51 protein-coding genes (1 of these 51 running past the window's edge) are annotated in these 57,671 nt (G+C 58.7%); 33 read left to right on the top strand and 18 right to left on the bottom strand.

All coding sequences use genetic code 11. The features are described 5' to 3' along the window. A protein-coding gene (gene kdsB / locus CLG94_RS11585; protein WP_107563771.1) for a 3-deoxy-manno-octulosonate cytidylyltransferase crosses the window boundary here: on the top strand, nt 1-658 show its 3' portion. Its footprint begins 149 nt before the window's first position; 658 of the gene's 807 nt are visible here — the last part of the coding sequence; its start codon lies beyond the left edge, outside the window; the stop codon is at nt 656-658. Between the two features lie 164 nt (nt 659-822). Here kdsB and pgeF read toward each other — a convergent pair whose 3' ends face one another. Continuing rightward, nucleotides 823-1,590 (bottom strand): peptidoglycan editing factor PgeF, encoded by a 768-nt coding sequence (gene pgeF / locus CLG94_RS11580; protein ID WP_161954162.1) that lies wholly within the window; start codon nt 1,588-1,590, stop codon nt 823-825. Nucleotides 1,591-1,821: 231 nt separating this feature from the next. On the opposite strand from pgeF, the gene CLG94_RS11575 reads away from it, so the two are divergent. The 3 genes from CLG94_RS11575 to CLG94_RS11565 all read left to right on the top strand — a co-directional run bounded on the left by CLG94_RS11575 (nt 1,822) and on the right by CLG94_RS11565 (nt 5,803). Beyond that, the gene (locus tag CLG94_RS11575) at nt 1,822-2,778 is read left to right on the top strand and encodes a CbiX/SirB N-terminal domain-containing protein (protein ID WP_107563713.1); all 957 of its coding nucleotides are present in this window, start codon (nt 1,822-1,824) and stop codon (nt 2,776-2,778) included. A gap of 201 nt (nt 2,779-2,979) precedes the next feature. Then, nucleotides 2,980-3,843, top strand: coding sequence for a J domain-containing protein (locus CLG94_RS13825; RefSeq protein ID WP_107563711.1), 864 nt, complete (start codon nt 2,980-2,982; stop codon nt 3,841-3,843). A 34-nt stretch (nt 3,844-3,877) separates the two neighbouring features. After that, complete coding sequence (locus CLG94_RS11565) at nt 3,878-5,803, top strand: sensor histidine kinase (RefSeq protein WP_107563709.1); 1,926 nt, start codon at nt 3,878-3,880, stop codon at nt 5,801-5,803. 264 nt (nt 5,804-6,067) lie between these two features. On the opposite strand, the gene CLG94_RS11560 is transcribed toward CLG94_RS11565, so the two are convergent. Next, nucleotides 6,068-6,841 carry an alpha/beta hydrolase gene (locus tag CLG94_RS11560; protein ID WP_161954161.1) on the bottom strand — a complete coding sequence of 258 codons (774 nt, stop codon included), beginning with the start codon at nt 6,839-6,841 and terminating at the stop codon, nt 6,068-6,070. A 90-nt stretch (nt 6,842-6,931) separates the two neighbouring features. Next, entirely contained in the window at nt 6,932-7,360 is a 429-nt protein-coding gene (locus tag CLG94_RS11555; RefSeq protein WP_107563705.1) for a HemJ family protein, read from the bottom strand. Between the two features lie 458 nt (nt 7,361-7,818). On the opposite strand from CLG94_RS11555, the gene glnD reads away from it, so the two are divergent. The 27 genes from glnD to CLG94_RS11420 all read left to right on the top strand — a co-directional run bounded on the left by glnD (nt 7,819) and on the right by CLG94_RS11420 (nt 42,198). Then, the gene (gene glnD / locus CLG94_RS11550) at nt 7,819-10,617 is read left to right on the top strand and encodes a [protein-PII] uridylyltransferase (RefSeq protein WP_107563703.1); all 2,799 of its coding nucleotides are present in this window, start codon (nt 7,819-7,821) and stop codon (nt 10,615-10,617) included. A gap of 374 nt (nt 10,618-10,991) precedes the next feature. Then, nucleotides 10,992-11,849 (top strand): shikimate dehydrogenase, encoded by an 858-nt coding sequence (locus CLG94_RS11545; RefSeq protein ID WP_107563701.1) that lies wholly within the window; start codon nt 10,992-10,994, stop codon nt 11,847-11,849. Between the two features lie 88 nt (nt 11,850-11,937). Continuing rightward, a complete protein-coding gene (pilB, locus tag CLG94_RS11540; RefSeq protein WP_107563699.1) occupies nt 11,938-13,635 on the top strand; it encodes a type IV-A pilus assembly ATPase PilB in 1,698 nt (565 codons plus the stop codon). Between the two features lie 159 nt (nt 13,636-13,794). Beyond that, on the top strand, nt 13,795-14,874 hold the full coding sequence (locus CLG94_RS11535) for a type IV pilus twitching motility protein PilT (protein ID WP_107563697.1): 1,080 nt from the start codon (nt 13,795-13,797) through the stop codon (nt 14,872-14,874). Between the two features lie 133 nt (nt 14,875-15,007). Next, nucleotides 15,008-16,219 (top strand): type II secretion system F family protein, encoded by a 1,212-nt coding sequence (locus tag CLG94_RS11530; protein ID WP_107563695.1) that lies wholly within the window; start codon nt 15,008-15,010, stop codon nt 16,217-16,219. 79 nt (nt 16,220-16,298) lie between these two features. Continuing rightward, complete coding sequence (locus CLG94_RS11525; RefSeq protein WP_107563693.1) at nt 16,299-17,978, top strand: two-component system sensor histidine kinase NtrB; 1,680 nt, start codon at nt 16,299-16,301, stop codon at nt 17,976-17,978. 172 nt (nt 17,979-18,150) lie between these two features. Beyond that, nucleotides 18,151-19,572, top strand: a complete 1,422-nt coding sequence (locus CLG94_RS11520) for a sigma-54-dependent transcriptional regulator (protein ID WP_107563691.1) — start codon at nt 18,151-18,153, stop codon at nt 19,570-19,572. A 650-nt stretch (nt 19,573-20,222) separates the two neighbouring features. Further along, complete coding sequence (locus CLG94_RS13820; RefSeq protein ID WP_107563689.1) at nt 20,223-20,693, top strand: type II secretion system protein; 471 nt, start codon at nt 20,223-20,225, stop codon at nt 20,691-20,693. A 127-nt stretch (nt 20,694-20,820) separates the two neighbouring features. Then, the gene (locus CLG94_RS11510) at nt 20,821-21,291 is read left to right on the top strand and encodes a GspH/FimT family pseudopilin (protein WP_107563687.1); all 471 of its coding nucleotides are present in this window, start codon (nt 20,821-20,823) and stop codon (nt 21,289-21,291) included. 11 nt (nt 21,292-21,302) lie between these two features. Beyond that, nucleotides 21,303-21,743 (top strand): type IV pilus modification PilV family protein, encoded by a 441-nt coding sequence (locus CLG94_RS11505; protein WP_107563685.1) that lies wholly within the window; start codon nt 21,303-21,305, stop codon nt 21,741-21,743. Nucleotides 21,744-21,756: 13 nt separating this feature from the next. Beyond that, nucleotides 21,757-22,614 carry a PilW family protein gene (locus CLG94_RS11500; protein ID WP_107563683.1) on the top strand — a complete coding sequence of 286 codons (858 nt, stop codon included), beginning with the start codon at nt 21,757-21,759 and terminating at the stop codon, nt 22,612-22,614. Further along, nucleotides 22,611-23,936 (top strand): hypothetical protein, encoded by a 1,326-nt coding sequence (locus CLG94_RS11495; RefSeq protein ID WP_107563681.1) that lies wholly within the window; start codon nt 22,611-22,613, stop codon nt 23,934-23,936. Before CLG94_RS11500 ends, CLG94_RS11495 begins: the two co-directional genes overlap by 4 nt. Nucleotides 23,937-24,307: 371 nt before the next feature. Continuing rightward, complete coding sequence (locus CLG94_RS11490) at nt 24,308-25,036, top strand: prepilin peptidase (protein WP_275666233.1); 729 nt, start codon at nt 24,308-24,310, stop codon at nt 25,034-25,036. 163 nt (nt 25,037-25,199) lie between these two features. Beyond that, nucleotides 25,200-26,774, top strand: a complete 1,575-nt coding sequence (locus CLG94_RS11485; RefSeq protein WP_107563677.1) for a glycosyltransferase family 2 protein — start codon at nt 25,200-25,202, stop codon at nt 26,772-26,774. A 175-nt stretch (nt 26,775-26,949) separates the two neighbouring features. Then, nucleotides 26,950-28,104: a glycosyltransferase gene (locus tag CLG94_RS11480; protein WP_161954159.1), complete on the top strand. Its 1,155-nt coding sequence runs from the start codon at nt 26,950-26,952 to the stop codon at nt 28,102-28,104. Nucleotides 28,105-28,127: 23 nt separating this feature from the next. After that, nucleotides 28,128-29,015: a site-specific tyrosine recombinase XerD gene (gene xerD, locus CLG94_RS11475; protein ID WP_107563674.1), complete on the top strand. Its 888-nt coding sequence runs from the start codon at nt 28,128-28,130 to the stop codon at nt 29,013-29,015. A 224-nt stretch (nt 29,016-29,239) separates the two neighbouring features. After that, nucleotides 29,240-30,562 carry a CCA tRNA nucleotidyltransferase gene (locus tag CLG94_RS11470; protein WP_107563672.1) on the top strand — a complete coding sequence of 441 codons (1,323 nt, stop codon included), beginning with the start codon at nt 29,240-29,242 and terminating at the stop codon, nt 30,560-30,562. 234 nt (nt 30,563-30,796) lie between these two features. Then, on the top strand, nt 30,797-31,441 hold the full coding sequence (locus CLG94_RS11465) for a site-2 protease family protein (protein WP_107563670.1): 645 nt from the start codon (nt 30,797-30,799) through the stop codon (nt 31,439-31,441). 199 nt (nt 31,442-31,640) lie between these two features. Beyond that, nucleotides 31,641-32,627, top strand: a complete 987-nt coding sequence (trpS, locus tag CLG94_RS11460; protein ID WP_107563668.1) for a tryptophan--tRNA ligase — start codon at nt 31,641-31,643, stop codon at nt 32,625-32,627. 136 nt (nt 32,628-32,763) lie between these two features. Continuing rightward, nucleotides 32,764-34,227, top strand: coding sequence for an IMP dehydrogenase (gene guaB, locus CLG94_RS11455; protein ID WP_107563666.1), 1,464 nt, complete (start codon nt 32,764-32,766; stop codon nt 34,225-34,227). 108 nt (nt 34,228-34,335) lie between these two features. Beyond that, nucleotides 34,336-35,868 carry a glutamine-hydrolyzing GMP synthase gene (gene guaA, locus CLG94_RS11450; protein ID WP_107563664.1) on the top strand — a complete coding sequence of 511 codons (1,533 nt, stop codon included), beginning with the start codon at nt 34,336-34,338 and terminating at the stop codon, nt 35,866-35,868. Between the two features lie 149 nt (nt 35,869-36,017). Continuing rightward, nucleotides 36,018-36,161: a type II toxin-antitoxin system PemK/MazF family toxin gene (locus tag CLG94_RS11445; protein WP_107563662.1), complete on the top strand. Its 144-nt coding sequence runs from the start codon at nt 36,018-36,020 to the stop codon at nt 36,159-36,161. 37 nt (nt 36,162-36,198) lie between these two features. After that, nucleotides 36,199-36,414, top strand: a complete 216-nt coding sequence (locus CLG94_RS11440; RefSeq protein WP_107563660.1) for a DUF433 domain-containing protein — start codon at nt 36,199-36,201, stop codon at nt 36,412-36,414. Nucleotides 36,415-36,418: 4 nt separating this feature from the next. Next, the gene (locus CLG94_RS11435) at nt 36,419-36,640 is read left to right on the top strand and encodes a pilus assembly protein HicB (protein WP_107563658.1); all 222 of its coding nucleotides are present in this window, start codon (nt 36,419-36,421) and stop codon (nt 36,638-36,640) included. A gap of 156 nt (nt 36,641-36,796) precedes the next feature. Then, complete coding sequence (locus CLG94_RS11430) at nt 36,797-40,237, top strand: DNA polymerase III subunit alpha (protein WP_107563657.1); 3,441 nt, start codon at nt 36,797-36,799, stop codon at nt 40,235-40,237. A 98-nt stretch (nt 40,238-40,335) separates the two neighbouring features. After that, nucleotides 40,336-41,928: a TolB family protein gene (locus tag CLG94_RS11425; protein ID WP_107563655.1), complete on the top strand. Its 1,593-nt coding sequence runs from the start codon at nt 40,336-40,338 to the stop codon at nt 41,926-41,928. A gap of 27 nt (nt 41,929-41,955) precedes the next feature. Further along, nucleotides 41,956-42,198 (top strand): hypothetical protein, encoded by a 243-nt coding sequence (locus CLG94_RS11420; protein WP_107563653.1) that lies wholly within the window; start codon nt 41,956-41,958, stop codon nt 42,196-42,198. Nucleotides 42,199-42,290: 92 nt separating this feature from the next. On the opposite strand, the gene CLG94_RS11415 is transcribed toward CLG94_RS11420, so the two are convergent. From CLG94_RS11415 to tldD, 5 genes are all read right to left on the bottom strand, one after another. Continuing rightward, nucleotides 42,291-42,503 carry a metallopeptidase TldD-related protein gene (locus tag CLG94_RS11415; protein ID WP_107563651.1) on the bottom strand — a complete coding sequence of 71 codons (213 nt, stop codon included), beginning with the start codon at nt 42,501-42,503 and terminating at the stop codon, nt 42,291-42,293. Nucleotides 42,504-42,579: 76 nt separating this feature from the next. Next, nucleotides 42,580-42,846 (bottom strand): type II toxin-antitoxin system RelE family toxin, encoded by a 267-nt coding sequence (locus tag CLG94_RS11410; protein ID WP_107563649.1) that lies wholly within the window; start codon nt 42,844-42,846, stop codon nt 42,580-42,582. Next, nucleotides 42,839-43,123 carry a hypothetical protein gene (locus CLG94_RS11405; protein ID WP_107563647.1) on the bottom strand — a complete coding sequence of 95 codons (285 nt, stop codon included), beginning with the start codon at nt 43,121-43,123 and terminating at the stop codon, nt 42,839-42,841. Before CLG94_RS11405 ends, CLG94_RS11410 begins: the two co-directional genes overlap by 8 nt. A 214-nt stretch (nt 43,124-43,337) precedes the next feature. Continuing rightward, nucleotides 43,338-44,681, bottom strand: coding sequence for a TldD/PmbA family protein (locus CLG94_RS11400; RefSeq protein WP_107563645.1), 1,344 nt, complete (start codon nt 44,679-44,681; stop codon nt 43,338-43,340). After that, nucleotides 44,678-46,150, bottom strand: a complete 1,473-nt coding sequence (gene tldD, locus CLG94_RS11395; protein ID WP_107563643.1) for a metalloprotease TldD — start codon at nt 46,148-46,150, stop codon at nt 44,678-44,680. The genes CLG94_RS11400 and tldD overlap by 4 nt, the downstream gene beginning before the upstream one ends. Nucleotides 46,151-46,368: 218 nt before the next feature. On the opposite strand from tldD, the gene CLG94_RS14055 reads away from it, so the two are divergent. Then, on the top strand, nt 46,369-46,482 hold the full coding sequence (locus CLG94_RS14055; protein WP_107563769.1) for an iron-sulfur binding domain-containing protein: 114 nt from the start codon (nt 46,369-46,371) through the stop codon (nt 46,480-46,482). A 175-nt stretch (nt 46,483-46,657) separates the two neighbouring features. Then, nucleotides 46,658-47,071 (top strand): (deoxy)nucleoside triphosphate pyrophosphohydrolase, encoded by a 414-nt coding sequence (locus CLG94_RS11380; protein WP_107563642.1) that lies wholly within the window; start codon nt 46,658-46,660, stop codon nt 47,069-47,071. On the opposite strand, the gene def is transcribed toward CLG94_RS11380, so the two are convergent. The 10 genes from def to glgB all read right to left on the bottom strand — a co-directional run bounded on the left by def (nt 47,068) and on the right by glgB (nt 56,378). Beyond that, the gene (gene def, locus CLG94_RS11375) at nt 47,068-47,598 is read right to left on the bottom strand and encodes a peptide deformylase (protein WP_107563640.1); all 531 of its coding nucleotides are present in this window, start codon (nt 47,596-47,598) and stop codon (nt 47,068-47,070) included. The genes CLG94_RS11380 and def overlap by 4 nt on opposite strands. Before the next feature lie 16 nt (nt 47,599-47,614). Then, entirely contained in the window at nt 47,615-48,157 is a 543-nt protein-coding gene (locus tag CLG94_RS11370; protein WP_107563638.1) for a cob(I)yrinic acid a,c-diamide adenosyltransferase, read from the bottom strand. A gap of 337 nt (nt 48,158-48,494) precedes the next feature. Then, complete coding sequence (locus tag CLG94_RS11365) at nt 48,495-48,980, bottom strand: helix-turn-helix domain-containing protein (protein ID WP_107563636.1); 486 nt, start codon at nt 48,978-48,980, stop codon at nt 48,495-48,497. Next, nucleotides 48,977-49,144: a DUF4160 domain-containing protein gene (locus tag CLG94_RS11360; protein WP_161954158.1), complete on the bottom strand. Its 168-nt coding sequence runs from the start codon at nt 49,142-49,144 to the stop codon at nt 48,977-48,979. The genes CLG94_RS11365 and CLG94_RS11360 overlap by 4 nt, the downstream gene beginning before the upstream one ends. Nucleotides 49,145-49,290: 146 nt before the next feature. Next, the gene (locus CLG94_RS11355; RefSeq protein WP_239993227.1) at nt 49,291-50,025 is read right to left on the bottom strand and encodes a hypothetical protein; all 735 of its coding nucleotides are present in this window, start codon (nt 50,023-50,025) and stop codon (nt 49,291-49,293) included. A 207-nt stretch (nt 50,026-50,232) separates the two neighbouring features. Next, nucleotides 50,233-50,493 carry a DUF4160 domain-containing protein gene (locus tag CLG94_RS11350; protein WP_107563630.1) on the bottom strand — a complete coding sequence of 87 codons (261 nt, stop codon included), beginning with the start codon at nt 50,491-50,493 and terminating at the stop codon, nt 50,233-50,235. After that, nucleotides 50,486-50,770: a DUF2442 domain-containing protein gene (locus CLG94_RS11345; protein ID WP_107563628.1), complete on the bottom strand. Its 285-nt coding sequence runs from the start codon at nt 50,768-50,770 to the stop codon at nt 50,486-50,488. The genes CLG94_RS11350 and CLG94_RS11345 overlap by 8 nt, the downstream gene beginning before the upstream one ends. 255 nt (nt 50,771-51,025) lie before the next feature. Further along, nucleotides 51,026-51,643: a tetratricopeptide repeat protein gene (locus CLG94_RS11340; protein ID WP_107563626.1), complete on the bottom strand. Its 618-nt coding sequence runs from the start codon at nt 51,641-51,643 to the stop codon at nt 51,026-51,028. A 310-nt stretch (nt 51,644-51,953) separates the two neighbouring features. Then, nucleotides 51,954-54,098, bottom strand: coding sequence for an alpha-amylase/4-alpha-glucanotransferase domain-containing protein (locus CLG94_RS11335; RefSeq protein WP_107563624.1), 2,145 nt, complete (start codon nt 54,096-54,098; stop codon nt 51,954-51,956). A 48-nt stretch (nt 54,099-54,146) separates the two neighbouring features. Continuing rightward, complete coding sequence (gene glgB, locus CLG94_RS11330; RefSeq protein ID WP_107563622.1) at nt 54,147-56,378, bottom strand: 1,4-alpha-glucan branching protein GlgB; 2,232 nt, start codon at nt 56,376-56,378, stop codon at nt 54,147-54,149. Nucleotides 56,379-57,671 lie beyond the last annotated feature (1,293 nt).

Here is a 57,671-nt window from a genome sequence, read left to right as displayed (position 1 = left end):
TGATCTGGTGGTGGCGACCGATTCGAAAGAGGTTTACGAGTACTGCGTCTGCAATCAGATGAAGGTCCGCATGACATCGAGCTGCCATGCATCCGGGACCGACAGGATCCACGAGGTCATGCAGACGCTACCGGCCGATATCTACGTCAACATCCAGGGTGATGAGCCGATGATCAGGCCGGCGCACCTTGAGGCCCTCTTACAGCCGTTCCTGAAAGATGCCGCTGTCCAGGTCGGTACGCTAAAAACCTCTATCACGGCGGACGAGGCGCACAACCCCAACTGTGTGAAGGTGGTCACGGATACAACCGGCAAGGCGCTCTACTTCTCGCGCTGCGCTATTCCATACAACCGGGACCATGTGCCTGAGACTCGCTACTTCAAGCATCTCGGTATCTATGCGTATACACGATCGGCATTGGATCGCTTTCACCAACTGCCGCCGTCCAGACTGGAACAGGCTGAGAAGCTCGAGCAGCTTCGGTTCCTGGAGAATGGCATACCGATCTATGTCACCGAGACCCCCTACGACACCATAGGGGTGGACACCGAAGAAGATCTCGCTCGCGTCGAGCGGTATTTTCAAGACCTTGAATCCACTGGGGATTCATTCCCCGCGGCTTGCCGCGAGTTCGTCATACCGGCGGACCCCGGATAGGAGTCCGGGGCGGGCGCCGGTATCCAGAGGGCCCGACTGGATTCCCCCGTATCAAGTACGGGGCAGGCGTGTCAAGCACGGAATGACGGGCCAGAACAGAAGACGATACCCCGCAGATTGCTGCGGGGTAGGTTCATTCTTCAGAGCGCGTCTGAATTCGCGATCTACCCTCGCCAGCCGATGAAGCTTAACTGGTGGCCGCTCTTTCCTTCTTTCCGGTAGGAGAAGAAATCCCCGACGTGGCAGGCCGTACAGGGGCCGATCTTCCTGATGTGCGATTGAGGAATGCCTGCGCCTAGAAGCTGGGCCTCGTTAAGTGCCCTGAGATCAAGGCGGCCCTTGACCCCCTCGGGCCTCCAGGCGTCCATGAGCTCCTCTCTCCAGTGCATCGCGATCTGCTCCGCGACCTCTGTTCCCACCTCGTAGCAGCAGGGGCCGATGGACGGTCCCATCGCCACATGAAGCGCAGCGGGGTCGATCCGGTACACCTCTTTCATCAACGTGACCGCACGTGGGGCGATGCCTGCAGCCGTCCCCCGCCAGCCGGCATGGACCGCAGCGGCAATCTTTCGAGTAGGTTCTACGAATAGGAGTGGGACACAATCAGCCGTCATCACCCCTACGCAGAGGTTGGGCGCATCGGTCATGAGCCCATCCCCAATCCCGGCCAGTTTGTCGTCGCCGCGTGAAACCTTCAGAACGGCGTCCCCGTGGACCTGCCTGGCCGTGATAATCGTGATTCGCGGCAAGCTAAGCGCTTGCTTGAGCTCGCACCAGTTGCGTTTGACGGCTTGAGGATCGTCTCCGTCATCGCATGAAAGGCGAAAGGCGGTATTGGGCGGCCGGTCCTGGCCGCTGAAGCGGCCGAGAAAGCCATGGATTAAGCCGTCAAATCGTTCCCAGCGCGGGACTTCCAGACGAAGGATCTTCATATTGGAACTACTCCTCAGGAAATAGCGTTCAGCTATCAGCCTCAGACAAACCCCCTTCGATTCCCCTTCCCTAAAGGGGGGCTGGGGGGGGTTCATGATGTATGGGTGGCCAGGAGAGCCATGACGTATTCTAAGGAAAACACCGAAGGCGTGTCAAACTTTGGTGCGGGAACGGGTCTGCCCAGCGACCAGGATTGTCACCCGCTGCCCTGCGTAGTATAATCCGACGTAATGAAGCAAGCCCTTCTCATTGTCGATCACGGTAGCCGCCGCGCTGGATCACACGAGCTTCTCCGTGAGGTCGCAGAGGTGATGCGGGAGCGCTTCGGCCTGCGCATCGTTCACTATGCTCACATGGAGCTGGTGGAGCCGACTATTCAGCAAGGTTTTGATGCCTGCGTCGCCGATGGGGCAGATGAGGTGATCGTACACCCCTACTTCCTTGGGCCAGGGCATCACGTCACCACCGGCATTCCCGCCCTTGTCAAGCAGGCGGCCAGCCGGCACCCCGGGATCGCCTGCCGGATCACCAAACCTCTGGGCGTGCATTCGAAGATCGGTGAGGTAATTCTGGAACGGATCGCTGAGCCCGAAGGCGACAATCCGATCTGCGCGGTTCCATTGGAACGAGAGGTGACCGACGAGGATAAACACCCTCAGGACCATCTGCACAGATCGGATGCCTCGTTCCGATTTTGCCCGCGGTGTGGGTTGCCGCTCACGCCCAGGCGGATGAAACCGGACGGGCCGGAGCTTCAGGCCTGTCGGAGCTGCTCTTTCGTCCATTATCATGACCCGAAGGTTGCTGCCGGCACCCTGTGTATGCTCGATGGTGGGATCGTATTGGTCCAGCGAGCGATCTCCCCGGCTTACGGAAAATGGGTCTTTCCCGGCGGTTTCGTCGATCGAGGTGAGCGGGTCGAGGTGGCAGCCGTCCGAGAAACTCGGGAAGAGGTCAACCTCGACGTCGAGATCGATCGGCTCCTGAATGTCTACTCCTATGAGGACTCAGGGGTGGTGATCGTCGTCTACGCCGCGCGCGTGGTGGGTGGCGAGCTTGCCGCGAAGGATGAAGCGCTCGATGCGAGGATATTCCATCCGACTGAGATTCCGTGGGGGGATCTGGCGTTCCGCAGCGCGCACGACGCAATTAAGGATTATCTTGCGCTTTACCCGGAACCGGAGTAACACCCCATGTGGTACGGCCGCACCACGGTCTACGAAAATGCATCGTTACCCCCCATCCTATCCTTCCCCCTCAAGGGGGGAAGGGACACTATACGCTGGCTCCTCACCTCGGGTACCCTCTGGGTGCGGGGAAGGGACACTTCACGCGGACTCCTCCCCCCTCGGAGGGGGAGGACGAAGGTGGGGGGGTAAGGCATAGGCATGGCCCGGTTGCGCGACAATGGAAAGGAGTATTACGCCATCCTTGGCGTCTCACAAAACGCCACAGAGGAGGAGCTGAAAAAGGCGTATCGGCAGCTCGCATTACAGCACCACCCCGATAAGAATCCGGGTGATCCCAAGGCGGGGGAGCGGTTTAAAGAGATCAGCGAAGCGTATGCCGTTCTGATGGATCCGCAGAAGCGGCGGCAATACGATACCTTCCGCCAGGCCCACACTGGGGCAGGCGCCGCCGGCGGCGGATTTCGGTACTCCCAGGAGGATATCTTCCGGGATCTTCTCTCCAATCCTGCTATGTCGTCGATCTTTGCTGAGATGAACCGTGAATTCGCCAGGGCCGGCATCCGCTTCGATGACGCCTTCGTTCGCCAGGTCTTCTTCGGCGGCCGGGGTTTTGTCTTCGGCGGCGTCTTTATGGGTGCGCCGATCGGCGTGCTGTTGCGACGCGCCTCTCGAATGGCGGTTGATCGTCGAGGAGGCATGTCGGCGGTCCACCAGACTCGGAGCCAAGAGGGGCTGGGCGAGAGTCAATCACAGGGCGGGTGGTCAGCGATCGGTCGTGGGCTCAAGGCCGGTTTTGACCTGGTGAAACGGCTGATATCCGGAGATCCGGACCCTGCCGAGGGTGACCCGAATCTTCGATACCATCTGACCATCACCGCTCAGGAGGCCGCGTCCGGCACCCAGAAGCGGGTCACCTTCATGCGGACCGACCAGCTCGAGGAGCTGATGGTCACGATCCCACCGGGCATCCGATCCGGGACGCGGCTGCGGCTGAAGGGGAAAGGGCTTGAGGGTGAGAAGGGGACGCGTGGCGACCTCTACCTGCGGGTGACAGTCACTTAGCGCAGGCGTATCCTTGTGGAGTTGGCGCTATACCATGCGGCTGCAGTGGTTCAATAACCGCCTGACAATAAGAACCAGGTTGGTGCTCGGGTTCGGGCTGGTGGGCCTTACCCTGGTGGCGGCACCGCTTACCATGTACATGGTGCAAAGCAGCAGGGCTCTGCAATCGGCGGGTCGGAAGTATATCGGGATCGCGCCGTCGAAAGCGCTGCTGAGGGTGGTACAGTTGCTTCAGCAGCACCGCGGGCTCTCATCCGGCGTCCTGGGCGGGAGCACGACGATGGAAGCGCAACGCTCCGCCAAACAAACTGAAGCTGACAAGGCGGTCGAGGCGTTCGACGCGATTGTGGCGTCAGACATCCGTGATCCCGCGCTAACCGCCATCTGGCGCGGGGCGGTCGAAGCCTGGAGGGGGCTTGCGAGCGGCGTATCCTCGTGCTCGATCACCGGTCAGGAGAGTTTTGCCAAGCATACGGCTATCATTGGCGACAACCTGAAGCTGCTCGATCTCATGTTGGATTACTTCGGTTTATCGTACGACCCAACCGGTAATGACTACCACCTCACCATGGCGCTGCTGGTCCACATGCCACAGTTGACCGAATTCCTCGGTCAGGCGCGGGCGCGTGGCATGCTCCTCCTGGCAGAGAGGCGCATTACACTTGCGGACCGCACTGAGTTGATCGGTCTCATCAGCAACGTCGAGAGGCAACACGAGTACATGGCGCGCGAGTTAGGCAAGGCGGTGGCCCTGAATCCCCAGATGAAGGCCGACCTTGGCCACATCGCACAGGGAAGCATGGCGCTCGCCCAGATGGCGGCACATCTCGCCAGGACCCAGGTGGTGGAAGTCGATAGGCTAAGCTATACGCCGACCGATTACTTCGCGTTATTCACCCAGGCGATTGACGGTCAGTTCGCGCTGCTCGATAAAGCGATGGTCGATCTGGAGGGGGCGCTTCAGGCGCGCATCGCCGCGTTGCGGAGTGGACAGATCAAGACGATCGGCTTCATCTCGATTGTGATCGCGTTCGCGGTGTGGCTGGGGATGGTGATCGTTCGCGCGACTAAGCAGGATATCACCGCCCTGGAACAGAGTGAGGAGGCACAGCGACGCCACGCCGGCGAGCTCGAAGCCACCGTCGAGGACCGGACGCGAGAGCTGCGTGCGGTCAACGCGCAGATCGAAGCGGCTTCCCGCCACAAGTCCGAGTTCCTGGCCCACATGTCCCACGAACTGCGGACCCCACTGAACGCGATCATCGGCTTCTCGGAGATCCTGCGAGGCCCGACCATCGGGCCGCTCGAGGAGAAGCAAGCCCGGTACCTCACCCACATTTATACAGGCGGCAAGCACCTGCTCGTCATCATCAACGACCTCCTCGACCTTGCCAAGGTCGAGGCAGGTAAGCTCGATCTGTACCCGGAGCCCTTCGCCATCGACGAAGCGCTCACGGCCGCCCTCGCTGATGTCTGGCCGATGGCCGACCGAAAGCGCCTGACCCTCACGCTGCACGCGGAAACCGCTCCGACTCTCCTCACTGCCGACTCCGTCCGATTCAAGCAGATCGTCTACAACCTCCTCTCCAACGCTATCAAGTTCACCCCTGAAGGGGGCCAAGTTACGGTCACCGCGCGGCGAGTTTCCAGTTTCGAGTTTCCAGTTTCGAGTTCTCAACCCGAAACCCGAAACCCGAAACCCGAAACCCCGAAATCTCCTGACTTCGTGGAGATTTCGGTTGTAGACACTGGGATCGGGATCACGGCGGAGGATATGATCAAGCTCTTTCAGCCCTTTACCCAACTGGACCCCGGCCTCGCCAGGCAGTACCATGGGACCGGCCTCGGTCTTGCGCTCACGAAGCGGCTCGTTGAGCTACACGACGGCAGGATCTGGGCCACCTCAGAGGGCAAGGGTCGCGGGAGCAGTTTCACGGTACGCTTCCCACTGGTGCCATAAGCCCTCTGTTCACTTATTACGGGGAGCATGAAATAGATTGCACTCTCGCACAACATCTTCAGCAACTTCCCCCTTTACGAAAGGGGGATTGAGGGGGATTTACCGATCGTTCAAATCCCCCCTTACCCCCCTTTGCAAAGGGGGGAGGCAAGCTATTTTATGCTCTGAGTAATAGGTCCTCCCAACCGTTTGCCCTAAGCTTGTCGAAGGGTAATTGTGGTTCGACAGGCTCACCGCGAACGGCTAAAGTGAACAGTATTGCGCTTACGGCGAGGGTTCGTTTCCGATCACCCTGCTGAGGAAACGGTTGAGGGTCTCCAGGTAGGCCTTACCGCCAACCATGTAGAGGTCGTTATGGTGGGCGCCTTTGATGCCGTAGAACTCCTTCGGCTCTCTCGCGGCTTCAAAGAGGCGTCGGCCCTGCTGGAACGGAACGATCTCGTCGTTCTCACCATGGACGATCAGAAGAGGAGCCCTGACCTGCCCGATCTTCGAGAAGGTGTCGTACCTGGTCTGAAGGAACGAACCGATCGGAAGGAGCGGGAAGATCGCCTTTGCCATCTCCGGGATGGACAGGAAGGGCGACTCCAGGATCAGGGCGGCGCAGCCATGTCGGGTCGCCATCTCTACCGCTACGGCGCTCCCGAGCGATTCGCCAAGGAAGACGATTTTGGTCGGGTCTATGTCCCCTCGGGCATGCAGATATTGGATCGCTGAATCACCATCCCGATAGGTTCCCTCTTCTGACGCCCGGCCTTCGCTCCGGCCGTATTCGCGGTAGTCAAAGATGAAAATGTTGGTTCCCAACAGGTCATGGCGGAGCTTGATGTTGTGCAGCCGGTGGCTGATATTACCGCCGTTGCCGTGGAACCAGAGGATTGTGAGAGGCGACCCGGTCCCTGGAATCCACCAGCCATTGAGGTTCAACCCGTCTGTTGTCTTAAAGTAGATCTCCTCATAGGCCAGGCCGTAGGAGCGCGGCGTCGCTTCAATCTGCTTGTCAGGGAAGAAGATGAACCTGTTTTCTATCGCCCCCACGCACCCTCCGGTGAGGAACAGGCTCAGCAGCACAACCGGAGCCGATCGCGTAGTTGCAGACCCTGGGTGTGACCATGCCTTCTTCAAAATTCAAAAATAAAATCTTAGTTTAACGGCTACCAGCGTCAGCAGGGTGAACACAACGAGGCTCGCAAAGAGCGCTGCGGCCTGCCCCGCCCGGCCGCTCACATTGAAGGCCTTAATCTGGCGCGAGGCGAGCAGCTCAACCACGATCAGGCCGAGGACTAACACGATCTTGATCCTGAACCAAGGTAGGTGGAAGTTGACCTGGGCGGCATGGATCAGGAACCCTCCGGCCAGCAGGGTAATCACGGAGCCGGGTATCTCCATCAGGAAATGAATCCCTTGCTGGAGCCGGCGGAACTGAGATCGTGCGCTTTCGTTGGCGCCGGACTGAGCAGAATTGAGAAGGACCAGCCTGGCCGCCAGGCCGCCGACCCAAAAGATAATCCCTACAAGATGGAGGGTAACCGCAATCTGGAGTCCTAGCATAGTCATCCCCTTTCAAGCGTCTCGTGTAACTGCTCAGGTGTTTAGGCTGAAGGCTGAAGGCTGTTAGCCGTTGCGCATGTACCGAATCAAGGCGCCCAGAACCTTTTCGGTCTCCATCATGTTCGCGTCGCATTCAGAAAACGCCTGGCTCATCTGTGCGCGTTCCTACAGTCTAAAAGACTACAGTCTATCCACCTGAATAGTTACGCTCTGTGTCGTGTGCACGAGTGCAAAAGATACGTCCTTGGGGCATCCGTGTCAACTCCAAATTCGCGTTGTAACACTCCATGGGCCAAGCCGCACCACGGCGTACGAAACCCCCCCCAACCCCCCTTTAGCAAAGGGGGGATTTGTCTGGAGCTGACGGCTGAGCGCTGAGCGCTGATAGCTTTTTCCCTGGCATATTGGCCTTGACCCTGTCCGGCAGGCCTGCCTATACTAGTGGCGACTGACGGGGTTCAAGGATGAAGCGCTTCCAGGCCATAGCGAAGGGTCGTTTTGCAATACTACGAAACCGACGGGCGAATGTCGTTGCTCTTGCCGGCGACATACCTCTTTCTTCTGTCGAGCTCTCGGCGCTGACCGGTGCCCTGCAGTCCGTGCTGCAAGGGAACCATGCGGCCTCCGGCCTGATTCCAGCTCTCAGAGGGTTCATCGCCGATGAGCAGGCCAGGATTCTTCAGATCCATCGAAATGGGGGAACCGGGCAGGAGGTAGTTCGATCCATCACCACACTTACGGATGTGGTGGTGACCTCGCTCTTTCAACTGGCGGAGGCGGCCTGCGATCCCGGTCTCCGACAGGGTAGTGACGGGTGTGCGCTGATTGCGCTAGGTGGCTATGGCCGGCGGGAGATGAATCCGGCCTCCGACGTGGACCTTATGTTTGTCTACCCACGCAGGGCCGATGCCTACCTGAATACGATCCTCCACCCGGTTTTGAGCACCCTCTGGGATGTCGGGTTCGTAGTGGGGCATTGCTGCCGCTCCATTGATGACTGCGTGCGAATGGCCCGGACGGACCTGACCTCCAGCACTGCTATGATGGAGGGCCGATACCTTGCCGGCAAGCCGGAGATCTATCAGGCGTTCAGCGCCAAGTTGGAGCGATCGGTCTTCTACAAGCAAGCCGCCACCTTCGTCAAGCGAAAGCTTCAGGAAACGCGTGAACGCCACTACCGGTACGGCGCGTCTATCTACGTGCAAGAGCCGCACATCAAGGAAGGCCTCGGGGGTCTGAGGGATCTTCACGCTGCCATCTGGATTGCCCGGATCACCCAGCGCGTGGGCGTGCCGTCCGAGCTGGTGCAGAAAGGGCTTCTCGATCAGGAGGAGAGAGAACGATGGGATCTTGTCTTGGATTTCATGCTCCGCCTGCGCAATGAACTCCATTATCTCTATCGAGGCAAGAACGACGTGCTCTCGCTGTCTATGCAGGAACAGGTGGCGGCCAACCTTGGGTTCCTGGGCACGGCCGGCTCTTACGGTGTTGAACAGTTCATGCAGCAGTATTATCTGGCCGCAAAGGATATCTCACAGTTGTCACAGCAATTGATCTTGCGCTGTACGCAAGGGAGGTCGCAGATAGAGATGGTGATGCGGAAGCTGAAGGCTCGCGATATCGGCGACGATCTGACGCAGATCGATCGCTGCATCCATGTGACGCCGAAGAATCGGGGCCTGTTTCGGGAGGACCCTGTCCGGTTGCTGAAGGTCTTCTGGTATGCGCAGCAAATGGGATACACGCTGAGCCAGGAGATTAAGGACTACATCAGAGCCGATACGCATCTCATCGATGAGGGGGTGAGGCGATCGAGCCGGGCCCTGGGCTTCTTGCTGGCCATCCTTCGAGAACCGAAGGGGGTAGCCGCGACGCTTCGGAGCATGCATGAACTTGGAGTGCTCGGAACCTATATCCCGGAGTTCGCCAAGCTCACCCGCCTGATCCAGTTCGATTTCTACCATCGGTATACGGTGGATGAGCACACCTTCCTGGCCATTGAAACCCTTGAACATCTGGATGAGATCTCAAGATTTTACGGCGAAGAGTTTCGTTCGATCGCATCTGATGCGAAGAGATTGGAAATCCTCCGGTTGGCGCTCTTGCTCCATGACATCGGCAAGGGGGAAGGGGCCGACCACGTGCACAAGGGGGCGTCCTTAGTCGAGGCGAGCCTGGTGCGGATGGGCATCCCGGAGCCGGATGCTGAAGCTATCCGCTTCTTAGTGGCGCGTCATCTGGAGATGTCGCACATCGCCCAGCGCCTGGACCTCGACGATGAGGCCATCGTGATCGACTTTGCCAAAAAGGTGCAGACACCCGATCGGCTGAAGATGCTGTACCTGCTCACCTACGCCGACATCAAGGCGGTTGGGCCCGGTGTCTGGACCGAATGGAAAGGGACGCTGCTGTGGGAACTGTACATGAAGACCCATACCATCCTCATCAGAGGCATCCCGGAGGGTGAGGATGATCTGGCTCGCGCCGAGCGGATCAAATCCCAGCTCACCCAGGAACTATCACCGGAGTTCGGCGTGGAGGCGGTGAAAAGGCACCTGGAAGAGGCGCCTGCACGGTACCTGCTCACGACTTCATTTCACAAGGTCGCCTCGCACGTGCGCTTGATCCAGCGCGTGAAACGGGGTGAAGAGGCGGTGAGCGTATGGGCGGCATTTCCGTTGGCCGGCTACTCGGAGTTTACCCTCTGCGCCTATGGCCGCCACGGGCGGTTCGCTCAGGCTGTAGGGATACTCACCGCAAATGGGATGAATATTCTGAGCGCCCAGATTTTCACCCTGACAAGCGGGATGGTGATCCGGCACTTCAGGGTCGACAATGGGGGCGGCGCGGCCATTGAGGACGCGACCGTCTGGGATCGGGTCGTGGCGGACCTGCGGGATGTTCTCACGGGCGGGGTGGCTGTCCGTGAGCTGATCAAGAGCCGCAGGAAAGCAGTCCTGGTCCAACCAATCCATAAGGGCGCCTTACCCCCAACCAAAGTGGAGTTTGACAACGTGGTCGCGGAGGCTTACACCGTCCTGGATGTCCGTACACGTGATAGGCTGGGACTCCTGTATCTCATCTCCAGCACGCTCTCTGATCTCGGTGTGGATCTGCGTTCCGCCAAGATCATGACCGAGGCCGAACAGGTTGTGGACGTCTTTTATGTGACAAATAAGGACGGGAGCAAGCTGTTGGATGAGGGGCGGAGAGAGCAGATCGGACTCGAACTGGAGCGGGCCCTCTCGGAGGGGTTAAATTAAAGACAGCTTTCAGCAGTCAGCGATCAGCCATCAGCAAGGCAAGGAAAAGCTGAGGACTGTTTTTGCTGAAGGCTGAAGGCTGAAATGAGGGTAACTGCTCAGGTGTTTAGGCTGAAGACTGAAGGCTATAAATTATTATCTCGCAAGGCACGAATGAACTACCCCGCAGCAAGCTGTGGAGTATCGTCTTCTGTTCTGGCCCGTCATTCCGTGCTTGACACGGAATCCAGTAGGGGCCCCTGGATACCGGCTTCCGCCGGTATGACGAACTCGCGGCAAGCCGCGGGGAATGAACCCCCGGCAGATTCAAGACCTTCTCAGTATCTACCCCTAAAAGCCTTCAGTCTTCAGTCTATCTACCTGAGTAGTTACAAATGAGATTTACTGCCGCAGCAAAGGTGTTCGTCCTCTTCGGTGATCCTGTGGAGCATAGCCTCTCGCCGGCTATGCAGAACGCCGCACTCCAGGCGGCCGGAATCGATGGCCTCTATATTCCATGGCGGGTGAAGAGCGCCGACTTGCCGACCGCATTCGAGTCACTTCGCGGGATGGAAAACTTCGGCGGCGCGAATGTCACGCTTCCCCACAAGGAGCAGGCCGCCGTGTTGGTCGATACCCTGACAAAAGAGGCCGCCTCGGTGGGCGCGGTCAATACGGTTGTTGCCAGAGGCGGTCGTCTACTCGGAGCCAATACTGATGGACAGGGGTTTCTCCGATCGCTTCATGAGGAGGCGGATTATCTCCCGCGCGGGAAGCCTGCTGTCATCCTTGGGGCAGGCGGGGCGGCACGGGCTGTATCCGTCGGCCTGGCCGAGGCTGGCGCTGAAGAGATCGTTATTGTCAACCGGACCATCGAGCGAGCGCAGTCGCTGGCTGAGTTCGTGAACCGGGAAACCGGGGTCTCGGCCGTCGGACTGGGACTTGACGATCCTCGGATGCCGGCCAGGGTGAGAAACTGTGCCCTGATGGTCAATACCACATCGGTTGGGCTCAGCCCTTCAGATCCTCCGTCGATCGACCCGAGCCTTCTTCAGCCCGGGATGCTGGTGTACGATCTGATCTACCGGCCACTGGAGACTGCGTTGCTACGAGAGGCAACGAAGCGGGGGTGTCAGGTTATGGGTGGACTGGGGATGTTGCTGTACCAGGGCGCCTTGGCCTTCGAGCTGTGGACCGGGCAAAAGCCTTCAGAGGAGGCTATGCGGCAAGCCCTCGTTGCTGCGATTGCTTGACTTATCCGAGGTATAATAAGATCATGGTTTGATGCTAATGCCTGAGTTAGTTGTGATGCGATAGCGCTAGGCAAGAAAGGATAGATGCATGGCACAGGTACGAGTGGGCGAGATGCTGCTGAAGGCCAACCTGATCACGCCCGAGCAGTTAGATCAGGCCCTCGCAAAGCAGAAGACTACCGGCGGGCGGATTGGAGTGGTTCTCGCCAAGCTCGGGTATATCGACGAGGATGAGATCGCATCGTGTCTAGGCCGCCAGTATGGGGTGCCGTCCGTTGATCTGAACACGATCAAGATCGATCCTCTTGTCCTCAATCTCATTTCTGGCGAGGTGGCTCGTAAGCATCAGATCGTCCCTCTGAGTTGGTCCGGGAGCAGCCTTACGGTTGCTATGGCGGACCCGTCCGACTTCGGTGCCATCGATGAACTCAGATTCATCACCGGCCACAACATACAACCGATGGTCGCCCCGAAAGCCACGATCCAGAATACCCTCAATAGATACTATAACTCTGCCGAAGTCGCCCAGGGCTTGGTCAAGGACTTTCAGCAAACGGAGCTGGTGAGCGACGAGCCGAATCGTGGGGAAACTAATCTGGCCGAGCTGTATCGATCCACCGAAGACGCCCCGGTGGTGAAGCTGGTCAACCTCATCCTGACCGACGCGATCAACAAGGGCGCCTCTGATATTCACATGGAGCCCTACGAGAAGGCATTCCGGATTCGCTTCAGACTCGACGGCATCCTCTATGAGGTGATGTCCCCGCCCACAACGCTGCACGCCGCGGTCATCTCTCGCATCAAGATCATGGCGCAATTGGATATTGCTGAACGGCGCATACCTCAGGACGGGCGGATCAAGGTCAAGATGCAAAAGCGGGAGCTGGACCTTCGGATCTCTACAGTCCCGACGCTGTTCGGCGAGAAGGTGGTCATGCGACTTTTGGACCGCGCGAGCATCGAATTGGACATGAGCAAGCTCGGGCTCGAGCCTGAGGAGCTGGTCAGGCTCGAAAAGGCCATCCTCGCCCCGCACGGCATGATCCTGGTGACCGGCCCGACCGGGAGCGGGAAGACGACCACGCTGTATTCGGTGCTCAACCGGCTCAACAGTCTCGGCACCAACATCATGACCGCAGAAGACCCGATCGAATACAACCTGACCGGGATCAACCAGGCTCAGGTAAAGCCGGATATCGGCCTGACCTTTGCGTCCCTACTCAGGTCGTTCCTCCGACAAGACCCGGATATCATCATGGTGGGAGAGATCCGCGATGCCGAGACGGCCGAGATCGCGATCAAGGCCGCCCTGACCGGCCACCTGGTGCTGAGCACAGTCCATACCAACGACGCGATCAGTACGGTGGGGCGGCTTATCAGCATGGGCGTGCCGGCGTATCTGGTGAGCGCCTCGCTCAACCTGCTGCTCGCCCAGCGTCTGGTCCGACGACTCTGCGCGGAGTGCCGGACGGAGGTCAAGGTTCCCGTCTCAACCCTCACGGACATCGGTTTCAGTCCGCAGGAGGCGAAGACTCTGACCTGCTATCAGGGAAAGGGGTGTAACGCCTGTCGTGACACCGGCTATCGGGGCAGGATCGGCCTCTACGAGGTAGTGCTGCTAAACGAACAGATTCGGGAGGCGATCCTGAATGGCGCCTCCATCAGTGAGCTTCGTCTGCTTCAAGCCAAGTACGGGATGAGGCGCCTGGAGGAGAGCGGCCTGCAAAAGATTCGGGAAGGCGTCACCACCGTCGCGGAGGTCGTTCGGGTCACCAGTTTCTTTTAATATAGGTAGATAGGCTGAAGGCTGAAGGCTTTTAGGGGTAACCACAGGATTTCCGAAAGAAGAGTTACCGAGAAGGTCTTGAATGGCTTGATTCGAGCGTTGCGTGATGATTGATATACTTCAGTCTTCAGCCTGGACACCTAGTTGAGGGCGTGAGTCATGAATCTGCACGAGATGTTGAAGGAGATGTTTGATCGCGGCGCCTCCGATCTTCACCTGACCGTGGGCGTCCCACCGATGTTGCGCGTACACGGCCGAATCTTGCCTCTTGGGGATGTGCCACTGGCCCCAGCAGAAACGAAAAGCTTGGCCTATAGCGTCCTGACTGACGCCCAGAAACGGCAGTTTGAAGAAGAGAAAGAGCTCGACCTCTCCTTCGGAATTAAGGACTTGAGCAGGTTCCGCGCCAATCTCTATAATCAGCGAGGAGCCGTAGGGATGGCAATCCGAGCCATCCCATACGCTATTCGCCCCTTCGAGGAATTGGGCCTGCCCAAGATTGTGGCCGATCTCTGTGAGAAGCCGAAGGGGCTCATCCTCGTCACCGGAGCGACCGGCTCCGGGAAATCGACCACGCTGGCCACCATGATTGATAAGATCAACTCTGAGCACCATGAGCACATCGTCACCATCGAAGACCCCATCGAATTCCTGCACCATCATAAAAGCTGCATCGTGAACCAGCGCGAGGTTCACTCCGACACCCAATCGTTTGCGGAGGCATTGAGAAGAGTCCTGAGGCAGGATCCCGACAAGGTCCTCATCGGAGAGATGCGGGACCTGGAGACAATTGCTGCGGCCCTCACTATCGCAGAAACCGGGCACCTGACGTTCGCGACGCTGCATACCAGCTCGGCCGTGGAAACCATCAACCGAGTCATCGACGTCTTTCCCGCAAATCAGCAGCCGCAAATCCGCGCCCAGCTCTCCTTCGTCCTGGAAGGAGTGCTCTGCCAGGCGCTTGTCCCCAAGAGCAATGGCCAGGGGCGTGTGCTCGTATTGGAGGTCATGATCCCGAACCCTGCTATCCGCAATCTGATTCGAGAAGACAAGATCCACCAGATCTACTCCACGATGCAAGCCGGCCAAGATAAATTCGGGATGCAGACGATGAACCAGTCGCTCCTTGGGCATTATTTGAGGCGGAACATCACACTGGAAGAGGCGATGCTCAGGAGCTCATTGCCTGACGAACTGACCCAGATGATCCAGCGGGCGCAGCAAAAAAGCAGGGTCTAGGGTTCAACGTTCAACGTTCAACGTTCAATGTTCGAGGTTCAAGGTTCAAGGTGCAATGTTCAACGTGCAAGGTTCAAGGCGTAAAGACTCTTAACTTTGAACGTTGAACGTTGAACTTTGAACGAGGTATATCATGCCGATTTTTGCCTATCGCGGACGAAGTCAAGCGGGCCTGGTGGTTGCCGGGAAGATGGAGGCCAAGACCATGGAGGCAGTGGTTGCGGGGCTCCGCCAACAACGGATCTTTCCGATTTCCGTCAAGCCGCAGTCTAAGTCGATCGAGCTCAATATTCCCGGATTCGGCAGGAAGGTGAAGGAGAAAGAATTGACCGTTTTCACCCGCCAGCTTGCCACCATGATGGACGCCGGACTCGCCCTGGTGCAATGTCTGGATACCTTGGCATCCCAACAGGAGAATAAACAGTTCAAGAAAACCCTCACCGAGGTCAGAGAGGATGTGGAGGGGGGCTCGACCTTCGCGGCAGCCCTCAAACGCCATCCGACGGCATTCAATTCGCTGTACGCCAACATGGTTGAGGCGGGCGAGGCCGGAGGGCTGCTCGACACGATCCTGAACCGCCTGGCGGTGTACATTGAGAAAGCAATGACCCTTAGGCGGAAAGTCAAAGGGGCCCTGATCTATCCCAGCACGATCGTGACGGTTGCCATCGGTGTCGTCATCTTTCTGCTAGTCTTCGTCATTCCGACCTTCGTGAAGTTGTTCGAGGGGGCAAAGGTCGAGCTTCCCCTGCCAACTCGAATTGTCATGGAGCTGAGTCGCCTCGTTCAGACATATATCCTGGCCATTCTCGGCCTCTTCATCGCAGGGATCTTTGGAGTTCGGCTCAGTTATAGAACGGAGACGGGTAGGAGGACTGTTGATGGGCTACTTCTGCGGATCCCGGTATTCGGACCGCTATTACGGAAGGTGGCAGTTGCAAAGTTTACGCGGACCCTTGGGACATTGATCGCCAGCGGGGTCCCCATTCTTGACGGACTGGATATCACGGCGAAAACCGCCGGGAACAAGGTTGTGGAAGAGGCGATCATGAAGACCCGCGTGAGTATCACTGAAGGGAAGACCATCGCCGATCCCTTGAAGGCCTCCAAGGTCTTCCCGCCCATGGTCGTACAGATGATCAGCGTTGGGGAACAGGCCGGGGCGCTGGACTCGATGTTGGAGAAGATTGCCGATTTCTACGATGCCGAGGTCGATCAAGCGGTCGCAAATCTGACCGCCCTGATTGAGCCGATACTGATGGTGTTCCTCGGAGTGGTCGTGGGCGGCATGATCGTGGCGATGTATCTGCCCATCTTCAAGATGGTGACGGTGATAGGAAAATGAACGACAGCAATCAGCTATCAGCCGTCAGCTCTCAGCCTGCTTGTTCTAGCTGATAGCTGATAGCTGCTCTTGAGAGCTGATGTTCAGCACAGAAACGCTTTCGACGGAAGAGGCCGCGCTGAGACGACAGATCAAGTGGCTGATCGGCCTCCGGCTCCTCGTCGCATTCCTGTTTTTAGGCTCAGCAGGCCTCCTCGCCCTCCGGGAACATCCTCCCTTCGCACTTACCCCCCTCTTTGTCTTCATCGCCTGCGCCTGCCTTCTCACCGTCCTCTATTTGCGCGCGCTGAACCGCACCACGCGGCTGAGGCGGCTCTGTGGCCTGCAGGTCTGGATCGACGTCGTCCTGGTCACTGCCCTGGTGCACTATACCGGCGGGATCGAGAGTCTCTTTGCGTTTGTCTACATCTTTCCGGTCCTGGCCGCGGCCATCCTCCTGTCCCGACGATCGAGCCTGTTGCTCGCCGGCGGAAGCACTATTCTCTATGGAGTACTAATTAATCTCCAGCTCTATGGACTTACGAATCGGGCGCAATTCCTCTCCACGGGAAGCACCGCGCACGATCCCGCATACGCGCTCTTGCAGCTCTTCGTCAACAGCGTGACGTTTTTTCTTGTGGCTCTCCTGGGCAGCCAACTTGCCGGGCGGCTCAAAGAGGCGGGTCGCGAGCTGGAAGAGCGACGGATCGACCTCCGCAATCTGCGGACCCTTCACCAGGACGTCGTCGAGCAAATCCCGAGCGGGATCGTGACGCTGGACCTCGAGGGGAAGATCGTGTCGTTGAACCAGAGCGCGCAAAGGATCATCGGCATCACGGCCGAACAGATACGAGATAAGAGCTGGCGAGAGACCCCTTTTGGAGAGATCAAGCAACTTGAGACGTTCTTCTCTGCCCCCACACCCACCTTTGGCGGACTCTCCCAGGAGTTTGAGATTAAGCGTCAGGATGGCCAATCTATCCCGGTCGGGATCAACCTGACACCGCTGAAGTCGTCTGAGGGCAGGCTCGTAGGTCTCGTGGGCATCTTTCAGGACCTGACGGAATGGAAAAAGACGGAGGCCAGGCTTCGCCAAGCCGACCGGCTTGCGGCGGCGGGACAACTGGCGGCCGGACTGGCGCACGAAGTCAGGAATCCCTTGGCCGCGATCAGCGGCTGTATTGAGCTGATGAAGGAAGCTGGAACGGCCAAGCCTCAACTGCTCGATATTGTTCTTCGCGAGGCCGAGCGATTGAAATTGGTGACGGGGCAGTTTTTGGATTTTGCCAAGCCGACCCTGGCATCACAGAAGCGGTGCAATCTCGTGGCGTTGGTCGCAGAGGCGGTCTTGCTCTTGGAAAAGAGTTGCGATAGCGCCCACCCAGTGACCTTTTCCATTCAGCGGGAGGCCGAGGAGGTTATGGCTGCAGGTGATCCTGATCAGTTAAAACAGGCGCTTTGGAACCTTGGGCTCAACGCGATTCAGGCCATGCAGATGGGCGGGCAGCTCAGCTTTGCCATCCGCCGTCATGGATCTACAAACGGCGACGGCTGGGTGGCGATTGAGTTGACTGATACAGGACGGGGGATCTCGCCAGGAGAGCTCAAACGGATCTTTGATCCATTCTATACGACGAGGCCTGGCGGTACAGGCCTTGGGCTTGCCATTACGCAGAAGATCATCGACAATATCGGCGGTCGGATCGAGGTGATCAGTAAAGAGGGGAGCGGGTCAACCTTCAGGGTCTTGCTCAAACAGGCCCCGGATGAACAGACCTAAGACCTAAGACCTAAGACCTAAGGCTGAAGGCTGAAGACTTTTAGGGGTAGAAACCGAGAAGGTTTTGAATAGCTTGATTCGGTCCATGCGCAACGACTAACAGCCTTCAGTCTACAGCCTAAACACCTGAGTAGTTACCAGCCTTTAGCCTATCTACCTGAGGAGTTACGTAATGGCAACGATATTGGTCGTCGATGACGAGCAGGGGATGCGTGAGTTCCTCACCGTCCTTCTGGAACATCAGGGGTACCGTGTGATCGCCGCCTCTGATGGCGAGCAGGCGCTTCAGCTCATCGCGCACCAGCCCCCCGATCTGGTGATCTCTGATGTTCGTATGCCGAATGTGGATGGAATCGGCCTTCTGGCTGGAATACGAGAAACACATCCGCATCTCCCCGTCATCATGATGACGGCGTACGCCTCTTCGGATTCGACGATTCAGGCCATGCGTTTGGGGGCTGATGACTACATTACCAAGCCGTTCCGAATTGACGAGATCCGGTTGGTGGTGGAAAAGGCTTTGGCAAAGCGCCGGGCAAAACAGCGCGATCAGACCGCCCAGCCGGCGATGCCTGAAGAAGCGCAGCTTACGGGGATCATCGGCCGAAGCCCGAAGATGATCGAGCTGTATAAGCTGATCAGCCGAGTCGCCGGACTGGATTCGACCATCCTGATCACGGGAGAGAGTGGAACAGGAAAAGAGCTGGTGGCCAGAACCATCCACTATGCGAGCCCTCGGGCTGACAACTCGTTTCTTGCCATCAATTGCGGGGCCATTCCCGAGCAATTGTTGGAGAGCGAGCTGTTTGGCCACGTGAAGGGGTCATTCACCGGGGCGGTCTCGCACAAGGCCGGGCTATTCGAGGTGGCCAATCGCGGTACCGTACTGTTGGACGAGATCGCCGAGATGAGCCCGAGCCTGCAGGTCAAGCTCCTTCGATTCTTGCAGGAGCGGACCTTCAGGCGGGTCGGGGGAACGGAGGACCAGGAGGTGGATATCCGTCTCATTGCCGCCACGAATAAGGATCTGGCGAAGGCAATCGTCGACGGCACGTTTCGTGAAGACCTGTTCTATCGGCTGAATGTGATCCCGATCCCCTTGCCGCCGCTTCGTGAGCGAACGGAGGATATCCCCTTGCTGGCGAACAATCTGCTGGCCCAGTGCGTGCTTCACCAGCGGAGAGGACCCGCTTCGATCGCACCGGAGGCCATGGAGATCCTGATGCGGCATCGATGGCCTGGCAACGTCAGGGAACTTGAAAATGTCATCGAACGGGCCGTCGCCCTCGAGACCACCGATCAGTTGACACCGACCAGCATCCCCATGCAGGTGAGGACAGAGAGTCAGGGTAACGGGCAGCAAAAGCTCTGGACCTTCACCCTTCCGCCGGAGGGGATCGACCTGGAAAACACCGTCTCGGAAATCGAGAAAGATCTGATGCTCCAAGCCCTCGAGCGCTCCGGATGGGTCCAGAGCAGGGCTGCAGAACTCCTCAATCTCACCTTTCGCGCCTTTCGTTACAAGGCCAAGAAGTACGGCATATCCAAAGCCCACGGTAACTACAAGGTAGATAGGCTGAAGGCTGAAGGCTGAAGGCTTTTAGGGGTAAGTCATGCGTGATCATACAAAACTCCGACAAGACCTTGAATCCACTGGGGGTTCATTCCCCGCGGCGTGCCGCGAGTTCGTCATACCGGCGGACCCCGGATCGGAGTCCGGGGCAGGCGCCGGTATCCAGGGGGTCCGACTGGATTCCCCCGTATCCAGTACGGGGCAGGCGTGTCAAGCACGGAATGACGGGCCAGAACAGAAGACGATGCCCCCCAGCTTGCTGGGGGGGGGTTCTTTACTGGCTTGATTCGTGCCTTGCGAGATCATTTAGAGCTTTCAGCCTACAGCCTAAACACCTGAGTAGTTCCCCCAAATCGTCAGTCACCTGACACTTTTTGTCACCTCTCCGTAGGTTTAGGTCATCCACCAGTCTCTTCTGCCCTGATACTGCCGGCTTGGCGTCATCTCATCCCCTTACCCAGAAAATCGCCCACGACTAAAATCCCCCCTCGGGTTCCCCCCTTTATTAAAGGGGGGTTGGGGGGGATTTTCATGATGCACGGATAGCCCTGGGGCCATAACAATTTTGATCAGCAGGGGTGTCGAAGTCAAGATGGCACGGCGCCTGCAACGTAGAGAAGCCAGAGAGTTGTTGTTGAGTCGGTGAACCTTAACGGTAAAGGAGAAGAGAAATGGAGCCCCTGAGAAAGAAACTGATCGGACGGAAAGGTGGATTCACGTTGATTGAGTTGATGATCGTGGTGGCGATCATCGGTATCCTGGCGGCGATCGCCATCCCGATGTATGCCAATGTCCAGAGGGGAGCGCGGGTCGCCAAGGCCCAGGCAGACACCCGAACCCTCGGCGGCGCCGTCAGCGCCTACGCGGCCCACATGGGGGCGCCTCCTGCATCTGGGCCTGCAGGCCTTCTCCTCCTCGCTGCCGCCGCGGTGAACCCTCAGGGGCTGTCTGCTGGGCCGTTCATGGCGGGCATCCCAACTCCGCCCCCAGGTGGTACCCCCGCGTGGCCGTTGCCAGCGGTAGGCTACACCTATACCAATGGCACGGCTCCCGGTGGCGCCGTAATTCCGGGGGCCTTTGTCGTCTGCGCCACAGGTGACGACACCGGTGCCAACAGCGGAGGCGGGGTCACCTGTCCGTAAAGCCTTTGACGGGGAGAGGCGAGAGCCTCTCCCCCGTTTCCCTTTTCTTCCGCACGTGCCACTGTGGGACGGCGTGGAGGCTGTCTCACAGTGGTGAGCCATCTCTCTGAGGCGAAGGGGTGTTCAGATGGTCTTTCGGCAGAGTCGAGTGGATGGTCAACGGGGGTTTACCCTCGTGGAGCTGATGATCGTTATTGCGATCATCGGGATTATCAGCATGATGGCCACCCCCCTGTTTATGACCTTTCTCAGGGCGAGTGAAACGCGGGGAGCGTCCCAGGAGCTGGCGGCGCTGCTCCACCAGGCCCGCGAGCTTGCCATCGCACGCAACACCGATTACCGCGTAGAGATCGAGCCGGACAACAATCGACTACGCTTTGTCAGGACCAGCGACAATGTGGTATGGACCGGCCCTGGAACCGATGGTCAGGGCTACAGGCGACTGGTCAACCAGGCTCGACTCACCAACCCGACCGCCAACCCGACCTTTAACCGGCTCGGGACCGCTGGCGGAGGGACCATCACCGTGCAGAACTCCCAGGGCACGTCAGCCCTGGATGTCGTCGTTGCCTCTTCGGGCCGCATTCGAATCGAGTAAGGAGGAGCGAGATGCGAGATCGCGGATTCACCCTCGTCGAGGTCCTGATTGCCCTCGCGATCCTTACCATCGCACTCTTAGGGGTGGCGGCGACGACCGCGCTTCAAGGCGGCGGGATCGCCGGCACCTTCCCATTCGGCCAGGCCGCCGTTACGCGAGGCTATTATCTGTCGACGGCGACCATGCTCGCCCAGGACCGGCTGGAACAGGTGAAGCGAGTCCAGTACCGGGTGGGGGCCGACCCCTTTGCTCCAGGCAACCCCCCGCTTGGCTTCACGGATGAAACCCCCGTCAACGGCTTTCCCAATTTCAATAGGCAGGTGAGAGTCGTGGACGGCCCGGCCGCGGATACCAAGCGGGTAACCGTCACCGTGGCCTTCACTCTTCCCACGGAGCGGGGAGCGAACCAGGAGAGCATGAATATAAGTACGCTCGTCGCCGCGAGGCCGTAAGGGGACACGGATCATGAGGCGCCACACGAGGGCAGAGGGGTACACCCTGGTTGAGCTGTTGATCGTCCTGGCGATCGTGGGCATGGTTGCCGGAGGTATCGTCGGAGTCTATCAGGTCTCTCAGGGCATCTACACCCGGGCCACCGCCTTGGAGGATGCCCAGCTCGGCGCGAGGGCAGGCCTCGATCGCATGGCAAGCGAACTCAGGCTGATAGGCTCATACTGGGTTGGGGCTTCCTGCGCGCCGCTGCCCAACTGCAACGCGATCACTGCTGCCACCCCTACCAGCATAACCTTTAGGGCGAACGTGGACGACTCTTCCGTGATCAATGGTGCTGAGGCGACACCCAGTCCCACAACCACTGGGAATTCTGTTCCTTTGAGCATAACGGCAGGGCAAACCGGCGATGCGTTCAAGGTGTATCAGAATCCGGCTGACAACGATTATATCTATATCGCCAATGGGGGTAGGCGGGAGGTCAAGCAGATTACGGACATAAACGGCAGCACTCTTACCCTTGCCTCAGCCCTCAGTTCACCCTATTCCGCCGCGGGCAGTCTTGTCCGGGATGTCAAGATCATTACCTATACCAGAAATGCAAGTGCCACTTCTACGTGCCCCACTTTGACTTGTCTCACCAGGACTCAGGGCGGAAGCGGCGCCGATCCTATAGTTGACAATGTCTCAGGCCTGACCTTCTTCTATTTCCTTTCCAACGGGGTGACGCCGACTACGGATCCAGCCCTTATCAGGGAGATCCAGATCGACCTCACAGTCTGTATAAAACGGACCCCCGCCGCCTCCTGTCAGGATCCAGACAGCAGCTCACGCCAGATGACCACCAGGGTGAAGCCGAGGAGTCTGCCATGAGGCATAAGCGGTTTGGCGATAATCGTGGGGTGGCTCTCCCGCTCGCGCTCATGGCCTTCGTCGTCCTGGGGGCGCTCTCGGCCGCGCTCTTGGCTGTCGGGAGCTCCGAAGTCCAGATTGCCAGCAACCATCTCCGCGGGACTCAGGCGTTCTTTCTGGCCGAGGCCGGACTGGAGCATACTTTTAATAGGGTCAACGTTCTGTGGAACACCTCACGCGCAAGCCTCCCGACAAACGCCGCCTATCCTCCTCAGCCTGTCCCAGGCATCGAGGCCAATACGCCGTTGGGCGGAGCAGGAAACTACACTGTTCAGTACCAGGCGGCGGGCCTCTGGACATGGAGGGTGGTGTCAACTGGCGTCAGCGCCATCGGAGGGTCTCAACAGATTCGCAGAGCTGTTATGAGCACCTTTTACCAATCCCGGAACGCCATCGTGGCCAACGGTGACCTGACCATTGGGGGCAGCTCATTCGTTTCAGCAACGAATGGGCAATGCGGGAACGTTCATTCCAACGGGGATCTTACCCTGGGCGGCAATACGACAATTTTGGGCTACGCCGCAGAGGCCGATAATGGTGATCCCAACGATGCTGACCCCGTCCAGGTGAACGGCGGCAGCGTGAATGTTACAGGTGGCATCAGGGATCACGCACCAACAGAGCCGCTTCCGCACATCGATCCGGCTGGTTTCCTGGCAGACCTGAAGACTAACCCAATGGGCATGGGCGCCCCCCCCTTAGATCACCTGATTCAGATGAAGGCGAACGGGGAGGTGCTCGACGGCAGCGACGCCCTGATCACAACCCTGGCCGATAACGGCAGTTACTGTGGATGGACGTACACCTCCGGTACCCCCCTCGCTCAGTGGACATTCAACGATAACACAGTCCTACCAGACTGTAACGGCACATATTACTTAGAGGGAAACGCCACGGTGGTAGGCAGTCCAGGCTCTGACGCCACGCCGTGGAAAACCACCCTTATTGCCACCGGTGATATCGACATCCAGGGCAAGCCGACGATACAAGCCGACGCGAATTATACCGTTTCCGATACGCTCTTTTATTCAGGCCGTGATATCGAGATCAACGGTACCCCGAGCAATGGGTACAACGGGGTGATCGCAGCTCACGAACAGTTCTATCTCCACGGCAATGGGACCTTTACCGGATTCATCGTTGGTGAAAACGCCCCTAATACGGTCGGCAGCCTCGTGAATGCCAACAACAACATCGTGAGCGGCAATATCGGGCTCACCTACAAGTGCGACGCCAATCCGCCCCTTCAAGGCCCACTCCGATTCCTGTCCTGGGGACTCTAGACCCTTCCGTTACAGCCCAAGAATAGCAACAAGCATTGACGGCCCAATCTGTTCATGTGTCCGTCATTGCGAGAGTAGCGAAGCAATCTCGCAATGTTGTGCTGAGATTGCCGCGCACCCTTCGGGTGCTCGCAATGACAGGCAAGTGAACGGGTTACGCTGTCAATCTTATTCTTGTGTTACAGCTTTAGGGTTGGTAACCTGTGCAGGAACTGCTATCCTACAGGCCAGCGAGCCTGTTCTGCAAACCCTTGATCATGCTTCGACAGGCTCAGCACGAACGGAAAACGTTAACCTAAGGTCAGCTTCCATTGCCAGACAATCTCTCACTGGAAAGCTTATCAGTAATCTTGAGCATCCCCTTGGGGCTCGTGGTCGGAAGTTTCTTGAATGTCTGTATATGGCGTATCCCGCGTGACGAAGGCCTCGCCTTTCCTGGATCGCACTGTCCTCAGTGCAATGGCCTGATAGCCTGGTACGATAATATCCCTCTTGCAAGCTTTGTATTACTTGCGGGCCGATGCCGTCGGTGCAAGGCGTCAATTCCCTGGCGTTACCCGCTTGTAGAAGGGCTTACCGCAGGCCTTTTCCTCATGACGGTATTACACTTCGGCTTTAATATCCGAACAGTGTTCCTCCTGCTTTTCCTCTCGGCACTGGTGGTCATTACATTTATCGATCTGGACCATGGCATCATTCCCCATATGCTCAGTCTTCCCGCCATACCGATTGGCCTCGTCGCAAGCATCCTGACCTCCGATCCGTCGCCGATTGAAGCCGTGACAGGAGCGCTGATCGGAGCCGGACTGGTGTACCTGATTGCGGTGTATGCGGAGGTGGCCTTGAAGCAGGAGAGCATGGGTGGCGGCGATGTCAATCTGCTCGCCATGATCGGGGCATTCCTGGGGTGGCGCCTCATGCTCGTGTCGTTTGGCTTCGCGGTCGTCTTCGGCGCCTGTCTTTCGCTGGGACTGATCGCAGCCGGTGTGTTATCGCGGAAAGACCGGATTCCATTCGGGCCGTTTCTGGCGCTCGGCGCGGTCATTGCTCTGTTTGGTGGAGGTCGTGTGATCGACTGGTACGTCAATCTCTTCCGATGATGGCCACCCAAGAAGAGAGATTGACAGCGCAACCCGTTCATTGGCCTGTCATGATATATTCGTAGGGGCGGGGTTGATCCCCGCCCGTTAATCGGGAGGGCATAAAGCCCTCCCCTACGGTGCGAGCGCCCGTTGGGTGCGAGTTCACTTCTAGGAGTTCACTATGACGCAGCGCGATAGTTCCACACCTATGCATGGGGTGGTCGAGCGGGTCCTGGATATCCTTCCGATTCTCACGACCCTCCTGCTCCTCTCGATCTACCCGCTACTCCGATACCTTCCTGGCGATCCGTTCTGGTCTGAGGTCTTTCGATTTGCCGTCATCACCCTCTGGATCGGCTACCTGATCATCAATCAGGTCCGGGCTCATAAGACGCGACAGGAGCTACTGGCCAACATGGAGACCGACTGGTGCAGTAGGATCGAGACCTCTGGCCACTCCTTGAGTCATTATGCGATCCTCATGCCCTTGAAGCGGGAGAACAACCGCCGCGTGCTGTTTCAGGCGATGCGTTCGATCAAGAGGCAGCGCTACCCGATGGAGCAGATTACCCTGATTCCTATCGTGGAGGCGGAAGACCGAGAGACGCTTCACACGCTACGCGATCTCCTCCCGACGCTCGAGAAGACCATCAGGATCAGGCTCTTCACCTATCCTACCGACGGGATCGTGAACAGATGTAAGGCGACATCGATTAGCGCGGCCGGCCGTTATCTTGCGCGCCAGATCGATGATGGCGCGCTCCGGGATGAGGACCTGAAGATTCTGATTATCGATGCCGATACGATTCTGCACCCACAGGATCTTGCCTTCCGGGAGCATCGCCATCGGCTGGAAGCGGAACGTGCGATGGCCAGGGGAGACCGAGGGGTCGTCCTGCAGTCGCTGACCACCTACACCTCGAACTACTGGAAGGTGCCGATGCTGCCTCGTCTGCACAACTCCGGGTTCGTCCTGTATCAGTTGGGAAAGATGCAGACTGCCGGCGACTATCTGGTCCTGGGTCCCGGGACGAGCCTCCTATTCCGTGATTTCCGTACGGTGGACTACTTTGAACCGAATCGTCACAACGAGGATATGCAGTTTAGGTACAAGGTGGTGATGGAAGGGTTTCGCGTGGCCCCTGTCAAGATGCCAACCTGGGGACAGGCGCCGCTCACCACCAGGGACTCGTGGGGCCAGATCGCCCGTTGGGCACGCGGCGCGGTGGACGTCAAATTCGTGGTCAATTACGTGCGAAGATTTGACGATATGCGGGTGCCGCTGCTGAAGCGGAAGTTGTTCCTGGCGCTTCGGGCGCTGTTTGCCAACGCGATGCCACCTCTCATGGTCTTTTTACCGGCGCAACTGATCCTGATCTCCTGGATCAGCCCCTGCGTCAAGGAGCTGTGGCCGTTTCAGGTATTCCTCTCGCCTGATGTGCTCGCCTTACGGATCGGGAGTAAGGGCCTGTGTGTGAGTCCACTCGCCGCCTTTAATCTCCAATTCCAGACGATTGTACTGACCGCTTCGATGTTCTTGAGCATGGTTTTAGTCCCCCACACGCTGAAGCCGATCATTTATCAACGGCCGCCTCGCCGTTGGCGGCAGTCCAGGAAACTCTTTGAGTGGTCTCGCCTCACCTTCGCACCGATCAATTTGCATAACTATTTCCTGATGGCTACGGCACAGCTTTACATGCAGGCTCGCCTGGCGCTTGGCATCTCCATTACTCACACGGAGGTCACCCGGAAATGATGTGCGGGATACGAAGTGTAGGGGCAGCCCTTGTGGCTGCCCTAAGCGCGGGGTACAAAAACCCCCCACCCCCCCTTTACAAAAGGGGGGCACGGGGGGATTTGCCGTGCTTGGTACTGCGAAGTGCGAAGCGTAGGGGCAGTCCCTCGTGGCTGCCCTAAGTGCGAGGTGCTGGGTGCGGATCGGTTTTTTTACCTGCAACGCCTCCCCGCTGCTGAACGGCCTCGCGGTCTCCATTCAACAATTTGCCCTTCACCTGCGTCGCCTCGGCCACCGGGTCTTTATCTTTGCACCGCGTTACCCGGGCCGCCAGGAGGTAGAGCCCGACACCTACCGGTTCCCATCGCTGCGCGTTCCGACACATCACCGCTATGCCTTGCCGATTCCAGCCGCCGCCGTGGGGCTTCGTCGTCTGATTCCACGCCTTGGGCTGCAGGTCATCCATGCTCACCACCCGTTCCTTGTCGGGCCTTACGCCCGCCGATTGGCTCGCCGTCTACGAGTCCCGTGCGTGTTTACCTATCATACGCTGTACGAGCATTATGCCCATTACCTGCCGGTCGTCTCGCCCCTGGCTGCCAGGATCGCGGAGGCCCGGAGCTATGCCTTCGCCAACCAGGCCGATCTGGTCATCGCGCCCACTTCAGGGGTGCAGGAGCGGCTGCTCACCCATGGGGTCACCTCTCCCATTGAAGTGATTCCAACGGGGATCGAGCCGCCGGAAGAGCCGGAGGAATCGAAGACCCAGATTCGGCGTCGCCTGGGTGTGCCGGAGGACGGGCCGGTCCTCTTGTACGTGGGGCGGCTGGCCAGGGAAAAGAATCTCGAGTTGCTCCTGCGGGCAGTCCGCGCCGCGATTCGGGGTGCGCCCAACCTCACTTTGTTGGTAGTCGGGGAGGGGGATGAGGAGCGGTCGTTACAGCGGCTGGCCACCCATCTGGACATCGCTGACCGCGTCCACTTTGTGGGCCCGGTTCCGCACCAGGCTGTGGGCTGCTGGTATCGGGCTGCGGACCTCTTTGTCTTTCCGTCTGTCTCGGAGACCCAAGGCCTGGTCGTGCTCGAAGCGATGGCGCACGGGCTCCCCGTCTTGGCCGTCCGGTCTGTTGGCACCTCGGATTTCATTGTCGATGGAGTAAACGGCGCGCTGGCCAATGATGCCGAGAATGATTTCGTCCAGCGCTTGCTCACGTTGCTTCGCGATGGGGCGAGCCTCCATCGCTACGCCGAGCAGGGCAGGGTGAGGGCGATGCAGATGACGGCCGAAGCCTCGGCCGCACGGCTGCTCGAAGCCTACGAGCGGCTCCTAACAAGGGCAGCTGATAGCTAATAGCTGTCAGCTGACAGCTGACCATGGAGCAGTTGATCGAGGAATACCTGAGGTATCTCACGGTCGAGCGGGGACTGGCTGAGAACAGCCTGGCAGCGTATGCGCGGGATCTTCGCCGGATAACCGGTTACCTCAAGCACGCTGGGGCTAGCGCATTCCAGGAGGTCAGCCGCGGGCAGGTCGCGCGCCTGCTCTTGACGCTCCGAGAGGAGGGGTTGGCGCCTCGCACGGTCGCGCGCCACATTGCGTCGCTGCGGGGCCTCTTCCGGTTTCTCCTGGCGCAGGGCCATGTGAAAGATGATCCCACCGCGCACCTCGAGTCCACGAGCCCCTGGATGCGTTTACCAGGGGTGCTGAGCCAGGAGGAGGTGGAGCGGCTGCTGGCCGCGCTGGTCACCAGCAATCCGCGAGGTATCCGTGACAAGGCAATGCTGGAGGTGCTGTACGCGGCCGGCCTTCGAGTGTCGGAGCTGGTAACCCTCCGGTTGTCCGATGTGGACCTGGAAGTGGGCTACGTGCGCTGCCAAGGAAAGGGCGGGAAGGACCGTGTGGTTCCACTGGGGAGCGATGCCCAGACGGCCGTTCGCCAGTATCTCGCTACCTCAAGGCCGCATCTTCAAAAAGGACGGTCAAGTCCTGTGCTATTCTTGAACCGCCTTGGGTGGCCGATGACGCGTCAGGGCTTCTGGAAGCTCCTCCGCGCGCATGCGGTAGCGGCGGGGATCGATCGGCGGGTGACCCCTCACACGCTTCGCCATTCTTTTGCCACGCACCTGCTCGAGCGCGGCGCCGATCTTCGGGCGGTCCAGATGATGTTAGGTCACGCCGATATCTCCACGACGCAGATCTACACTCACGTCTCCCGGGCGCACCTGAAGACGGTCTACAACCGCTACCACCCAAGGGCCTAAGGACAGGGTTTAGGGTATAGGGTGTAGGGTGTAGGGGTGCGAAGTGCGTAGGGGCGCTGCTTGCTGCGCCCGGTGCAGGGTACGACATGTAGGGGCAGCCCTTGTGGCTGCCCTAAGTGCGAGGTGCGACGCACCCCCTCCTTAACCCTCCCCCCTCGGAGAGCCTGCCCCGGACTCGATCCGGGGGGGAGGGGACGGGTGGGGGGGCTTTCGAGGCAATAACGATGTCAACGCATGTGATGCAGCTTCCACAATTCCGAAAGCTTGACCCTCTCAGCCGGAGGGCGCTGGAGGCTGCACGCAGGGCTGCCGCCCCTTCGCCGATCTATGTTGTCGGCGGCTATGTGCGGGACCTGCTCCTTGGCCAGGGCAATGTTGATATCGATCTGGTAGTTGAGGGCGATGCGATCGCTGCGGCCAAACGTCTGGCGCACTTCCTCAGGGCAGTGATGACGTCTCACCCAAGGTTCGGAACTGCCCACCTACGGCTTCCTGGGGCCTGTCCCCGACGCCGATCGGGGAGCAGAACGCTCGATCTCGCCACCGCCAGGTCGGAACGATACCCGCATGCTGCCGCGCTGCCGGAGGTTCAACCCGCCCCACTGCTCGCCGATCTGCTTCGACGGGATTTCAGCATCAATGCTATGGCTGCCCGCATCGACCGTCATCGGTTCGGACCGCTCATTGATCCACTGGAAGGACTCCGGGACCTGGAGCGCGGGCGGATCAGAGTCCTACACGAGCGGAGTTTCATCGACGACCCCACCCGGCTCTTCAGAACAGCCCGGTTTGAGGGCCGATACCGGTTTGTTATTGCTCGAGGCACCTTGCGGTTGATGAAGGCTGCAGTGAAGGGGGGAGTGATCAGGCATCTTACCGGTTCGAGAATTTTCAGGGAGCTCTACCTGATTGCGAAGGAACCATCCGCTTCCCGCATCATCAGGCGTCTTGGGGATCTGGACGTATTGACGGCTATTCATCCGAAGCTCGCCCTCCCTGCTGCCGCCTTCGGTCTGCTCGAACGCGTGGGGCGGATACTCACTCAGGCATCATCGATGCCGTTACTGGAGGGAGCAGCAGAAGATGAGGTACTTCTCCTTGGGATGCTCTATCTGTTGCATCCAAGGACGGTTGTTGCCATCCTCACAAGGCTCACCCCGCCCCAAGGGATTGCCGAGAAGCTTGCGGCCGACCACAAGGCATGTCGACAAGCTGTGCAGAAGCTGACACGCGCCATCGATCTTCGCCAAAGCCGGATCGCCCGGCTTCTCGATCCCCTTTCACCGGAGGCCAGGATCGTGCTCCTGGCCGGACTTGTGAAAGGATCGGCGCAGGAGGCGGTCTCCGAATATCTCGCCACCTCATGGAGCGTTGTGCCGCTGCTCAAAGGGGGGGATCTGGGCCGGTTGGGGTTCCAGCCCGGCCCCATCTATCGGAGGATCCTTGCCGCCCTGCGCTCGGCCAAGCTGGACGGGCGCCTCCGCACCAAAGAGGATGAGACCTCGTTTGTCCTTCAGCGCGTCGCCCAGGGGGTAACCATTCAGTGAGAGGGGGAAAATCATTAAAGAAAATGTGGTGTTTTTTATAAAATCCCCCTTAATCCCCCTTTTCCAAAGGGGGAAACGGTTAGTCCCCCTCTTTGGAGAAGAGGGGTTAGGGGAGATTTTCCACCCGTAACTGAATGGTTACCTCAGGGGAGCCTTCGGGATTGACAAGGGGGGTCCCCTTTGTTACGGTAAGTTCAGGCTAATTTAGGCTGGGTGCTAGACAATAGAGATGACATGTTTGATCTAACGCAGTTCATTCTGAATACGAGCGTGAAGCTGCCGGCTATCCTGGCAGCCTTGACGTTTCACGAGTATGCCCACGGGTGGGTTGCCGACAAGCGTGGCGATCCAACCGCGCGATTGTTAGGCCGCCTCACCTTTAACCCCATCGCCCATCTCGATCCGGTCGGAACCCTGGCGCTGATCTTCACGCCGGTGGGCTGGGCCAAGCCGGTTCCGGTGAATTTCGACAACCTCCGACATCCGAGGCGCGACATGATTTTGGTGGCGGCGGCTGGACCTTGCGCGAACCTCATCCTCGCTTCCGTGTGTGCTTTGTCTCTTCGGTTGTTCGATGGGACGGCAGAGGTGGGTGAGTCCACCGGGTTGCTTTCGTGGCTCAGCACACCGGTCCATCATATGTTGCACTGGAGCGTACTGATCAACGTGGCGCTGGCCATCTTTAACCTGATTCCCTTGTTGCCGCTCGATGGCGGCCGCGTCTTGGCCGGCCTCTTGCCGCCCCGCCATGCCGCCTCGTACAGCAGGATCGAGCGGTACGGTTTTGTTGTTCTAATGGTTCTGATGTTCAGCGGGGTGGTAGATCGCCTGATCTGGCCGCCCATCGCGCTGGTTGCCGGGCTGTTGCTCGGCGTATAGCAGGGCAAAGGGTAACTACTCAGGTGTTTAGGCTGAAGACTGAAGACTGAAGGTTCTAAATTATCTTGCACGGCACGAAACGAGCCATTCAAGACCTTTTCGGAGTTTTGTATGATCACGCATGACTTACCCCTAAGAGCCTTCAGCCTTCAGCCTATCTACCTATCTGAGTAGTTACGGAAAAGGAGCACATTCGTCGATGTCGAAGAGTCGGGTCTTGAGTGGGATGAGGCCGACGGGGCGCCTTCACCTCGGCCACCTGTTCGGGGCCTTGGATAACTGGCGTCTATTACAGGAAGCGTATGAGTGCTTCTTCTTCGTGGCCGACTGGCATGCGCTCACGACCGAGTACGCCGAGACGAAGGGCATCCGGGAGAATATCCGCGAGATGGTCCTGGATATGCTGGCGACCGGGATCGACCCCTCGAAAGCGCCCCTCTTCCTGCAGTCCAGGCTTCATGAACATGCGGAGCTGTACCTGTTGCTGTCGATGATCACGCCTGTCCCCTGGCTGGAGCGGAATCCAACGTACAAGGAGCAGCAGCAGGAGCTCACCACCAAAGACCTCAGCACGTACGGATTTCTGGGTTACCCGGTCCTGATGGCCTCGGACATCCTACTCTACAAGGCTGAATATGTGCCGGTCGGTATCGATCAGGTACCGCATTTGGAATTGACACGGGAGATTGCGCGACGCTTCAACCACCTATACAGTGAGGTCTTCGTTATACCGGAGGCGCTCCTGACGGAGTTCCCGAAGGTTCCGGGCACCGATGGCCGCAAGATGAGCAAGAGTTACGGTAACGCCGTCTATCTGACCGACTCGTCCGAACAGGTGACCGCAAAGATCAGGCCGATGGTGACGGATCCTGCCAGGGTGCGCCGGAGCGATCCCGGCAATCCTGATGTCTGCCCGGTCTTTGACCTGCACAAGATCTTCACTCCTAAGGTCGAGCGGGACACCATCATCGATCCCGGCTGCCGGACGGCAGGGATCGGCTGCCTGGATTGTAAGGGGGTTCTCCTGCAGCACATGCTTCCGATCCTTCGGCCCATTTACGACCGGCGGCAGGAGCTGGCAACTCGCCCGGAGATCGCTCAGGAGGTATTGGAAGATGGGTACTCCAAGGCCAAGAAGGTTGCGAGCGAGACCCTGTCAGAGGTCAAGGCCGCGATGGGCATGTAACCCGTTTCGAGTTTCGCGTTCCGAGTTTCGAGTTCGGAGTACCAAGTTCTGAGTTGAAAGGAGATTCGGGAGTTCCTCAAACTCGAAACTCTAAACCCGAGACTCGAAACTCATGACTCAACGATGAGGTGCCGTGATGCTTGATCGCTCGATTCCAGATGGACTGACGTTTGACGACGTACTCCTGATTCCTGCGAAGTCCGAGGTCCTGCCACGGGATGTCGATGTGTGTACACGCCTGACCAGACGTCTCACGATCAACATCCCAGTCGTCAGCGCCGCGATGGACACCGTGACCGAGGCCACGATGGCCATCGCATTAGCCCGGGAGGGGGGAATTGGTATGATCCATCGGGCCTTCCCTCCGGATCGGCAGGCCCGTGAGGTCGACAAGGTCAAGAAGTCCGAGAGCGGGATGGTCGTGGACCCGATTACCGTCTCACCAGACCAGAAGCTCTCTGATGCCGTGGGACTGATGCAACGCTATCGAATCTCCGGCGTCCCCGTGACGCAGAACGGAAAATTGGTCGGCATCCTGACCAACCGTGACATTCGCTTCGAGACGAAGCTTGACCTGAAGATTTCCCAGGTGATGACCAAAGAGCGACTCATAACAGCGCCGGTCGGGACCAGCCTGGAAGAGGCGAAGGAGATCCTCCATCAGAATCGGATCGAGAAGCTGCTGGTGGTGGATGATGACTTCAACCTCCGCGGTCTCATCACCATTAAGGATATCGAGAAGACGATCAGGTACCCGAACGCCTGTAAGGATGAGTTGGGGCGACTGCGCGTGGGTGCGGCCGTCGGCGTGAGCGAAGAGACGCCGGAACGGGTAGACGCGTTGGTCAGGGCCGGCGTCGATGTCCTGGTGGTGGATACCGCCCACGGACACAGCAGCGGGGTGGTAGAGGCGGTAGCCACGATCAAGCGGCGCTACCCCGATACCGAGGTGATCGCCGGAAACATCGCAACGGCGGAAGGGGCCGAGGAGCTGATCAGGGCCGGGGCCGACGGACTGAAGGTCGGAATCGGTCCAGGCTCCATCTGCACGACCCGGGTGGTCGCCGGAGCAGGAGTCCCGCAGATCACAGCCATCGCCGAATGCGCCAAAATCGCCGACCGACATGGTGTCCCAATTATTGCCGACGGCGGCATCAAGTTCTCGGGCGACATAACCAAGGCGATTGCGGCCGGGGCGCATGTCGTGATGCTTGGAGGTCTGCTGGCGGGGACCGAGGAGAGCCCAGGCGAGACGGTCATCTTTCAGGGACGGACCTATAAAGTCTATCGGGGCATGGGTTCGTTAGGTGCCATGCAGCGTGGTGGAAGGGATCGGTACGGCCAGGAAGCTGAAACAGAGGAGAGCAAGCTTGTTCCCGAGGGGATTGAGGGGCGCGTGCCCTATAAAGGGACTCTGGCTGGCAGCGTGTACCAACTCGTTGGGGGGCTGAGAGCCGGCATGGGTTATTGCGGTTGTTCCACCATTGAGGATCTTCGCCAGAAGGGCCGCTTCATTCGGATCACGTCCGCAGGTCTCCGCGAGAGCCACGTGCATGACGTCATCATCACAAGAGAAGCGCCAAACTACCGGTTGGATTAAGAACAGCGTTCAGCCGCGTAGGGGCGCCGCTTGCTGCGCCCTCTTTGGGCAGGGCAGGCCCTGCCCCTACACCGATCGCTGACGGCTGATCGCTGAAAGCTGCTCTCCATGAATAAGATCCTGATCCTTGACTTTGGCTCGCAGTACACGCAGTTGATCGCCCGCCGCGTCCGCGAACTGGGTGTCTTCTGCGAGATCCATCCATTCAGCCTGCCACTAGACGACATCAAAGTCTTTGATCCAAAGGGGATCATTCTCTCCGGTAGTCCGGCCAGTGTCTACCAACCGGATGCTCCACTCTGCCACGGCGAGGTCATCGAGCTGGGCGTGCCAGTCCTGGGGATCTGCTATGGGATGGGGATTCTCGGGCACCTTCACGGCGCTGTTACGACTCGATCGGCCTACCGGGAATATGGTCGGGCGAAGCTCGTGATCGACGATAGCACCGATCTCTTCTTCAACCTTGAAGGCGATCTCAGCGTCTGGATGAGCCATGGGGACAAGCTGGAGGGGATCCCCGACACGTTCCGTCGCCTCGCCCACACAGCCAATGCGCCTTTTGCCGCGATCCGCCATCGAGTGCAGCCGCTCTTCGCGGTTCAGTTTCACCCTGAAGTCGCCCATACTGACAGCGGGAAGGCGATCCTCGGAAATTTCCTGTTCAAGGTCTGCGGTTGCGCCTCGGATTGGCAGATGCGTTCCTTCGCCGAGATTGCCATCGATCGTATTCGGCGCCAAGTAGGGGATCGGCGGGTCCTCTGTGCCCTGAGTGGCGGAGTCGATTCTTCGGTCACCGCGCTGCTAATCCACCAGGCGATCGGTCCGAAACTCACCTGCGTCTTCGTGGACAATGGCCTGATTCGGAAGGGCGAAGAAGCGCAGGTTCTTCAGGCTATGGGCGAGCACCTGGGTCTCCACCTGATCTCGGTCGATGCGGCGGAGCGATTCCTCGCCCGGCTCAAAGGGGTCATCGATCCCGAGGAGAAACGGAAGATCATCGGCGCTGAGTTTATTGCCGTCTTTGAGGAAGAATCACGGAGGCTGGGACGATTCGATTTCCTCGCACAGGGCACGTTATATCCAGACGTGATCGAGAGCGTATCGGTCCTGGGGCCTTCGGTCACGATCAAATCCCACCACAACGTAGGGGGGCTGCCGGAGCAGTTCGATTTTGAGCTGATCGAGCCGCTGCGAGAGCTGTTTAAGGATGAGGTGCGAGAGCTTGGGAAGGAGATCGGCCTGCCGGATGTCATTCTCTGGCGCAAGCCGTTTCCAGGTCCTGGCCTGGCCATCCGGATTATCGGAGAGGTGACGAAGGCTCGGCTGGACCTACTCAGAGAAGCCGATGCCATCGTCGAGGCGGAGGTGGCGAAGACGGAGGTGGGCCGCGAATTGTGGCAGGCGTTTGCTATCCTGCTCCCGATTAAAACCGTCGGCGTCATGGGCGATGAGCGGACCTATGAGCATGTTATCGCCATTCGGGCCGTCACCAGCCTCGACGGGATGACGGCCGACTGGGCGCGCCTGCCGTATGACCTGCTCCAGGCGATCAGCAGCCGGATCGTGAGCGAGGTGAAGGGCGTCAACCGCGTCGTCTACGACATCTCCTCGAAGCCTCCGAGCACCATCGAGTGGGAGTGAACCAGCAAGCTCGATCGCCGCAATACAGGCTTGAGGATCTTCTCAAGAGGGTATCCAAGCGTAATATTCACCCCGAGTTTAAGACCGGTCGGCCTGTCGGCAAGGAAGCTTTGTGATGGCAAGTACCGTATGTCTCAGACTGCGGGGACATTGTCTGGGTCGACTGTGATCCCCAGGCAGGACATAAACAGGTCGGCCGCCGGCCGGCCTTGATCGCCTCCCCCCAGTCCTACAACCAGAAAGTTGGCTTAGTTCTTCTTTGCCCGATCACAAATCAGATGCAAGCGTGCTAGGCTGGAGTCGGGTCAGCTACCACGAACGGAGAGCAGGATGCTTGTTCCAGAGCCATTGATCACAACATCGCCAGATCGACTGAGTGGTATCCCCGTCTTTGCTGGCGCCAGAGTGCCTATCCAGACTCTCATCGATTATCTGGAAGCCGGGGATACCCTTGATGAGTTTCTGAAGGACTTTCCCATCGTTTCCCGTGAACACGCCATTGCCGTTCTCGAGTTAGCCAAGTCCGCCCTCCTGACGAGAAGGTGAGTCAATGAAAGAGAGCGATCAGTATCATAAGTGGGTCGAGTGGAGTGAAGAAGATCACACGTATATTGGGAAGTGTCCTGATTTGATTACCGGAATTCATGGAGATGATCCGGTCAGACTCTACAGTGAACTGTGCGAAGTGGTCGAGGATGTCATTCGTCATTTTGAGGCTAAGGAACGCCCACTTCCCAGTCCTCGCATTCGCCCCATGCAGGAAGTGGCGTAAGGTTCGAACTACAGAAAACGAATGGACTTGATTACTGTAAGCCAGCGCCTAACACCGACACCAGTTCTTGCTCAGTTGGAGGTCCGACGCTGAACCGGCAAGCCGCACTTCCTAACCCGAACCCTATGCCCTACACCCTGGTTTTTCGGAGGATTCATGCACCATTCTGATTTTGTGCACCTGCACGTTCATAGCCAGTACAGCCTGTTGGATGGGGCCTGTTCCCTGGAGAAGCTGGTGGCCAAGGCGAAGGAGTACCGGATGCCTGCCCTGGCTGTCACGGATCACGGCAACCTCTTCGGTGCGATCGACTTTTATACCCTCGCGATGAAGGAAGGGGTGAAGCCGATCATCGGCTGTGAGGTGTATATTGCGCCCGGCAGCCGTTTTGAGAGATCCAATCAGGACAGCGGCTACGAGGGCGCCAGCCACATCACCCTGCTGGCCAAGGACCAGGTCGGCTATAAGAATCTCATCAAGCTGGTTTCGGCCGGCTATCTGGAGGGGTTCTACTATAAGCCTCGAATCGACCGGGAGTTGTTTGCCCAGCACTGTCAAGGACTGATTGTCCTCTCCGGCTGCCTGAACAGTGAGGCGGCCAAGGCATTGCTGAATGGCGACGAGGCTCGGGCGAGGGAGACTGTCAGTTGGTATACCGAGGCGCTAGGGCGTGAGAACTACTTTTTAGAGATTCAGGACCACGGAATGGCCGAGCAGAAAAAGGTCGCTGAGGGCATCTTGCGACTCGCCAAGGCCTTCGAGCTGCCGATTGTCGCCACCAACGACCTGCACTATCCCAGCAAAGAAGATGCGCGTGCCCACGAGGTGCTGCTCTGCATTCAGACCGGGAAGACGATTCAGGACAAGGATCGGTGGCGCTTTTCTACCGATCAGTTCTACTTCAAATCGGCAGCGGAGATGAAGCAGGTCTTTGTCGAGCTGCCGGAGGCGGTTAAGAACACTATTACCGTGGCCGAGCGCTGCAACCTCCAGCTCCAGTTCGGCCAGCTCCGCCTGCCCAAGTACCAGGCGCCAGAGGGGTATACGATCGAGACCTATCTGGCCCATTTGGCCTGGGAGGGACTGAAGGTCCGTTACCCGGATGTGAATGCCGAGGTTGAGACGCGCATGAAGTACGAGCTGGAGGTCATCCAAAAGACCGGCTTCGCCGGTTACTTCCTGGTGGTCTGGGACTTCATCAAGTACGCCAAGGATCGGGGGATCTCAGTCGGTCCTGGCCGTGGCTCGGCGGCTGCCTCGCTGGTTGCCTACTGCCTTGGCATCACCAACATCGATCCGCTCCGGTACGGCCTGATCTTTGAACGGTTCCTGAACCCCGAACGGATCAGTATGCCGGATATGGACATCGACTTCAGCGATGATCGGCGAGATGAGGTGATCGAATATGTGACCAGGAAATATGGAGCCGACAATGTAGCCCAGATTATCACGTTCGGGACGATGGGCGCCAAGGCGGTCATCCGGGACGTCGGGCGGGGCCTGGGGATGCCCTATTCCGAGGTGGATAAGATCGCCAAGTTGGTCCCCAATCGGATCAATATCAGTCTGGACGAGGCGATTGCCGAGAGCCCACCGCTTACCGAGGCGGTGCAGAGCCGGGCAGAGGTGGAGGAGCTGTGGCGGATTGCCAAATGTCTGGAGGGACTGACACGGCACGCCTCAACCCACGCGGCGGGTGTCGTGATCTCCGGCGACCCACTCACCGAGCATGTCCCGCTCTACAAAGATTCAAAGGCCGGCAGCAAGCCGACGACCCAGTACGCCATGAAGGGCATCGAGACGATTGGCCTGTTGAAGATCGACTTTCTGGGGCTTCGGACCCTGACGGTCATCGCCAACACCCTGGAACTGATCGCGGCGGGACGCGGGCATAGGTTTAAGATCGAGGAGATCCCCCTCGATGACCCGGCGATCTTCCAACTGCTCAGCGAGGCGCGGACCTTCGGGGTGTTTCAACTGGAATCCTCGGGGATGCGGGATCTGATGCGGCGTCTGAAGCCGGAACGGCTGGAGGACGTCATCGCCATCGTGGCGCTCTACCGACCCGGACCGATGGTGATGATCGATGACTTTATCGACCGCAAGCATGGTAAGGTCAAGATCCGCTACGACCACCCGTTGATGGAGACGATCCTCAAAGAAACCTATGGGATCATGGTCTACCAGGAACAGGTGATGCGGATCGCCTCGGATCTTGCCGGTTTCTCAATGGGAGAGGCGGATGTGCTGCGTAAGGCGATGGGCAAGAAAGACCCCGAGATGATGGATCAACAGCGGAAGAAATTTGTCGACGGGGCGAAGGCGAAAAAGATCCCGGCGCGGACGGCGGAAAAGGTCTTTGATAAAATGGCCCCCTTCGCGGGGTATGCCTTCAACAAACCCCACGCGACTGCTTACGCCATCGTGGCCTATCAGACCGCCTACCTCAAGGCCCATTACCCGGTTGAGTTCATGGCGGCCCTCCTTACCTCCGGGATGGCTGATACCGACAAGATCGCCAAATACATCGACGAGTGCAGACAGATGGGGATCACGGTTCTGCCACCGGATGTCAACGAGTCGGAAAGCAGCTTTACCGTCGTGGGGGAGCAGATTCGATTCGGGCTGGTGGCCATCAAGAATGTCGGTGAGACGGCTATCCAGTCGATCCTGGCCACACGGCGGGGCAAAGGTCCTTTGCGCTCCATCTTCGACTTCTGCGAGCGGGTGGACCTGCGCCTCGTAAATAAACGGGTGATCGAAAGTCTGATCAAGTGCGGGGCATTCGACTCTCTCGGGGCGGCGAGGGCTCAGCTCATGGCTGTTGCGGACAAGGCGATGGAGGCTGGTGCCGGCGTACAGCGGGAGCGGGTCCATGGCCAGGTCTCAATGCTGGATGTCCTGGAGACGAAGGGCGGGCTCGGCCACCAGGCAGGAGCGCTGCCAGTCATCCCGGAGTGGTCGGCAAGCCTACGCTTGGCCGCCGAAAAGGAGACGTTAGGCTTCTACGTCACCGGCCACCCGCTGGCCGCTTATCGGGATGTCATCGCGAAGGTTGCGGCTGTTACCACCGATCGCCTCGCGACCTGCCAGGACAAAGAGACGGTCACGCTATGCGCCATCGTGGTCGCCATCAAGGAGATCGCCACAAAGAACGGAGAGCGGATGGCCTTCGTGACGCTCGAAGATATGGTCGGAACGGTAGAGGCGGTAGTATTTCCTGAGCTCTACAAGGCGAACCTGCTCCACCTGGTGAAGGATGTGGCCGTTCTGGTAAAGGGACAGGTGGATGTGGGCGAAGAGGTGGTCAAGTTGCTCTTGACGGAGGTGAGTCCTCTTGCGAACGCCAGGCGCAACGGAAGGTCGATAGTGGAGATCACGGTAGAGGAATCGCACCTGTCCGCCCCGCAACTGGAGCAGCTCAAAGGCCTGCTACTGAGATTTCCTGGACCCGTTCCTGTCAAGCTCCACCTGAGCGTTGCGCCAGGTGCCCAGGTGACTATTGCCGCATCGCCAGACATGACCGTCGCAGCGGACGAGCTGCTCAGGCGAGAGGTGGAGGCCCTGTTGGGCCCGGGTACGATCACCGGCGCGTGATCTCGGAGACCCCGTCAGGAATCTGCAGCGTATTTGTGAGGAACAGACGGGAGCGTTGCTGTTTGTCGACGGGCGTTAACTTTCAGACGGAGGGGGCGATGCGGAGTGCGATAGGACTAAAGTGGTACACATTCAGAGACATGGGGATAAATATGTGGTGGCGGTACGTTGTTGCGATTGCGGCCATAACGTTGGTTGCCTGGTGGAACCCCGTGATCTCCGAGGCCCAGTTCACGCATACCCAACTCACCACCACCATCGGGGACGGTAGCGCCAGCCCCTCCATCTCCGCCGACGGTACACGAATCGCCTTTCGCTCCAGCCGCGACCTGGTCCAGAATAGCAATCTCGACGGTAACTGGGAGATTTTCCTTTGGACTGCCGGATCCGGCTTTACCCAGATCACTGACACTACCGGGGACAGCACCTACTCCTACCCCTCTATTTCCGCCGATGGTACTCGAATTGCTTTTCTATCCACCCGCAATCTGACCGGGAGCAACTCCGACGGCAACAATGAGATCTTCCTCTGGACCTCAGGCTCCGGCTTCATCCAGGTCACTAATACCACTGGAGGCCAAAACTTCGCCCCCTCCATCAATGCCGACGGCACCCGCATCGCCTTTGGCTCCGACCGCAACCTGGTTACTGGCGGTAATCTCGATGGTAATCCTGAGATCTTCCTTTGGACTGCCGGGTCCGTTTTCACCCAGCTTACGGCTACCAACGGTGCTAGCACCCACTACAACCCCTCCATCTCCGCTGACGGCACCAGGATCGCCTTTTACTCCACCCACGACCTGACCGGTGGCAACCCGGGCGGCAACTCTGAGATCTTCCTCTGGACTAACGGTTTCGGTCTCGCCCAGGTTACCACCACCACCGGAGGCGGGAGCGACAGTCCCTCTATTTCCGCTGACGGCACCAAAATCGCCTTTGTTTCCACCAGTAACCTGACCGGCAGCAACTCCGATGGTAATTCTGAGATCTTCCTCTGGACCTCCGGCTCCGGCTTCACCCAAGTCACCACCACCACCGGGGGTTACAACTGGGATCCCTCCATCTCCGCCGACGGTACACGAATCGCCTTTCGCTCCAATCGCAACCTGACCGGCAGCAACCCCGACAGCAATTCCGAAATCTTCCTCTGGACCTCCGTCTTTGGCTTCATCCAGCTTACCGCCACCACCGGGGGCGACAGCTTCGATCCATCCCTCAACGCCGACGGTACCCGGATCGCTTTCGTTTCCACCAGCAACCTGACCGGCGGCAACTCCGACGGTAACCATGAGATCATCCTGGCTAGCAGCCCGTCGGTTGAGTTGGAGGCTGTCGGCTCCGGCCCAGGACCGGCCCTAACGAATCCTGTGACGGTTACCTATACTGTCCAAGGATGCAGCGACAAGGAGATATTTCTGGTCGTCAACGCTCCGGCCATGGGAATGCCCTGGTCGTACCTTGGCGCCCTTGGGTGGGTACCGCTTCCAGCGGATCTCTCGGTTGTCACCCCGTATCTGAGTAGTGGGCAAGCTGATGGCGTCTACTCGCTCTATTCCGACACCGCCCCGGTGGGAACCTATGAACTGTACCTGGGCTGTGACTTTGTCGTGGATGGCCACCTCAATATCGATACCAGCGCCGGCCTGAATCTGAACGGGGTCTATGACTATCTGTCGGTGACGGTGCAGTAGTCAACCGGCGCTCGGCTTCATCGGGACGTGCTGTGTAGTGCCCTCAAGGAGAGCCTGAGCCTCGCCAAGGCGGCTGCGGCCCAAATAAAGAGGGCGGCCTACGGCCATGCTCGGATAACGGCGGAACTCCACGGCGAGGGTGTGTGGCCGGCAAAATGCCCGTGGCCGACGCTCGAAGCGCTGCGTCGGGCTGTGAGAGCCAGGGATCGGGGATATCTCGCCATCGAGCGGAAGGGTGAGTGGAAGTCGAAGGGTAACGATGAGCGTTGATCGGGCGGCATTTGGATGATCGGCGGTTTCAAAGTAGAATTTGGTCCTAAGATTTCCTGGACGTCAGTAACGGCGTGAGTGTTCTGTCCGCATTAGTGTCCGGCGACGGTCATGCGGTGGATCTTGAGGGTGGGGGCGATGACGCTGCTGCGAAATGTCAGGTCATTACCGACCATCTCGATCCCCAAGAGCATCTCCTTGAGGTTACCGGCAATGGTGATCTCCTCTACCGGGTAGGTCAGCTCACCCTTCTCGATCCAGAACCCCACCGCGCTCTGCGAGTAGTCGCCTGTGACGAGGTTCACGCCGGGGCCGATGAGTTGTGATGGAGAGGCCTTCGTCTACCAACCGAATGAACTCCGCGCGATCGTGCGCTCCCTGTCAGTCATATGTCCGTTCGTTCCGCCTGCGGACCGCTTCAATCCGTACCTCTTTCGCCTTGTCATCTACCGTGTAGAGGACCCGGTAGTCGCCTAGTCGGATGCGGTAGACCTCCTGCCCGGTGAGTTTTTTCGTCTCTGGCGGGCGAGGATTCTCCCGAAGGCGGTGGATCGCTGCCACAATACGGAGATACGTGTCATCGTCCAGGCTATCCAGCTCTTTACGGACAGAGCGGCTGCGGAAACGGACCTTGTAGGCATCAGCCATCTCGTGCGGTCTTTCGCAGTCCGCTCTTTTTCACCCGCTCCCGGTGATAAATGTCGAAGTTGGCGAGCGGCTCGTGGCGGCGCGCATGGATGATCTCCCAGTCGGGGTCCTCGGGTAGCACTTCCTCAAGGGTGATCCGATGGGGAGGCCGGAGGGCTGCACCCAGGAGGCGGTTTACGATCCAACTCATGCTACGGTCCCGACCCACCGCTTCCGCTTTCAGGGCGTCCGCCACCTCAGCATCTAAGACCACGCTGACGGTTTGTTTCTTTCCCATATCGTCTTATCCTCCTTGTTATGAGGATACATTGATATCCACGATAGACCAAGAGGAATCACGAGTGCCTCCATGATCGGGGAGACCATAAGGGGAAAGCAGATCCAGAGCTCGGATTCGGTCAAGGCGGTGGGGTGAAAGAAGGATACACTATCGCATCGCGCCCGTCTGGCACTCGCAATGACCCAGGAGAATAGAGGGGCGTGCGCTCGGTTCAGTGCCCGGCGACGGTCATGCGGCGGATCTTGAGGGTGGGGGCGACGACGCTGCTGCGAAATATCAGGTCATTACCTACCATCTCGATCCCCAAGAGCATCTCCTTGAGGTTACCGGCGATGGTGATCTCCTCTACCGGGTAGGTCAGCTCACCCTTCTCTATCCAGAACCCCACCGCGCCCTGCGAGTAGTCTCCTGTGACGAGGTTCACGCCGAAACCGATCAGTTCGGTGACATAGAGTCCGGCGTCCACCGATCGAATGATCTCAGCCGGCTCGTGCGACCCGGACTGAAGGTAAAAGTTCGTCGGCCAGGGGGTTGGGGAATCGCCGGCGCCTCGAGCCGCGCTGCCGGTCGGCTTCATCCCGAGCTTGCGGGCGGAATAGCTATCGAGGAGGTAGCTGCGCAGGACGCCATTTTCTACGATGGCATTCCGGCGGGTTGGGAGTCCCTCGCCATCGAACGGCTTTGAGCCAAGATGGCCGGGTAATGTGCCATCGTCGTATATAGAGATACTCTCAGCGGCGATCCGATCACCCAGCCTGTCGATCAGAAATGAGGCCCCACGGTAGAGGGCTGGACCGAAGAGCGCAGAACAGAAGATGCGCATGAGATTGGCAGCGGTATCAGGGTCGAAGATCACCGGGACCTCCTGGGTCTTGATCTTCCGTGCGCCCAGGCGCCTGAGGGTTCGCTCGGCCGCCCGCTTCCCAATCGCTTCAGGCGACTCCATGGCGCCCAGGTGCCTGGCGCGCGAGTACCAGTGATCGCGTTGCATGCCGTCCTCAGACGAGGCGATGGGTGTCACCGCTAGGCTGAAGGTCGAGCCTCGATACTCACCCAGAAAGCCCTGGCTGCTGCCGTAGATGATCCGATAGAGGTTGCTCGCGAACTCTGCCCCCTCGGAATTGGTGATCCTGCTGTCATAGGACAGGGCCGCATCCTCAGCCGTCCTGGCTCGATCGATCTGGTCCTTGACGGTGAGGGCCTCGCCGTCAGGATCGTACAGATCAAGATCCGGGATGCTCTTGGCGCACTCTTCCGCCGGCGGCAGCCCCGAGCACTCATCGTGGGCGATTGCCTTTGCCAGGACGGCAGTATCCTCCACCAATCGCGCGAGCGACTCCTTGGAGAGGTCTGAGGTGGAGCTGGTGGCCGACCGTTTGTCGAAAAAAAGCCGCAACCCAAGTCGGACCTCTTTGGCGCTTCGGAGCGTTTCGGTCTCCCTTAGCCTGACCTGAGCTGTGACCAGCTCATTCTCGATCAGCACCAAGTCAGCCGCTGTGGCGCCTTTTCGCTTTGCCTCTTGCAGGACTTCCTCGACGATCTGCCGGCTGATCATTGGCTTCGCTCCCCCTTTGGCATGCCCTGGGTCCCGCCCACTGTCAGCCCCTCGATCTTGATGGTAGGGAGGCCCACGCCTACGGGGACCGATTGACCGTCCTTACCGCACGTCCCAACCCCCTCGTCCAGTGAAAGATCATTGCCTACCATGGTAACCCTGGTGAGAACATCCGGGCCGTGGCCGATCAACGTTGCGCCCCTGACCGGCATTGTGACCTTCCCGTCCTCAATCATGTAGGCCTCGCTGGCCGAAAAGACGAACTTGCCGCTCGTGATGTCCACTTGGCCGCCGCCGAAGGTCACGGCGTACAGGCCGTGCTTGACAGATCTGATGATCTCCTCTTGCGTCGAGTCGCCAGGCAGCATGAATGTGTTGGTCATGCGTGGGAGCGGCTGATAGGCATAGCTCTCGCGTCGGCCGTTGCCTGTGGGTTCCATTCCCATCAGGCGCGCATTCAAGCGATCTTGCAGATACCCCCGCAGGATCCCGCGCTCGATCAGAACCGTGCGTCCGGTCGGCGTTCCCTCGTCATCGATATTCAGCGAGCCACGGCGTCCGGGGATCGTGCCATCGTCCACTACGGTAACAAGCGGAGAGCCCACCTGCTGCCCGATCCGATCAGAGAAGGCCGAGGTCTTCTTCCGGTTGAAGTCGCCTTCAAGGCCGTGGCCGATAGCCTCGTGCAGCAAGATCCCGGGCCATCCTGGGCCGAGGACGACGTCCATCGTTCCGGCGGGCGCGTCGGCCGCGCTGAGGTTCATGATGGCCAGGCGGGCGGCCTCTTTGGCGTAGCGCTCGAAGCGGCCCCCCTCCAGGAAGAACTCAAAGTCGGCCCGGCCGCCTCCGCCCCAGCTCCCGACCTGCCTGTTGTCGCCCTCTTGGGCGATGCAGGTGATGTTCAGGCGAGAGAGCGGCTGGATGTCGCCGACCATGACGCCGGCAGAGGTCGCGATCAGAACGATCTTGGACTCGCAGGCAAATGATGCCATCACCTGGACGATCCGGGGGTCTGCGCTCCTGGCGATGGCATCGATTCGCTGGAGCAGATCGATTTTTTTCTCCAGCGGAATCTCTATTGGCTGGAGGTGAACCGGGTACAGATCATGGGGAGGCGTGCCGCCAACCTTCACCGGTGGAGGAGTCCCAACGCCCGCCCGCTCAGCGATCCCCTTGGCTCGGGCGCCGGCGAGTTCCAGGTTCTCTACGCTGATCTCGTCGGAAAAGGCGTACCCGGTCTTCTCATGGGCGAGGGCCCGGACGCCGACCCCCTGGTTGATGTTCTTTGTCGCCTGCTTGATTATCCCCTCCTCGAGCAGCATGGACTCGCTGATCCGGTACTCGAAGTAGAGATCAGCGTCATCGATCTGTCGGCCAAGGGCGGCCCCCAGTCCCCGTTCCAGATGCCGCTCCGTCAGCCCGAACTTCTCCAGGAAAAATCGCTCCGGTTTCATCAGTTGCGTCGCCATCTATGTCCTCACTCCCTTTTAGTCGTTCAGCAATCAGCTATTAGCGATGTAGGGGCGCTGCTTGCTGCGCCCTCTCCGGGCACGGCACAAGCCCTGCCCTTACGCTGACAGCCGGTGGTGAATGCCTGAATGGTATTGAAATCGACCCTACAACTTCTTATACTACGGCCCATGCCGCCCGTCAACAATCACTTCCCTGATCCCGCCATCAGGCGAAAATTCCAGCAGCGACTCCTGCGCTGGACTTTGGCGCGCTCATCTGTACCGCCCGCAAGCCCAACTGCGCGATCTGCCCAATGCGGGGAATCGTGCATCTCCTATCCACTGGATAAGGAAAACGTAACTACAAGGTAGATAGGCTGAAGGCTGAAGGCTTTTAGGGGTAAGTTATGCGTGATCAAAGAAAACTCAGAAAAGGTCTTGAATGGCTCGATTCGTGCCTTGCGAGATAATTTAGAACCTTCAGCCTTCAGCCTAAACACCTGAGTAGTTACAGGAAAACACGTCATGTCTGAAGTTGCGCCGACCGTCGAGGTAGCGGCCGGCCTCATCGTCCGGGACGGGAAGATCCTCATTGCCCAGCGTCTAGGCAACGTCCCCTTGGCGGGGCTGTGGGAGTTTCCGGGCGGTAAGCGGAAGCCTGGTGAGAGCTTCGAGGCCTGCCTGATGAGAGAGGTCATGGAAGAACTGGGGCTGACTATCGCTGTTGAAGAACAGGTGGCTTCCGCCGAGCACCACGAGGCTGGGCGCCAGATCCAACTCCGTTTTTACCGGTGCACCATCCTGGCTGGTGAACCCCGCATCCTCGAGTGTGAAGCCTATCGCTGGGTTGCTCCGGCGGAAATCTCTGCCTACCAATTTCCACCCGCCGATCTACCGCTGGTTCATCAAATTGCCTCGGGTCAGCGTATCATCGCTTAGCGACTCCAGTAGCGGCTGAACTCGGGAAGATATGAAAGGGTCTCGAGACTGGGCATCCGGTCGATAAAGAGTTTGCCCAGCAGGTGGTCGCGTTCGTGTTGGAGCACCCGCGCGTGGAACCCGGTGGCGATGAATTCAAACGGTCGACCCTCCCGATCAAGCGCCTTCGCCCGTACCTGCCGATACCGCGGCGTCTGCCCCCGGAAATCGATCAGACTGAGACACCCTTCCCAATCGTCATCCAGGGCCGGAGCGAGCGGGGTTACCTCCAGATTGATGAGGACCGTCAGCGGGATGTCCGGGGCGTCAGGGTAGCGCGAGTTCCCCTTCGACTCAATCACAGCAATTTGCTGTGAAACATGGACCTGGGGCGCCGCAACCCCGACGCCTTCGTATTCCCGCATCGTCTCGATCATGTCATCGATGAGGCGCTGGATCTCGGCCTCTCGAATCGTCTCCGGTCTGACGGGCGGTGCGACCTGCCGCAAGACCGGATGCCCTAGACGCGCGACCTTCAGGATCGGCAATCTACACCCCCCGTGGTTACCAAGGAATCTCTTCGATCCCCGCCTCACGATTGGCCGCCCTGGCCAAGGTGAAGAGGAGGTCGGAGAGCCGATTGATATAAGCAATGAGCACCGGCGAAAGCGGCACGTCCTGGGACAACGCGACCATTCGCCGCTCTGCCCTCCGGCAGACAGTCCTGGTCAGGTGGAGCAGCGCGCCACACTCTGAACCGCCGGGCAGGATGAAGGCTCGCAGCGGGCTCAGCACAGCATCGTACCGGTCGATGATCCCTTCGAGTTCTCGAACCCTTCCCTCGCTGATTCCCGTCTTCTCGGCCTTCTCTTCAACATGGCCGCTCGGGTCGGCGAGCTGCGCGCCGACGGCGAAGAGGTCGCGCTGGATCTGCAAAAGGTCTGCCCTGATCGTCTCGTCCGTCAATTTGGCCCTGATCCAGCCCAGGACGGCGTTCAGCTCGTCAATCTCCCCATAGGCCTCGACTCGAAGGGCGGACTTCAACACCCTCTTCCCGCCGATCAGCCCAGTTTCGCCTTTATCACCCTTCCGCGTATAGATCTTCATAATCAGCGCTCAGCCGTAGGTCGGGTTAGCGTAGCGTAACCCGACAACTCGTCCAAATCCCCCGTCGCCCCCCTTAGGGGGTAGAGGGTTTTCACCTGCCGTGGTGCGGCCGTGCCGCATGAGGTGTTCCTCTTAAAAAGCCGTCCTTCCACAATGTCAACGCTATTATAGTCTAAGCCACACACAGGACAAAACGGTTCTTACGCGGTATTCTGTGCCGTTCTGCCGGAAGGAAAAAGCGAAAGGCAGGTTGAAAATCTTGGGCCTACGACGAATGAAGCTGCGTGGATGCCAGGAGAGGGAAGATAAACGTTATCCTTTTATGCGCAATTGGGACTTAGGCAGCTCTGCCGGGTCGCGCCCTGGTAGCTCGTACAACAAGATCGACGTCGCAGTCCAGGACATGAAGGAGGGACAGTAGTTGGTCTATCGTTTTTCGATAGTTGGTTTGATCCATGAGGCGGTACAACTGCGTGGCAGACGTCCCCAGCCGACGGACGATCTCTCGTTTCGAAAGGGGGCTGGCCTGAACCCGCTGTTGGGCTTCGATGGTGAGCTTGTACAGGAGTGCATCCCGTAAGTAGCCAGGATCCTGGTTGTATTCCAGGACCTGCTCCAGGTGCACCGTCCCCTCCATCCCCGACGTGAGAATATACGTGAACCCTTCCCGGCTCAGTTCCTGGTCCACGAAAACCCGTTCAAGGGGATCCTGGACCGTGGGCTGGGGGTCGAGTTTGGCGTAGGGGAAGACCCATGCCCTGGTCGAGGTTGTGACCTCAAACACTTTCTTGCGGTTGTTGCCGGTCACCGCTCGGATCTTCATAGCCGTCCCTCAGACTCAAGCTCTCCAATGAGTTCGATAACCCTGCGGGGTGCCTCGCCTTTCATCGGTTTCAGGTTCTCAAGATCCCACGTCACGATGAACTGTCCGTCGCGGTAGACATGCACGTGTCGAGGTGTGTGGTCCCCCTTCCACGTCACGAACATGTAGCCACCTCGCCGGACCTTTCCCATTTGATATTGTTACCACACACGGTAACACTTGTCAAACGCATCCGGCGTGAAGCCTTGCCTGCCTAACCTCCGCATCAGGGGCGGCAGTGCGCCGTCCCGTACATGCGCTGGCTCAGCGCTCATTTCTGTGCGCTTGCCGCATATGCTTCAGCAATCACGTCAGACAGTATCAGCTTGTGCTTGTCGAGTTCTCCTGGCTGGAGTCTTATGCGGTAGTACCCCCAGCGGTTGTCGTAATCCATGACATCCAGACCTGCTGACTCCAAACGCTCCTGGGTCTCAGGCGAGTTCCTGAGTCTGACCTCAAATCGGATGAATCCCTTCTTTGGACGAAAGACGACAAAGTTGCACGGTTGCCCGTTTCGGGCGAGACCAATGTAGAACTTGTTGTATTTTAGTTCTAGGGTTGGGTCGTGTGCCTTGGCAATGGTAAGGAGTTGGTCAGCCATAGCGACGGTCTTTTTAGATCCCCGCGTCTCCCAGTATGCCCGGTCCGTCGGCTCCTGTCCTTCTTCATCTTCATCAACGAGGCCGAGTGAAAGGAGGTCAACGATAGTCGTGAACACGAGGCCCACCTTGCCGCCCGACTGAAGGGCGCGCATTTGGATGGCGATTAGAGGAATCGTCCCGTTAAACAGGTTGATTACATTGAGGAAGCGGCTCGTAATATCTTCGGCAACGATGACGGCTGTGTGCTCGTATTGCGGATAGCGCTTCCGTTCGATATCCCAGTACTCGATAGTGCGGATGATGTGGCTCTCATCCGTGGCGCCGAGTTGAATCTCGACCTCGTATCGGCGGCTTGACTCCACATCCTGAAGAAGCAAATCGAGTCGTCCGGCTTTGGGCTGCATGCGTTCACGGTCCTTCAACACGACATCCCCAAGTCCGAGTATGGACGGGTCCTCGGCAATCCGGTCTTGGACCCATCGCTCGTTTAGTTCAGGATGGTTACGGATCGAGATCGGTTCGAACTTGACAAAGTCTATGTTTATTCTCCTTTAGCCGAACTATTAGGTATGCTGCCACTAAGCCTGCGGTAAATCGTACCGGATCCAGTCTCATTCCAAGGGCGCGATCTTCTGAAGTTCCTCCTGCGCTCGTGCCCTATCCCAATCGGCGAGAAGCTCCCGCTGATGAAGCGTCGCCCACTCAATCACAAGACCTGTTACGCGAGGCGGCAACCGTCCGGAAAATACGGCCAGAGTTCGGATATCGATCAAGGCAAGGTCGCCGCCATACTCTGCATGAAAGTGCGGCGGGTTATGATCGTCGAAGAACATCTTGATGACGATGCCGAAGAAACGGCTGATCTCAGGCATGGGTGGGCTGGCCGCGTAGCGCAGGGAAAATGTCTTCCGGTTTCTTGCCCGTTACCTTGAGGTAGAGTGCATCCGGGCACAGATCAATCCGGTCGTCCCAGACCAGTTCTCCGAATGAACCGATACGAACCTGATCGAAGACGAGCGGGTCGCGCCACAGGGCGAACACACCCTTGCCGACGGTTTCAGAGAGATCCACAATGCCACATACCCCATCGTCGAATTCCAACTCCAGCCGATACCCTGGCAAGACCTTAACCTTGGAAATCCTTCTCATGACTCAATTTCTCCCCACCTTCACATAATACCAGGTACGAAGTTACCCGGAAAGGACCCTAAGCGATGGCGGCTAATGAGTGGGTATGCTGGCCAGCATACCCCACGCCTCAGAGTTCCACCGATTGCGGCGATTCTCCGTGGTTTCCGAGGAGTTGTCAGGGCGCTCTGGAAGCTGCGAGCGAGCATGATCCGTATGTGCCGTTGCCACTGATCGATCTCAGCGTGGGGCCGGCCTGGCTCTGAGAGGCTGGGGTTACCCTTGGAGGGCGTGCAACTGTTCGAGGGACGCGGTGTCTTCGGCATTGAGATTCAGGGCCGCCATGAATGCCCCGACGGCCAGGTCGCGGTTTCCCAGCCGCTTATAGGCAAGTCCCAGGTGGAAGTGGGAGGAGGAATCCTCAGGATTCTCGGACACCACCTGTGAGAATTCCCGGATCGCGTCGTGCCACATCCGTCTCCGCTCATAGATAATGCCAAGGTCGTAATGCACGATGATATGGGTGGGGTCCGCCTCCAGCACCTTCCCAAAACTCTGTATGGCCAGGTCCAGCTTGCCCAGATGGAAGTAGGACCTCGCTATTCGATAGTTGGCCCAAGGGTTGGTGGGGTCCAGGACCAAGACCTTTTTGGTGGCTTCAATGGCGGCGTGGAACATGCATCGCCCGTAATACCAAAGGCTGAGTTGACAGTGGGCGGCGAGGTACTTAGGATCCAGAATGACCACTCGTTGCATCTCCGCTATCGCTTCCTTCACCCGCCTCGCCTGATGGTACGCCAGTGCAAGCTGATACCGGGCTTCGACGTTCTCAGGATTCAGCTCAACGGCCTTGCAACATGCCTCAAGAGTTTTCGGGACCATCTCGCACTGCATGCAGATCTCCTTCCTTACAGGGGCAGCCAAAACAACTGTACTGTCATCTTACTGCCAGTCTAAGAGGGAGGTCAAGATGCTTTCAAAAAAAACAGCGGGCAGCCATCAGCCGCCAGATGCTCTTTTGGATGGAGGCTCTCGATCCCCTCTTTTCCAAAGGTCACTTTAGTCCGCCTTCTAAATTCGCGCGCTACATCCCTTTGCCTCTGAGGCAGGGTCTTGACCAGCGTCTTGATGGTGACCTGGGACTCGCCGAACGACTAAATGCCGAGGACTTCTGGCGGTTCCAGGATCAGCCAAGCCCACCCGCTCATCCCGACACTGTCACCCTCACCCGCCCTGTCCACTCCTGACCCGGCTCAAGGCAGAGATCCCAGGTCGGCATGGCCGCTACCCCCTGCACGGTTCGTTCGTACCCATCTTCCGATTGCGAAACCGTTGCTACCAGGTGGGTGTATAGGATGACGGGATGGTCGAGTTCGACGCGAAGCTGTAGGCACGGCTCCCGGGTGGACACGGTGAAGCGCTCGACCTCGGCTGCGTACGCTGGATTATCAAGCGAGACGCGCTGGTCGCCCAGCGTGATGAGCGATTGGCCAAAGGCAAGGCTAGGCAGGAAGAAGTTCAGTTCTACCCCGAAGCGAACATCCATGCGATCGCTTCCCTGATTTTGTATCCGGTAGAGGACAGTGAGTCTCCGATTATCCGTGAAGGCATATTCCTTCCGTAGGTGAAGCGGATGGCTGAGACCTGTCCCGAGTTCTGTCGAAGGGTCGGGTTCGGTTCGAACTCGTCCTAATCGTTCAAGGACCACGCCTCTGGATGTCGGCTTGAAGTTCCAGAGGGCCTCGATGAAATCACCCCGCTCGTCCAGGTGACCGCGGACCCAGGCCGACAGCGGATCGGGCCCAGTGAAAAAGTGGTCGAGAAACGCAGCGCGCTCCCATTGATCGTAGCAGAGCCCGTTCACCAGATCGGCCGGCGTCGCTCGCCGCAGGTCGTGAATTCCGGGGATACCTTCTTGCGCCTGCCTGTCGGGTTGCGCCGCCGCGCGTCTGATCAGGTCGTGGTAGGCCTCTGGGCGGCGCGTGAGAGTATTAAGAAGATTGACCTCTCCGGCGAAGTCGGTCCACTCCACCAGCCGACCGCCGCGATGGGGCTGTATCTGGGCCGAGAAGCGGCTGCTCGAGACCCAGACCTCCGGCGCCCCGTCGCAATCGATATCGATCGCCTCTACCTTAAGCTTCTGGCGGCGGCGGATCCGGGCCTCGGCGCGCGCCAGATGTCGCCAGATCTCATGCCGCAAATGGGGCAGGTACAGGCCGCCGAATACCCCGTGCCAGTAGCTGTCGTTACACTGAGCCGCGAGGATCTCAAGTCTGGCCTGCTTCACCCCGCGCCCTTCTGTCAGCAGTCGGCCAAGCGCCAGACCCTTCTTGTGGGCACGGTTCGCCTCGGGATACCGGACCAGGAAATGCTTCCAATGCCCTCCGCGCAGATTCGGCATGAACCGATCGGCATCCGAGCCGAGACGGCCCTTAAGTTCTTCAAATCGCCGCCCCCCATCCGGCCCGAGGGACCATTCTTCCATCTCGATATATGAGCAGGTAGGCAGGTAGCAGAGGCCGGCGGGGCGAACACCTTCCAACGCCTCGCTCACCGTCTGCGATACGAGCCAGTCGCTCGCGCCTTCGAGTAGGTCCAGGAACCCCTTCAGCCATCCGTCCTCGTAGACCCACTTTGCCGTCCCGGGCCAGCCGCCGAACTTCTCGCCATCGTCAGCCGCGATGGCCAGCCGCCCGCCCATCCGTGCGATCCAGCGCAGGTGCGCCTCAATCTCGTCCGGCTGGCGAAACGGGATCAGGTACCGGAGCGTCTTATCGATCGGGAAGATAGCAAGCGACTCGCCCTCCGCTTCGGTGAGGTAGTAGTCGTGCAGTCGCTCGGCCTCAAATCCTGACGTGAGAAAGGCTCGGTCATCCATCAAGACATAGTCGACCCCCGCATCTATCAGAGACGGGATGATCGCACTGTCCCAGATCCGCTCCGTCAGCCACAGGCCGCGCGGGCGAACACCGAAACGGGATCGAAGGCGCTCGCTCATCAGCGTGATCTGGGCGATTCGGTCCTCGTGTGGAATGGCCGCCAGGATCGGCTCGTATAACCCTCCCGACAGGAGCTCCAGTTGGCCGCGCTGAACCAATTCGCCAATGAGATCGAGGTAATCCGGCGCTCGGCGCTCCAGCCACAGTAGAAGCGGCCCGCTCAGATGCAGGGTGAATTTGAGCGTCGGTCTGGCGTAGACGGCCTCAAGGAGAGGTCGATAGGCCCTGTCCATGAGCGTCTGGATCACCTCATCAAAATTACCCAGAGGCTGATGGTTGTGCAGGACAAGCAGAAAACGGAGCTTGTCCTGCACTCTGTCAAGGGTCTGCTCAGTAGGTCTGTCCGTCATATTCCGATGCTCCGTGGGCGAGAAGCGATCGCTATCATCTCAGAGCCCTCATGCTGGACCAGGCGTGGTTGTGGGCTTAAGGATCAATCCGGCCAATGGAGGAATAGTGAGGCGCAATGAGAACGGCCGTCCATGAGTGGGGATCGGTTCTGCCGTAATGCCGCCACCATTCCCGATGTTGCCGCCACCGTAGATCGCGGCGTCTGAGTTCAGGAGCTCCACATAGTAGCCCCCGGTCGGCACGCCGATGCGATAGTCGTGTCTGGGTACGGGGGTGAAGTTACAGACCACTACCACAAAGTCGTTCGGGTCCTTCGCCCGGCGCAGGAAGGCGACGGTACTCCCATGCCAGTCATGGCAGTCGATCCACTCGAAACCGCGATGTTCGAAATCGACTTCGTATAGGGCCGGTTGTGACCGGTAGAGGTGGTTCAGGTTGCGCATCAGTAACTGTAAGCCTTTGTGGTGGGGGCCTTCCGTAAGGAGGTGCCAGTCCATGCTCTGGTCATGATCCCACTCGCGCCACTGGCCGAACTCCCCTCCCATGAATAAGAGCTTCTTGCCGGGATGCCCATACATGTAGACAGAGAGGCAACGCAGGTTGGCGAACTTCTGCCAGGTATCGCCCGACATCTTTCCGAGCAGTGAGCCTTTCCCATGCACCACCTCATCGTGCGAAAGAGGCAGGGTGAAGTTTTCGGTGAAGGCGTAGAGCAGACCGAAGGTCAGGTTGTTATGGCGGTAGCTTCGATGGATTGGGTCGAGCGCCATATACCCGAGCATGTCATGCATCCACCCCATGCTCCACTTCAACCCAAAGCCGAGCCCGCCTACGTAGGTCGGGCGCGAGACCTGGGGCCATGCTGTGGACTCTTCAGCAATGGTCATCACGCCAGGATGGCGCTCGTAGACCAGCTCGTTGAACCGCCGAAGGAAGGCGACCGCCTCCAGATTCTCGTTGCCGCCATGGATGTTAGGGATCCACTCTCCGTGTTTCCGGGAATAGTCCAGGTAGAGCATCGAGGCCACCGCGTCCACCCGCAGCCCATCCAGGTGATAGCGTTCAAGCCAGAAGAGCGCATTGCCCAGCAGGAAGTTGTCCACCTCCTTTCGGCCGTAATTAAAGGTGAGCGTGCCCCACTCGCGATGTTCGCCCTTGCGGGGATCTTCATGCTCATAGAGGTGGGTCCCGTCGAAGTAGGCCAACCCGTGCGGGTCGCGGGGGAAATGGGATGGGACCCAGTCAAGGATCACGCCGATCCCGCGCTGATGTAGGTAATCAACGAAGCACATGAAGTCGGTTGGCGTTCCATACCGGCAGGTTGGCGCGAAGTAGCCGATTGTTTGGTATCCCCACGAGCCGTAAAACGGGTGCTCCGTGATCGGGAGTAGTTCGACGTGGGTGTACCCCATCTCGGTGACGTAATCCGCAAGCCGGTGAGCCAGCTCTCGATAGGTCAGAAAACGATTCCCCTCCTGAGATACCCGCATCCAGGAACCCAGATGCACCTCGTAGATCGCGACCGGTCGCTCAAGCGCGTTCTGATGTGCTCGCGCGTCCATCCACGACGCATCCCCCCACCGGTAGGCATCAATGTTGAACACGCGCGAGGCGGTTCGGGGTGGTGGCTCGAAGGCAAAGGCGAACGGGTCGGCTTTGAGGGCAATCGGCTCGCCGGATGCCGACTTGATCTCGAATTTGTACAGCGCGTCCTCTGCGAGTCCCGGGATGAAGAGATCCCATATGCCGTTTCCGGGATGATTTCGCATCGGATGACGCCGGCCGTCCCAGCTATTGAAGTCCCCGACGACGCTGACTCTTTTGGCATTGGGGGCCCAGACCGCAAAGCACACCCCAGGCACGCCACCAAGGGTCATCAGGTGGGCCCCCAACTTTTCATAATTTCTAAGATGGCTGCCCTCGCCAATCAGATGCAGGTCATAGTCACTCAAGGTCTGGGGAAAACGGTAAGGGTCCTCGATCTCGCATCCCTGTCCCTGCTGATCTACGACACGCAGTCGATAGGGAAAGAGGCCGCCCGCCGTCGGAACGACGACCTCGAAGAGACCATCCGGGTGCACCAGCTCCATGGGCTGGTCCTTGCTCGTGCCATCAGCGGGGACGACCGTTGCCTCCCTGGCATCCGGGAGGAAGGCGCGCACGACGACGCATGGCCCTGAGGCGATGCGCACCTCATGCGGGCCCAACACAGCGAACGGGTCGCCATGCCCACCCCGAACAATCGCCTCGATCGCCTCAGCGGTAAGCGCGGAAGACATCGGTAACCCTGAATGACTCATCTCCCTGCCTCTACTCTCCATGACCGACAGGACGCCGGGACGCAATAGACTCGATAGATATTTTGCGCAGCATAGTCCCAAAGATAACACCATCCTCGCCTTCATTGCAATCGCTGTCCCTGTCCCAAGAACAGCGATAGAAAGTTGTCATTGCGAACAAAGTGAAGCAATCTCGTATTATTGCACTGAGATTGCCACGCACCCTACCGGCGCTCGCACTGTAGGGGAGGGCTTTATGCCCTCCCGATCAACATGGAGATCGCCCCCCCCAGTCTGCGTGCGATGCACAGGCAGGCGCCCCTACGAAGATGTCATGACAGGCTAATGAATAAGGTTCCTCCGGCATTAGCGTGGGTACAGGAGGGCTCAATTAGGGTGGCTCCTCCCCCTCGATGGGGGAGGATGAAGGTGGGGGTATCGGAGGCTTTCGGAACGTAACCTATAGCGTCTCTTGGGCTGTGTGGACGTGTGCTTGTCACTCGCTGACATCGTGCATGGCATACGCCCCCCACCCGCGCCCTCCCCCTCGATGGGGGGAGGGAATGCTGGAAGGCCCGGGTACCCACGGAACACCCGAAAAAACCAACAACGGGTTGCGAAGTCTATCGCTGTCCCTGTCCCAGTGATTTGTGCCTGTGATGTGTGCCTGATGGGGTCCTCTCGCGGCATATGGCGTGGGTCGGCGGGGGTGACGCTATACATGACGACGTAAGTCTCAGGCAGTTTGTCATTCCGGACTTGATAAGCCTGCCCCGTACTTGATACGGGGGAATCCAGTGCCTTTCTGGATTCCCGCTTTCGCGGGAATGACGTGCGTTGTTGCGACTTATGACGCAATGTATAGCGTAGCGTTTCAGTAACTACTCAGGTGTTTAGGCTGTAGGCTGAAGGCTGTTAGTCTTTGTGCATGGACCGAATCAAGGAGCCCAGAACCTTTTCGGTCTCCATAATTTTCGCGTCGCATTCGAAAAACGCCTGGCTCATCTGTGTGCGCGTTCCTACAGTCTATCTACCTGAATAGGTGTTTAGGCTGTAGGCTGAAGGCTGTTAGTCTTTGTGCATGGTGCGTTCCTACAGTCTAAAAGCCTACAGTCTATCTACCTAGAGCAGTTACCAGCCTACAGCCTATCTACCTGAGTAGTTACGATATTAAGTCAGGATCAAACGCCTGCACGCATGGATCAACCGCCTTAAAAAGCAATCGGCTGCACCCGATAGTTACCCGGTTTTTGAAGTCAGTTCCCCCTCGATATACCGATGGATGATGCCGGA

It is taken from the genome of Candidatus Methylomirabilis limnetica (assembly GCF_003044035.1).
GTDB lineage: Bacteria > Methylomirabilota > Methylomirabilia > Methylomirabilales > Methylomirabilaceae > Methylomirabilis > Methylomirabilis limnetica.
Note: the sequence above shows the minus strand (reverse complement) of the source record. Positions and strands in the feature narration are given on the sequence as shown.

What these genes read in the sequence shown, in the direction of transcription:
- pgeF (WP_161954162.1), bottom strand. Translation starts at nt 1,590, where the DNA reads ATGAAGATCCTTCGTCTGGAAGTCCCGCGCTGGGAACGATTTGACGGC.
- CLG94_RS11575 (WP_107563713.1), top strand. Translation starts at nt 1,822, where the DNA reads ATGAAGCAAGCCCTTCTCATTGTCGATCACGGTAGCCGCCGCGCTGGA.
- CLG94_RS13825 (WP_107563711.1), top strand. Translation starts at nt 2,980, where the DNA reads ATGGCCCGGTTGCGCGACAATGGAAAGGAGTATTACGCCATCCTTGGC.
- CLG94_RS11565 (WP_107563709.1), top strand. Translation starts at nt 3,878, where the DNA reads ATGCGGCTGCAGTGGTTCAATAACCGCCTGACAATAAGAACCAGGTTG.
- CLG94_RS11555 (WP_107563705.1), bottom strand. Translation starts at nt 7,360, where the DNA reads ATGACTATGCTAGGACTCCAGATTGCGGTTACCCTCCATCTTGTAGGG.
- glnD (WP_107563703.1), top strand. Translation starts at nt 7,819, where the DNA reads ATGAAGCGCTTCCAGGCCATAGCGAAGGGTCGTTTTGCAATACTACGA.
- CLG94_RS11545 (WP_107563701.1), top strand. Translation starts at nt 10,992, where the DNA reads ATGAGATTTACTGCCGCAGCAAAGGTGTTCGTCCTCTTCGGTGATCCT.
- pilB (WP_107563699.1), top strand. Translation starts at nt 11,938, where the DNA reads ATGGCACAGGTACGAGTGGGCGAGATGCTGCTGAAGGCCAACCTGATC.
- CLG94_RS11535 (WP_107563697.1), top strand. Translation starts at nt 13,795, where the DNA reads ATGAATCTGCACGAGATGTTGAAGGAGATGTTTGATCGCGGCGCCTCC.
- CLG94_RS11530 (WP_107563695.1), top strand. Translation starts at nt 15,008, where the DNA reads ATGCCGATTTTTGCCTATCGCGGACGAAGTCAAGCGGGCCTGGTGGTT.
- CLG94_RS11525 (WP_107563693.1), top strand. Translation starts at nt 16,299, where the DNA reads ATGTTCAGCACAGAAACGCTTTCGACGGAAGAGGCCGCGCTGAGACGA.
- CLG94_RS11520 (WP_107563691.1), top strand. Translation starts at nt 18,151, where the DNA reads ATGGCAACGATATTGGTCGTCGATGACGAGCAGGGGATGCGTGAGTTC.
- CLG94_RS13820 (WP_107563689.1), top strand. Translation starts at nt 20,223, where the DNA reads ATGGAGCCCCTGAGAAAGAAACTGATCGGACGGAAAGGTGGATTCACG.
- CLG94_RS11510 (WP_107563687.1), top strand. Translation starts at nt 20,821, where the DNA reads ATGGTCTTTCGGCAGAGTCGAGTGGATGGTCAACGGGGGTTTACCCTC.
- CLG94_RS11505 (WP_107563685.1), top strand. Translation starts at nt 21,303, where the DNA reads ATGCGAGATCGCGGATTCACCCTCGTCGAGGTCCTGATTGCCCTCGCG.
- CLG94_RS11500 (WP_107563683.1), top strand. Translation starts at nt 21,757, where the DNA reads ATGAGGCGCCACACGAGGGCAGAGGGGTACACCCTGGTTGAGCTGTTG.
- CLG94_RS11495 (WP_107563681.1), top strand. Translation starts at nt 22,611, where the DNA reads ATGAGGCATAAGCGGTTTGGCGATAATCGTGGGGTGGCTCTCCCGCTC.
- CLG94_RS11485 (WP_107563677.1), top strand. Translation starts at nt 25,200, where the DNA reads ATGACGCAGCGCGATAGTTCCACACCTATGCATGGGGTGGTCGAGCGG.
- xerD (WP_107563674.1), top strand. Translation starts at nt 28,128, where the DNA reads ATGGAGCAGTTGATCGAGGAATACCTGAGGTATCTCACGGTCGAGCGG.
- CLG94_RS11470 (WP_107563672.1), top strand. Translation starts at nt 29,240, where the DNA reads ATGTCAACGCATGTGATGCAGCTTCCACAATTCCGAAAGCTTGACCCT.
- CLG94_RS11465 (WP_107563670.1), top strand. Translation starts at nt 30,797, where the DNA reads ATGTTTGATCTAACGCAGTTCATTCTGAATACGAGCGTGAAGCTGCCG.
- trpS (WP_107563668.1), top strand. Translation starts at nt 31,641, where the DNA reads ATGTCGAAGAGTCGGGTCTTGAGTGGGATGAGGCCGACGGGGCGCCTT.
- guaB (WP_107563666.1), top strand. Translation starts at nt 32,764, where the DNA reads ATGCTTGATCGCTCGATTCCAGATGGACTGACGTTTGACGACGTACTC.
- guaA (WP_107563664.1), top strand. Translation starts at nt 34,336, where the DNA reads ATGAATAAGATCCTGATCCTTGACTTTGGCTCGCAGTACACGCAGTTG.
- CLG94_RS11440 (WP_107563660.1), top strand. Translation starts at nt 36,199, where the DNA reads ATGCTTGTTCCAGAGCCATTGATCACAACATCGCCAGATCGACTGAGT.
- CLG94_RS11435 (WP_107563658.1), top strand. Translation starts at nt 36,419, where the DNA reads ATGAAAGAGAGCGATCAGTATCATAAGTGGGTCGAGTGGAGTGAAGAA.
- CLG94_RS11430 (WP_107563657.1), top strand. Translation starts at nt 36,797, where the DNA reads ATGCACCATTCTGATTTTGTGCACCTGCACGTTCATAGCCAGTACAGC.
- CLG94_RS11425 (WP_107563655.1), top strand. Translation starts at nt 40,336, where the DNA reads ATGCGGAGTGCGATAGGACTAAAGTGGTACACATTCAGAGACATGGGG.
- CLG94_RS11410 (WP_107563649.1), bottom strand. Translation starts at nt 42,846, where the DNA reads ATGGCTGATGCCTACAAGGTCCGTTTCCGCAGCCGCTCTGTCCGTAAA.
- CLG94_RS11405 (WP_107563647.1), bottom strand. Translation starts at nt 43,123, where the DNA reads ATGGGAAAGAAACAAACCGTCAGCGTGGTCTTAGATGCTGAGGTGGCG.
- CLG94_RS11400 (WP_107563645.1), bottom strand. Translation starts at nt 44,681, where the DNA reads ATGATCAGCCGGCAGATCGTCGAGGAAGTCCTGCAAGAGGCAAAGCGA.
- tldD (WP_107563643.1), bottom strand. Translation starts at nt 46,150, where the DNA reads ATGGCGACGCAACTGATGAAACCGGAGCGATTTTTCCTGGAGAAGTTC.
- CLG94_RS11380 (WP_107563642.1), top strand. Translation starts at nt 46,658, where the DNA reads ATGTCTGAAGTTGCGCCGACCGTCGAGGTAGCGGCCGGCCTCATCGTC.
- CLG94_RS11370 (WP_107563638.1), bottom strand. Translation starts at nt 48,157, where the DNA reads ATGAAGATCTATACGCGGAAGGGTGATAAAGGCGAAACTGGGCTGATC.
- CLG94_RS11365 (WP_107563636.1), bottom strand. Translation starts at nt 48,980, where the DNA reads ATGAAGATCCGAGCGGTGACCGGCAACAACCGCAAGAAAGTGTTTGAG.
- CLG94_RS11360 (WP_161954158.1), bottom strand. Translation starts at nt 49,144, where the DNA reads ATGTTCGTGACGTGGAAGGGGGACCACACACCTCGACACGTGCATGTC.
- CLG94_RS11355 (WP_239993227.1), bottom strand. Translation starts at nt 50,025, where the DNA reads ATGCAGCCCAAAGCCGGACGACTCGATTTGCTTCTTCAGGATGTGGAG.
- CLG94_RS11350 (WP_107563630.1), bottom strand. Translation starts at nt 50,493, where the DNA reads ATGCCTGAGATCAGCCGTTTCTTCGGCATCGTCATCAAGATGTTCTTC.
- CLG94_RS11345 (WP_107563628.1), bottom strand. Translation starts at nt 50,770, where the DNA reads ATGAGAAGGATTTCCAAGGTTAAGGTCTTGCCAGGGTATCGGCTGGAG.
- CLG94_RS11340 (WP_107563626.1), bottom strand. Translation starts at nt 51,643, where the DNA reads ATGCAGTGCGAGATGGTCCCGAAAACTCTTGAGGCATGTTGCAAGGCC.
- CLG94_RS11335 (WP_107563624.1), bottom strand. Translation starts at nt 54,098, where the DNA reads ATGACGGACAGACCTACTGAGCAGACCCTTGACAGAGTGCAGGACAAG.
- glgB (WP_107563622.1), bottom strand. Translation starts at nt 56,378, where the DNA reads ATGTCTTCCGCGCTTACCGCTGAGGCGATCGAGGCGATTGTTCGGGGT.